Origin of the sequence: Larkinella soli, assembly GCF_003703975.1 — a bacterium.
GTDB classification, from domain to species: Bacteria; Bacteroidota; Bacteroidia; order Cytophagales; family Spirosomataceae; genus Larkinella; species Larkinella soli.
Genome location: NZ_QTJY01000008.1, coordinates 1 through 56,428, shown reverse-complemented (window position 1 = coordinate 56,428; position 56,428 = coordinate 1). Strand labels below are relative to the sequence as shown.

The following is a 56,428-nucleotide window of genomic DNA, read 5'->3' as shown; positions in this document are numbered from 1 at the left end:
CAACTTACCGCAAACAGAATCAGGACCACCACATTGCCCAGGCCGTGCATCAGGCCGACGCTTTTGGCCCGCGTTCCGGACGGGATGGCAAACCAGTCGATCCAGCCGACCGGCGCGGCAATCAGACCTCCAATTATGCCGGCTGCCATCATCCAGTAGGCAACCACGGCCATCGTCGGGTTGTCGTTGATGAGGTAAATGATGTCGAAAATGACGGATGTTGCCAGGAGTCCCAGGGGAAACACCACCAGAATGGGGTGAGCGGGATGACCGGCCAGTTTTGCTCTGCTTTCCATATCAACACAGGTTTTTGCTATTTAACCGGCCCGGACAGGCTAAAGTTTTCAAACCTTGACGATCAGGCAACGGTTTATTCTTCAAATGATTGAATGGGCTTTTATCAGCGCAACTCGTAGAAACGATTCGGGCCGGTTCATTCGTTGATTCAATAATAAAAGGTGGAGGTGTACCCATGAACCGTATATTGATCAATCGCCTGTTACTGTTTGGAATGAGTGCACTCCTGGGAGCCTGTACGAGTGTCGGGCCGGGAAAACTGTTTCGGTCGCCCTCTCCCCATGAGCAATATGCTCAGTCTCTGAAGGATGCCAAACTGGAAAGTACGGCCCTCGGGACCGACTGGCTGGCGGCCGCCGACCGGGCGCTTCAGGATTCTATCCTGGTGACCGCCCCCTACCGGGAAAGCGGCTATTTTGCCGCCAATCGCCCCTTCGCCGTCGGCTATCGGCTGAACGGCCAGCGGGGGGACAAATTCATTATCCGGGTGGAGGTGCAGGGGCAGCAGCCGGTGCAGGTGTTCATCGACATCTTCGAACTCGACGAAACAGCCTCGGAGGGCCGCTCCGGCGACCGGCGGAAGGGCGCGTCTCCCTCCGGCCGCATCGTCTCGGCGCGGGCGGATACCAATCAGCTGGAACTGGAGGTCCGTCAGACCCGGGCGCACCTGATCCGGGTGCAGCCCGAACTGCTGCGCAGCGGCCGCTATACGATCTCGATTACCCGGGAGCCGGTGTTAAGCTTCCCGGTATCCGGCCGTGATAGCCGTCAGATCAGCAGCTATTTCGGCGTTCCCCGGGATGCGGGCCGGCGCCGGCACGAAGGAATCGACATTTTCGCCCCCCGGGGAACGCCCGTCGTGGCCGCGTCGGAAGGCTATATATCCGGTGTCGGAACGAACAATCTGGGCGGCAACGTCGTCTATCTCTCGGATTCCAAACGCAACCAGACCCTGTACTATGCCCATCTGGACTCCCAGGCCGTGCAGCAGGGGCAGCGGGTTTCCATCGGCGATACGCTCGGGTTCGTCGGCAATACAGGCAATGCCCGGACCACCGGACCGCACCTGCATTTCGGGATTTACAGCTTCAATGCCGGAGCCGTCGATCCGCTGCCGTTTGTCCGGCGGGGAACCGGTCCGGCGCGGCAGACCCTGATCCCGTATGAAAGTCTCGGCGATTCCGTTCGGGTTTCGGTCACCCGGGCCGTGGTGCGGCAGTCACCCAACGGGGATGCGCCCGTTCTGCGTGAACTGCCCCGTTCGTCCGCTTTCACCATTACGGGCGGAACGGCCAACTGGCTGCGGGTCGAACTGCCGGACGCCGTGGTCGGCTACGTTTCCAACACGGTGGCCGAACCGGCCCGGCGGTCCCTGCGCCGGTATGCGCTGCCGGCGGCCACCGACCTGCTCGACGAAGCCGATGCGCAGGCGGCCGTGATCGAAACCCTGCCCGCAGGGGCCGCCGTCGATGTGCTGGGGAGCTACGGTTCCTTCCAGCTGGTTCGCTTCGACCGCCTGACGGGCTGGGTTGCCCGGACTCCCTGAAAAACAAAAGCCACCCGCTTCGTCGGAAGCGGGTGGCCTGATTCTATTGAAATCCGGTCGGATTATTTCGCCGAGCTGTAGTCGGATCCGGCGCTTTCCGGAAGCTGGTTCATGATGCTCTGTACCGTAGTCCGGTAAGCCACATCACGGCTGCTTTCCTTCTTGCTCTGGTTCAGCTGGCCCGTAGCCCAACCCTGCCAGATGATGTCGTTCGAACGGGCGTCATACACATTGACGACCACCCGGTTTTCTTCATACTGACGGGAATAGACGTTGTTGTAACCGGGGCCATACCACATCCAGTACGGAGACCAGGTGTTGTTCGACTGGATTTGCTGACGGTCCTTGGCGTCGGAGAAGAAACGGATGACCAGATCGGCCTCACCGCCCACTACCGGCTTATATCCCTTGGCACGCATCGCTTTGTCGATTTCATCGGCGATACGGCGCTGGTTCAGGTTGCTGCCCGCAATCGGGTCGGCATTACGGCGTTGGTCAGCTTCGATACGATACGTACTGAACTGACGAACGTTCACTTTCGGGTCGTAATCGTATTTGACGTTAACGGACGGTGCACAACTCGCTAACAGACCCACCATGAAAAGACTGGCAATTATGCTCTTGAGATTCATAGGTTGTTGCCTTTAAAGGTTCTTGAAAACAGGTCCAGAATTAACTTGAACTACTTGTTAACGCTGCTCTTTTTGTTCTTAGTATCGCGTCATTGAAATAACCGAATCCGGGCGAATATAGTTCTTTCGCGGAAGAGAAGAATCAGGGATCACATCAATTTTTCCTGTTTTATTAAACGGCTGTTTATTAACCGGTTATGGCCCTTGTTTCTGGTAGGGAGGCCATAAAAAAACCGCCGGCCCGGGAGTGAGCCGACGGTTAAAAAATGTTAAAAGCTTAGCCCTGCTGTTTAACGACCTGAACGTTCAGAACGAGCTTCACTTCGTCGCCGGCTACGACGCCACCGGCTTCGGTAACGACGTCCCAGGTCAGGCCGTATTCTTTCCGTTTGATGCTGCCGGTAATCTCAAAACCGGCTTTCGTGTTGCCCCAAGGGTCGGTCATCGTGCCGCCATGTTCAACCTTCAGCGTGACCTGTTTGGTCGTTTCCCGGATCGTCAGATTACCGGTCATTTCAAAGGTATCCTCGCCGGTTTTCCGGATGGCAGTCGATTCGAAGGTCAGTTTGGGGTGGTTGGCGGCATCGAAAAAGTCCGGTGATTTCAGGTGAGCGTCACGCTGGTCGGTTCCGGTACTGATGCTGTCGATGTCGGCCCAGAACGAGGCCTTTGCCGATTCGAAGTTTTCTCCGGCGGTTTCGAGTTTGCCGTCGAAAGTACCGAAACGGCCGGTTACGTTCGACACCATCAGGTGGCGGACCTTGAAGAGAATCTCTGAGTGGGAAGGATCAATGGTCCAGACGGTAGTAGTGGTTGCGGGAGCTGAAGTTTCCATGGCTTCTGGTTATTGGATTAATAGTGTAATGACATTCAATGTATATACATTTAATACTTTGGATTTGTTCCCGGGTTTCGAAATTTTTTTAATTCTGATAACAAAACAAAAAGCCCACTGTTCAGCGGGCTTTTTAAGAATGCGTATTATGCCGGTGAAAACCGGATCAGGATTACTTTTTGGCCGGCATTTTAAAGATGGTTTCGTCGATGGTGGGGTTCACCTCCACTTTGCTGACGGTTACCATAATCGGGCCGCCCCCCGGGATGGCGTCGTTCTTCACCTCCATGGCGAACGGAAAGGTAATTCCGTCGACCTGTTGAAAATTGGAATTGGTCATTTCCTGCCTGAAATCCTGGCCCTGTACTTTGGCCGTCACCACCACTCTCAACGGGAGGAAGGACTTGGCATCGAGATTCACCATCTCCACCCCGCCGTTCTTTTTGGTCACTTTCAGCTTATAGGTGTCCGCCGTGCCCAGGGCTTCTTTTCCGACCAGCTCGACGGTATTGCCCTTATTCTTGAAGTTGAAAAGGGAGCCGGTAAGATCCATCTGATCGGCCATCAGTTTGACCTGCTCGTCGGGGGTAGGGGTCGGTTCATTCTGACCCATCATGGGGTTGATCCCCCAGCCCTTGTCACCTTCTACCACCTGCGTCATGGTCATTCCGCCGGCGTTGATGTCCTGGCGAAGCGCTTTCTGGTGGACGGCGGTGGCGGTCTGGGTTACTTCCGTCCCCATGACCTGCATCTTCGAGCTGATCCGGACGGACTTGAGGCTATTGAGTTTATCGGCACCGCCCATGGCCTGTACGTGTTTTTCCACCACCTCGTCGACCGTCTGCGCGACTGCCATACTTCCACTCAGCCACACCAGTGCAGCGGACACCATCAACAGTTTCTTTTTCATTAGATTGGAGGTTTGTTCTTTAAACAACTATGCCAAAAATAAGGGATAAATGAAACTATATCCAGAAATTTGGCAAAAGGCATGATATAAAAGCCGAACGGCCGGTAGGGAGGATGGAAATAAAAAAGCCGCTCCTGGTAAAAGAGCGGCTTTTCGGTTCCGGTTGGGCCGGTCGTATCATTCGGCGGCAAGTGCTTCCGCACCGCCCACAATTTCAAGGATTTCCTTCGTAATGGCGGCCTGCCGGGTCCGGTTGTACACCAGCCGTAGTTCCTTCAGCAGTTCACCGGCGTTTTCGGTCGCTTTGTCCATTGCGGTCATCTGGGCACCGTTGAACGAGGCATTGGATTCCAGAACGGCCTTGTACAGCTGAATTTTCAGCGTCTTCGGAATCAGTTCGGTAATAATCTCCTCTTCCGACGGTTCGAAGATATAATTGACGCTGGTCGTTTTGGTGTTGGCCTGGGCCGAAGCCGGAACGATCGGCAGGAACTGCTCCGTCCGGATGATCTGGGTCGCCACGTTCTTGAACTCGTTGAAGATGATGTCGACGCGGTCATACCGGCCGGCCACGAACGAATCCATGATGCCTTCGGCGGCCACCCGGACCGTATCGAAGTTCAGCGAAGAAAAGACGTTGACGTAGGTCGTGTCGACGTTGAAACCCCGGCGGGCGAGTGCTTCACCCCCTTTTTTACCCAGGGCCAGAATATGCACATTGCCTCTCCGGTTCTGGTCGGCGTAGCGTTCGGCCACCAGCGCGAGCGTCGCCTTGACGACGTTGGTATTAAAGGCCCCGCACAAGCCCCGATCCGCCGTGACGACGACCAGCAGAACCCGTTCAACCGGACGGGTCTGGTTGTAGGCACTTTCAGCCGCCAGTTCAGCGCCCGCCGAAACGGTGCTGAGCATTTCGGAGAGCTTCCGGGCATAGGGACGCATCTGAATGATACGGTCCTGCGCGCGACGCAGCTTGGCCGCGGCCACCATTTTCATGGCCTTGGTAATCTGCTGCGTGGAGTTGATCGAGGCAATCCGGCTTCGTACTTCTTTTAAGCTGGGCATGACTTATAGTTTGGGGGTTTGGGGTTTGGAAGTTAAGGAGTCGATCCTCAAACTCTTACACCCCCAGACCCCTAAATTCCTAAACTCCTTGACTTTATGCGTAACGGGAGGCCAGGTCGGTGGCGACTTTCTTAATGACACCGATGATGGTGTCGTCCAGTTTACCGGCCCGGAGCTGATCGAGCGTGTCGCGGTGCTGCGATTCCATCAGCATGGCAAACTCGTTCTCATAGTCCTTCACCTTCTGGACGGGAACGGCATCCATGAAGCCGTTCGTCGAAGCCAGGATGATGGCTACCTGTTGCTCGACGGCAACCGGTGAATACTGCGGCTGCTTCAGGATCTCCTGGTTCCGGCGGCCCCGGTCGATGGTCAGTTTGGTCGAAGCGTCGAGGTCGGAACCGAACTTGGCGAAGGCTTCCAGCTCACGGAACTGGGCCTGATCGAGCTTCAGCGTACCGGCCACTTTCTTCATCGACTTGATCTGGGCGTTACCGCCCACGCGGGATACCGAGATCCCGACGTTGATGGCCGGACGGATACCGGCGTTGAACAGGTTCGACTCCAGGAAGATCTGACCATCGGTGATGGAAATCACGTTGGTCGGAATATAGGCGGAAACGTCTCCGGCCTGGGTTTCGATGATCGGCAGTGCCGTCAGTGAACCACCTCCTTTTACCTTGCCTTTCAGGGCCGGCGGCAGGTCGTTCATGTTGGCGGCAATGGTATCGTTATTGATGATCTTCGCGGCCCGCTCCAGCAGACGGCTGTGCAGGTAGAAGACGTCACCCGGGTACGCTTCGCGTCCGGGAGGACGGCGCAGCAGCAGGGACACTTCGCGGTAGGCTACGGCTTGCTTCGAGAGGTCATCGTAAACCACCAGGGCCGGGCGTCCGGTATCCCGGAAATATTCACCGATGGCCGCGCCCGTAAACGGAGCAAAGAACTGCATCGGCGAGGGATCGGCGGCCGGAGCGGCTACGATCACCGTGTAGTCCATGGCACCGGCCCGGCGCAGCGTGGCTTCCACCTGCTTGATGGTCGAGGCTTTCTGGCCGCAGGCGACGTAGATACAGTATACGGGCTGACCTTTTTCGTAAAATTCTTTCTGGTTGATGATCGTATCGATCGCCACGGCCGTCTTACCGGTCTGGCGGTCACCGATGATCAGTTCGCGCTGGCCCCGTCCGATGGGGATCATGGCGTCGATGGATTTGATACCGGTCTGCAGCGGTTCGTTCACCGGCTGCCGGAAAATAACCCCCGGCGCCTTGCGTTCCAGCGGCATCGGGAAGGTTTCCCCGGTAATGGGGCCGGCGCCGTCGATGGGCTGACCGAGCGTGTTGACAACCCGGCCAAGGATTCCTTCGCCGACGTTGACATAAGCAATCTGGTTCGTACGCTTTACCGTATCGCCTTCTTTGACTTCACTGTAGTCACCGAGCAATACGGCTCCGACGTTATCTTCTTCAAGGTTCAGGGCCAGAGCCTGCAGGCCGTTGTCGAACACCAGCAGCTCACCGGCCTGGACTTTCGACAGACCGTAAATTCGGGCAACACCGTCACCGATTTGAAGAACCGTACCGACTTCTTCGAGTTCGGCTTCGGTTCTGGCGTTCGAGAGTTGTTCCCGGAGAATGGCCGAAACCTCGTCGGGTCTAACTGATACCATATAAGTGGAAGGATCGTTTATGATGGATCTGAGAATTCGGGTGCAAAGTTACGTTATAAATTTCACTAAAACAGCGGTTAGCGCGAAAATCCTCCAAGTAATTTATACTTTTCTAAGAAAACGGTGAATCCGGCGGGCAGACGTCGGATTTTTCATGTCCGGAGCGGTCCGGTCCCCGGTTCCCGTCTCCGTTTCGGCACATCACGGGGCTGTGGTGCGCAGGAAATCATTTGTCCTGAAAATTTTAACAAAAATTAAGTCCTTCGGTTTTGAGTTACTGAAGGCTGATTCCTAATTTAGGGAGTTGACGCATCGTCTGCCCGGTACGGGTTTCATGGAAATTACCGGTTTTCGTCCGGAAGAAACCACCGCTGACTTTCGTTCCTCACCTTCCATCAATAATTTGTTCCACAAAATCCTGCTTTTGCCAAACTTTTGACTCACAACTTTACGTTTTCACCTTAAGACAGTTTTCGTTTTCTTTTTAGTATCTTTCACATGACGATTAAACAGTGGACTGTAGCCGGCGTATTGTCGGCTGTTTTTGCAACGGGTCAGGTAGTGGCTCAGACGAAGAAACCGGCTGCAAAGCCTCAATCCAAGGCTCCGGCCACCGCTTCGGCGGCTTCCACGGTACCGTTGACCAACTCCGTTGACTCAGTCAGTTACAGCATCGGTGTGAACGTTGGGCTTGGCCTGAAGCAGCAGAACCTTTCCAATGCCAATATCAGTGCGTTGATGAAAGGCCTGCAGGCGGCCATGAAGGATCAGCAGACGCAGATTTCGCCCGAGGAAGCCAATCAGATCATCGGAGCCTTCTTTCAGCGGGAGCGGACCGTTAAGGCGGAGTCCAACCGAAAAGTAGGCGAACAGTTTCTGACCGAAAACCGGAAAAAACCGGGTATCGTCACCACGGCAAGCGGGTTACAGTATGAAGTCGTCAAGGCCGGTACCGGGCCGAAGCCGGCCGCCGGCGATACCGTTAAGGCCCATTATACCGGGCGCCTGATCGACGGCACGGTTTTCGACAGTTCCGTGGAGCGGGGACAACCGCTGGAGATTCCGGTCAATCAGGTCATTCAGGGCTGGAGCGAAGCCCTGCAGCTCATGACCGTCGGTTCCAAGTGGAAGCTGTTTATTCCGGCCGCCCTGGCCTACGGAGAGCGGGGTGCGGGCCCCCAGATCGGACCCAACTCAACACTTGTTTTCGATATCGAGTTAATTGAAATAGTAAAGAATAAATGATTGATTGAATGGTTGAATGAATAAGGGCTACTTCCCGACGCGACAAGTGGCAACGCATCATTCAATCATTCTCCGACTCGACAACTCAATACTTAATCACAACGAGGGGAATATGAGAAAGTACCTCATTACGTTAGTTCCGGTGCTGATGCTTAGCCTGCAGCCGGGACCACAAGCAGGGATGTCGGCCGTGCCGGTGCCGGGCCCCAGTGCAGACGATCTGAAACCGAGCGTGTCCCAGGAGAAGGTAGAAGCCCTGGTCGCCAAATTGCTGACGACTTACCACTACCGGAAAGTAAGGCTCAACGACTCGCTTTCGTCCGTCGTCTTCGATAATTATCTGAAAGAGCTGGACAATAACAAGGCGTATTTTCTCGCATCCGACGTCAACTCGTTTGAGAAATACCGGACGAATATTGACGATCAGCTGATCAACGGGGAACTGGCGGCCGCTTACGACATCTACAACGTGTTCCGGAAGCGCTACCAGGAGCGGAATAAGTTCGTCCAGGAGAACTTTATCAAACCGTTCGACTTCTCGGCCGATGAGACCTTCAACACGGACCGCGAAAAAGCCGGCTGGCCGAAAACCGTCGAGGAGCAGAACGACCTGTGGCGGAAACTTCTGAAAAACCAGGCCCTGGAACTGAAACTGACCGGAAAGGCCGACTCTTCGGTGGTCAACAGCATGAAGTCGCGGTATAAAAACCTCGACCGCTACATGAACCGCATCAAGGCCGAGGATGTGTTCCAGATTTACATGAACTCGTTTGCCGAGGCCCTCGACCCCCATACGAACTATATGTCGCCCCGCTCGGCCGACCGCTTCAACCAGGAGATGAGTGCCTCTCTGGAAGGGATCGGCGCCCTGCTGGGGGAAGACGGTGATTATATCAAAGTAACGGACATCGTTCCCGGTGGGCCGGTTTTCAAAAGCAAGCTGCTAAACAAAGGCGACAAAATCGTCGGCGTTGCCCAGGGCGAGAGCGGCCATATGACGAGTATCGTCGGCTATCAGGTCGATGATGCCGTGAAACTGATCAAAGGTCCTAAAGGAACGACGGTCCGTTTGCAGATCGTGCCGAACGACGCCATCGCCGGCGCTCCTCCGAAAGAAATCAAGCTGGTGCGGGAGAAAATCAAACTGGAGGAAGGCCGGGCCAAGAAGGAGGTCATCGAAATCACCCAGAATCAGAAGAAATACAAGGTCGGTGTTATCACGATTCCGGTCTTCTATCGGGACTTCGAAGGCGCCCGCAAACGGGAGGAAGGCTTCGCCAGCACGACCGGCGACGTACAGAAGTTCCTGGGTGAACTGAAAACCGAGAAGGTGGACGGCGTCGTGATCGACCTTCGGGACAATGGCGGTGGATCCCTGACGGAAGCCATCAGCCTGACGGGTCTGTTCATTTCCCGCGGTCCGGTGGTTCAGGTGAAAGAAGCCATGGGCGACATCGAGGTGCAGACCGACCCCGATCCGTCGGTGAACTACGACGGCCCGCTGGCCGTTCTGGTCAACCGGTTCAGTGCTTCCGCTTCGGAAATTTTTGCGGCCGCCATTCAGGACTACAAACGTGGACTGATCATCGGCAGCCAGACCTATGGAAAAGGAACCGTCCAGACGATGGTCGACCTGAATCAGTGGCTGACCAAGGAGCCGGAGAAGGTGGGTCAGGTGAAAATGACCATCGCCAAGTTCTACCGCATCAACGGCAGCAGCACCCAGCACAAAGGGGTGACGCCCGATATCGAACTGCCGTCTGCCTTCAGTGCGGAGGAGTTCGGGGAAAGCTCACAGCCGAGCGCCCTGCCCTGGGACCAGATTGCCTCCGCCCGGTTCGAGATGACCAAGAATCTGGACGACAAGGTTCTGTCGAAACTCCGGGATAAATACGAACAGCGGCTGAAAACGGATACCGACCTGAAGCAACTGATGGCCGATTTCGCCGAACTGAAACGCGCCAAGGAGAAAACGGTGGTATCGCTCCAGGAAACCAAACGGAAAAAGGAGCGTGACGAAGCCGAGAAACGCCGGAAGTCGATCAACGCTGCGGCCGGCGAGCCGGTGGCGTCTACCGACTCCTCCATTCCGCCTTCCGATAAGGATACCAAAGGAAAGAAAGACCTGTATCTGAATGAAGCAGGCCGGATCCTGGCCGATTACATCGCCTTTACGAAGAACCCGCAGTAATCGGTTCTTCACTGAATGCCAACGGCCCCGGATTTCTCCGGGGCCGTTTTCGTTTCTGGTCTGAGGAAGGTAGGCTGATTATTTCAGCCGGAAGTGTAATCTGGCCTGGTACTCCTGTTTTTCGACATGATTCGGTTCGGTCAGGAACACCTTCTTGCCGTTAAGCTGCTTGATCAGCGTGGCATTCAGTTTTCCGTCTTCGCCGTCATACACCTGCAGGTCCGTCAGGCGGTTATTGGCGTCGATACGGAACCGGATGACGACTACGCCTTCGCTTTCGGCCTGGAGCAGCACCTCCGGGTAGGAGATGTACGAAGCAATCTGCTGCTCCAGGGTTTGTTTTAACGTAATCTTTTTAGGATTGGACGCCCGCAGGGACATAGCCAGTGTCAGACAAAGTGTACAGAAAATCATTAACGTCTTCATTACTATTTGTTGTTGGTTTGAATGGTGTGGTGGTATTCAAAAGCGTACTCTTTAAAAAAGTATGGTGTGGATATGTCGGAATCGACGTTACAAAAGTATAGACGCCGGCCCGGCGGTTTTAGCGCACAAGTACCCGATTTGCATTTTGCGTAGTTTTACCTGCCCATACGTTTGAACTACGTACCCGGAAGAAATGAGGTATAAATCAGAATAATAATAGGCGTTTCTTGTGTTTTATAATGTTTTGTTTGGCTTCTGCGGTCCGATTTGTAATTTTTATTACCTTGTAGCCACACCTGCTTTTCTCCTGAACCATGCCGAACCGTCGTACCTTCTTTCGCCAGCTGAGTGCGGCAGCCGCCCTGCCGTTCGCCCTGCCCGATTTTTCCTCTCCGGCCTCTTTCGATCTGTATAACCGGCTCCGGACTTCGCTGTCTCCGCAGCAGCTTGCGCAGGACGAGGACTTCTGGTCGTGGGTGAAGGCAGATTTTACGGTTTCTCCCAACCTGCTCAACCTTAATAACGGTGGGGTGAGCCCCCAGCCTAAAACCGTACAGGACGCCCACATCCGGTTTTACCAGTACTCCAATGAAGCGCCTTCCTATTATATGTGGCGGATACTGGATCAGGGCCGGGAAGCACTTCGGGCTAAACTCGCCGATCTGGCCGGATGCTCACCGGAGGAGGTCGCCATCAACCGGAACGCGACCGAAGGGCTGAATACCATCATTTTCGGCCTGGACCTGAAAGCGGGCGATGAAGTCGTCCTGACGAAGCAGGATTATCCCAATATGATGAACGCCTGGAAACAGCGCGAAAAACGGGACGGCATCAAACTGGTCTGGCTCGACCTGAACCTGCCCTCCGAAAATGAGGAAGAACTGGTGCGGAAATACGTCAGTGCCTTCACCGGCCGTACGCGCGTGGTTCACGTCACCCACCTTATCAACTGGACCGGCCAGATCATTCCGGTACGGAAGATAGCCGACATCGCCCGGAAGCAGGGCATCGAGGTGATCTGCGACGGCGCTCACAGCTTTGCCCACCTCGACTATAAAGTGCCGGATCTCGGCTGCGACTACTACGCAACCAGCCTGCATAAGTGGCTCTGCGCACCCTTCGGCAGCGGCATGATGTACATCCGGAAGGAAAAAATCAAAAATATCTGGGCACTGCTCTCCAATAACGAACCCGACGGCCCCGACATCCGGAAGTTCGAGTCGCTGGGAACGCGTTCTTTTGCCTCGGAAATGGCCATCGGCACGGCCGTCGATTTTCATCTGGCGATCGGGCCGGCCCGCAAGTTTGCCCGGCTGCATTACCTTAAGAACTATTGGGCGGAAAAAGTAAGGGACGTTTCGGGTGTGAAGCTTCATACCTCGCTTAAACCCGAGTTCGCCGGTGCCCTGGCCGTGGTTTCCATCGACGGCCTGAAAGGGGGCGACCTGGAAAGCCAGTTGCTGAACACGTACAAAATCCATACGACGCCGATCGTGACCGGGTCCATCAGCGGGGTGCGGGTAACCCCCCACGTGTATACCACGCCCAAAGACCTCGACCGCCTGGTGGCGGCAATCACCGAACTGGCCGGAAAACAGAAGAAAAGCTAAGGAAACTCAGGCCGGGCTTCCAAGCGGGGTCCCGGCCTCGATGATCCATCTGCTCCCGTCGTGCCGCAGGAGCGTCACCGCGTCGGCCTGAAACGTCCGTTCGTAGGGAATTCCGGAGAAGTGCTGCCAGGCGTCCCGGAAAACCGAGCGTTGCAGGTCTTTGAAAGCCACCGTCATATGGGCATGAAAAGGCCGGGAGTCGGGGGCTATGCCGGCCAGCCGCGCAAACCCGTCGGCGACCTGGCGCTGACAACCGGCCAGGGCCTCGTCCATCACTACATCGACGAAGATGACCCGCTGCCCGAAGTGATCGAAGTTCCTGAGCGTTACCGGAAAAGGGACCAGCCCCGAAACCGCCTGCTGAAGTGTTTCAGCACCGTTCCAGGCCGGATCTTCCATTCGGAAGGGCGGCACCAGCGTAATGTGCGGAGGAGACTTAAGCGCGTGGCCGGACCCGAAGCGTTCCAGGGCGGTCTGTTTGAAAGCCGTTACTTCACTGCGGATGGTTTCGTCAGGCAGCAGAGCCACGAAATACAGTTTCATTTCTTAACTGCCTACCCCGACGGTTTTCCAGTCGAACCGGATGGCCTGTTCAATGTCGGGGTGCAGGCTCAGGGCCACGGGGCAGGTGTGGGCGGTATGTTCCATTTTGGCCCGGTATTCTTCCGTAAATACCTCGGAAGGGGGCATCGTGATATCTACCTCGATCCGGACGATGCGCCGGGGCGCATCCTTCGACATGACCTTCGTGATGGTCATCTCACTCTCCGGCAGTTCGATCCCGTCGCGCCGGGCCACAATTCCCATCGTGGTGGCAATGCAGCTTCCCAGGGCAGTGGCTACCAGGTCGGTAGGGGAGAAGGCTTCGCCCTTTCCGGTATTGTCGGTCGGGGCATCGGTGATGATTCGGGTACCGGATTGGAGATGGGTGGCTTCCGTACGGAGATCGCCCTGGTAGGTCGTGAAAACGGTTGGCATGAGACCGAATACTAAAATGGCGTTCGATTAATTTAAGAAATTGTAGAATTTATGTTGATTTTATACAACCTTCCAATGAATCAGTGAGTTACTTCGTTACGAATAGAGAAGATCCGGGCCGTGTGGTGGCTACGAAACATAATTTCGTAGTATCAAAGTAAACTGTTATTTTTATCCTTACAAAAGTTTATTCGACCGACTGTGTTGTCAACATTACGTATAATCGCCTTCGCCGGCCTGATCCTGACGGCGGGCAGCGTGTGGGCCCAGACCACCGATACCGATGAAGACCGGTATAATTCCGTAACTACCTACGGGGTGACGACCAATACCAATTCCGGTATATTGGGCGGTTTTGTATTCCGGCATTCGAAGGCTCTGCCCGGCCTGTTCCGGGGCAAACGGCAGTTCCGTTACCTGGCCGTCGAACTGGTGAACGTCAAGCACCCGAAGGAAGTCCAGTCGCAGACGCCCTATTCCGGCGCCCGATTCGTCTATAACAAGCAGAACTACCTCTTCGTCATCCGGCCGCAGTACGGCCGGGAGATTTCCATCTTCACCCGATCCGCCGATGAAGGCGTCGCCATCAACGGGATTCTGGCCATCGGCCCTTCCATCGGGATCATCAAGCCGTACTTCGTTCAGTATCAGCTGCGTCCCGGTCAGGTGCAGACGGTTCCCTTCAGCCCGACCCTTCAGCCGGAGATGATCGTCGGAGCCGGAAGCTTCTTTCAGGGTTTCGACAAATCGAAGCTGACGGCCGGTCTGAACTTCAAGGCGGCCGTGGCCTTCGAACTCAGCGCCTTCCGCAACAACATGACGGGCCTGGAAATCGGGTTTCTGGCCGAAGTCTTCCCGAAAGAGGTCGTGATCATGAACGACGCCAACAACCGCAGCGTCTTTACTTCCGGCTTTATCACCCTGTTTTTTGGTAACAAGCGGTAAGACTTCCGGGGTGAACGCCTGACGACAAACGGCTTCAGCCGCCGGCCGGTCGGTTGGAAATCCGGCCCGCCGTGCGAACTTTACACCCCGAAAATCCATTGTGTAGAAAAACAGGATTGAGGTTGTCATGATTGAACTTCCCGTAATACCCTCCGAAACACAACGCAGGAAACGTCCTGACTGGCTTCGTGTCAAACTGCCGATCGGACCGGAGTACGCCAAAGTCCGGAAACTGGTCGATACGTATAAACTGCATACCATCTGCGAGAGCGGCAACTGCCCGAATATGGGCGAATGCTGGGGGGCCGGAACGGCCACGTTCATGATTCTGGGCAATGTCTGTACCCGGAGCTGTACGTTCTGCGCCGTGGCGACCGGTCGCCCGAACGAATACGATACCGACGAGCCCCGGCGGGTAGCCGAAGCCATCCTGCTGATGAAGGTCAAACACGCCGTGATCACCTCCGTGAACCGGGATGAACTGAAAGACCGGGGCGCCGAAATCTGGTACCAGACCGTGCGGGCCGTCAAGGAAGTGTCGCCCTCGACCACCATCGAAACCCTGATCCCGGATACGAAAGGAAACTGGGAGGCTCTGATCCGGATGATCTCGGCCGGTCAGGAAGTGGTTTCCCACAATATGGAAACCGTCGAGCGGCTATACCGGCGGGTACGCCCGCAGGCCCGCTACGAACGCAGCCTCGAGCAGATCCGGCGCACGAAGGAATACGGCCAGCGGACCAAATCCGGGATTATGCTCGGGCTGGGTGAAACCCGGGAGGAAGTGTTCAGGGCCATGGACGACCTGGTCGAAAACGGCCTGGACATCCTGACGCTGGGCCAATACCTCCAGCCGACCAAAATGCACCATGAGGTGATTGAATGGATTCATCCCGACACCTTTGACCTGTATCGGGAAGAAGGTTTGAAGCGAGGGCTGAAATATGTCGAATCCGGCCCGCTGGTGCGCTCGTCCTACCATGCCGAGCGGCACGTCAACGTGTAAGGACCGACCCCGCTCCGTTCCAACGAGTGTACAATACGCCCGGTACGGGCTTTGACCCGTGCTCTTTCAAAAGCCCGGATCAACCGCCCGGGCTTTTGTTTTTCCTGCATGAAACGATACGACTTTATTATCGCCGGGGGCGGAATGGCCGGATTAAGTCTGGCCTATTACCTCAGCCGGTCTTCGCTAAGCGACCGTTCGATTCTGATTCTGGACAAGGAAGTGAAAAGCCGGAATGATCGGACCTGGTGTTACTGGGAGACCGAGGAGGGGCCGTTCGAGCCGATCGTTTTTCGGAAATGGAATACCGTCGAACTGTATGGGCCGGAGTTCGGCGGACCGCTCGATATCGGGCAATATCAGTACAAGATGCTGCGGGGCAGCGATTTCTACGCCTTCACGAAGGAGCACCTGGCCAAATTCTCCCACATCGAGTTCCGGCAGGCCACCATCAACCGCGTCAAGGATACTCCGCAGGGCGGTTTCGTCATTGCCGACGATCAACCCTACATGGCCGATTATGTGTTCGACAGCACCCACGCCCTCAAACTGAACGAACCCCAGAATCACAACCTCTGGCAGCATTTCAAAGGCTGGGTCATCCAGACCGAAAAGCCGTGTTTCGATCAGAACCGGCCCCGGATGATGGACTTCCGGGTCGAGCAGGAGGGAGATTGCCGGTTTCTGTACGTGCTGCCCTTCGACGAACGGACGGCCCTCGTGGAATACACCATCTTCAACGACAAACTCCTGACGGACGAACAGTACGAAAAGCCGCTTCGGACGTACATCGACCGGTATCTGGACACGGGCGGTTATACCATCAAGGAAACCGAATTCGGGATTATTCCCATGTCGGACGAGCCGGTCAACGAACGGCCGGGGGAGCATATCGTCCGGATCGGAACGGCGGGCGGTTATACCAAAGCCTCGACCGGCTATACCTTTCAGCGGACGCAGCGGTATCTGAGGGAGATCGTCCGGAATCTGGCCGCCGACGGTACGCCGGACCGCCGGCAGCCCCGGCTCCGTAAATTCTTCAAAGGCTATCTGGACAGCGTTCTGCTCAACGTACTTCAGAACCGCCGGCATCCGGCCGACGACATTTTCACCCGCCTGTACCGGCTGAACCCGCCCTCCCGCATCTTCCGCTTTCTCGACGAGGACACCACCTTCGCCGAAGACCTGAAAATCATGTCGACCGTACCGCTGGGTGCCTTCACGGTCGGCGCCCTGGACGTTGTCCGTAAACGAATTGCCGGGTAACACCAACGGGTTGCCATTTGACCGGATGGTTTTATTCCCGTAGATTTGCAGCTGCTTTTATCAAAAACTACGAAACAATGGCGTATCTATTTACCTCGGAGTCTGTCTCTGAAGGTCACCCCGACAAAGTCGCGGATCAGATTTCCGACGCGTTGATCGACCACTTTTTAGCGTATGACCCTACCAGCAAGGTAGCCTGCGAAACGCTGGTAACAACCGGTCAGGTGGTGCTGGCAGGCGAGGTAAAGACGAATACCTATCTTGACGTTCAGAAAATCGCCCGGGAAGTAATCCGCCGGATCGGATATACCAAAAGCGAGTATATGTTCGAAGCCAACTCCTGCGGGATTCTGTCGGCTATTCACGAGCAGTCGGCGGACATCAACCAGGGCGTGGAGCGGGCCAACCCGGAAGACCAGGGCGCCGGCGATCAGGGCATGATGTTCGGCTACGCGACGAACGAAACCGACAATTACATGCCGTTGCCGCTCGATCTGGCGCATAAAATCCTCCAGGAACTCTCCTATATCCGCAACCACGAGGAAGGGCTGATGACCTACCTCCGCCCGGATGCCAAATCGCAGGTGACCATCGAATACAGCGACGATCACAAGCCCGTCCGGATCGACACCATCGTGGTTTCGACCCAGCACGACGATTTCGGCTCCGACGCTCTCATGCTGGAGCGGATTCGGGAAGACGTCATCACCATCGTGATTCCGCGCGTGAAGGCTCAGCTCAAGCCCGAACTTCAGGCGCTGTTTACCGATAATATTACCTATTACATCAACCCGACCGGCAAGTTCGTAATCGGCGGCCCACACGGCGACACGGGGCTGACGGGCCGCAAGATCATCGTCGATACCTACGGAGGGAAAGGCGCTCACGGCGGTGGCGCTTTCTCCGGCAAAGACCCCTCGAAAGTGGACCGTTCGGCTGCCTACGCGACCCGGCATATCGCCAAAAACATGGTGGCGGCCGGCCTCTGCGATCAGGTGCTGGTGCAGGTTTCCTACGCCATCGGGGTCGCCAAACCGTGCGGGGTGTTCGTCGATACCTACGGTTCCGCCAAAGTGGACATGACCGACGGTGAAATCGCCCGCAAAATCGAGGAACTCTTCGACCTGCGCCCGTATGCCATCGAGCAGCGACTGAAACTGCGCAACCCGATCTACTCGGAAACGGCGGCTTACGGCCACATGGGCCGGCAGAACCAGGTCGTCCGGAAAGTGTTCGGCCATAACGGCACCGCCAAAGAAGTGGAGGTCGAACTGTTCACCTGGGAGAAGCTCGATTACGTCGACCGGATCAGGGAAGCCTTCGGCCTGTAAGCCGGTTCAGACCCTGAAACGAAAAAGCCGCCCATTCCGGCGGCTTTTTCGTTTGATACGGATTCGGTCAAAGTTCGGTGTCTTCATTCACCAGTTCGACCAGTTGACGGGATTCCTTGATTTCCCGCACCGATATATTGCGTTGTTTGTCTTTCAGTCTGGTAAGTTTGGTTTTCATGGTGTCGATAACCATGTCTACGGCTTCCTCGAAAGTGCGGCCATGCTCACGAACGAACACCGAGTCGCCGGGTAAAAACAGTTTGACCTCGAAAATCTTCTGTTTAATCTTGTTGCTGTCGTTTCCCTCCAACCTCAGATAAACCTCAGCGCTCGTAATGCGGTCGTAGAACGTGTGCAGTTTGTCGAGCTTCTTCTGAATAAAGTCCAGCAACTTCTGATCCGCCGTAAAATGAACGGAATGAACTTGGATTCTCATACGTGTCACATGGTTTTAAAGTTAAACATAGAACCCACGGACTAACTAAGGTTGGAAAAGCTTTTGACAGTGTCAAGGCCCTTGAAGAAATATCCAACTCCACCAACTTACTTAGTCCCCCCTAATGTTTCTCCTGGACTTCCCAAGCATAGTTTAGGCGGCTCTGCCCGCCGTAACGTATCGAAAGATTCCTTGTAAAGTTCTAAACTTTTTGTCTGAAAACCGGCTATTTCTCCTTCTCCAATGTCGGTTTCGGCCCGGAAGCATCAGCCGTTGATGACCTCCCCGCCGTTGATGTGCATGACCTGCCCGGTAATGTACGAAGCGTCTTCCGAAGCCAGGAACACGTAGGCCGGTGCTACTTCCGCGGGCTGTCCGGGACGTTCCATCGGCGTTTTCTTTCCGAACTCCGCCACCTCTTCCTCCGTCCGTGTCGAGACGATCAGCGGAGTCCAGATCGGACCCGGAGCCACCGCATTGACCCGGATGTTGCGTTCCACCAGATGCTGGGAAAGCGAGCGCGTAAAGGCCGTAACCGCTCCTTTGGTCGAAGAATAATCGACCAGGGCGGTGCTGCCGCGGTACGAGACGACCGAAGTCGTGTTGATGATGCTGTCGTACTGGTTCATCAGCGGCAGCACCAGTTTGGTCAGCCGGAAGATCGCCAGAATGTTCAGCTCGAAGGTTTCGATCATCTGCTGGTCGGAGATGTCGGTGAATTCCTGCTGCTCGACGTGGTTGGCGGCATTATTGACCAGAATGTTGACGTGTCGGTATTCACTTTTCACCCGGTCGACCGCCTGCCGGATGAACGAGGGATTGCGGAGGTCGCCGGGCAGGAGCAGACAGCGCCGGCCCTCGGCCGCCACCAGCCGTCCGGTTTCCTGAGCGTCCTGTTCCTCCCGCGGATGGTAAATAATGGCCAGATCGGCGCCCTCGCGGGCGTAATGAACCGCCACCGCCCGACCGATGCCGCTGTCGCCCCCCGTAATCAGGGCAATTTTATCCTGTAGCTTGCCGGTTCCGACGTAGGAATCCCGGATGTAGATGGGCTGCGGATTCATTTCATATTCCAGCCCCGGCTGTGCGTTCTGGTGCTGGGGCGGGGTTCCGATGTCGTAATTCATAGAAAATTCTTTTGGGCCGTGAGGCTGTTGGGGCTGAAAGGCGATAAGTCAGGCGTTGATGATGGTGCCCCCGTTGGGGTGGATCACCTGACCGCTGACGTAACTGGAGTCCTCGGAAGCCAGATAGACATAAGCCGGGGCCACTTCGCAGGGCTGGCCGGGGCGTTTCATCGGCACGTCTTTCCCAAACTGGGCTACCTCTTTCGCACCGACCGAAGCCGGGTTCAGCGGGGTCCAGATGGGACCGGGCGCCACGCCGTTGACCCGGATTTTTTTCTTAGCCAGATTGGACGAAAGCGCCCGGGTAAAAGCCATGATCGCGCCTTTGGTAGAGGAATATTCCGGCAGGTCGGCGCGGCCCTGGTAGGCAGTGACGGAGGTTGTATTGATGATGGTGTCCCCTTTGTTGAGATGACGCAGAGCCGCCCGGGAAACCCGGAATATGGCGTAAATATTCGTCTCGAAGGTTTCGACCAGATCCTCGTCCGTCAATTCCTCGAAGGTCTTGTGCTGATACTGAACGGCCGCATTGTTGACCAGAATGTTCAGTTTACCGAACCGCCGGACCGTGTCTTCCACCACTTTTTCGCAGAAAGCCGGGTCTTTCAGGTCGCCGGGGAGCAGCAGGCATTCGCGCCCCTCGGCCTGCACCAGCGTTTTGGTTTTCTGCGCGTCTTCTTCCTCACGGGGCGTATACACGATGGATACGTCGGCGCCCTCGCGGGCGTAATGAACCGCCACCGCCCGACCGATGCCGCTGTCGCCCCCCGTAATCAGGGCGACCTTGCCCTTCAGTTTGCCGGAGCCGACATACGCATACCGGATTACTTTCGGCTGCGGGTCCAGCTCGCTTTCCAGACCGGGCTGAACGTCCTGATGCTGGGGTGGGATTTTGTTTTCCATAACGTAATGAAATCCTTCCGTCGTTGAGTAAATCAGAAAGAACTGTTTCGGTTTAACTCAATTTCCTTTTGAATGATAGGATTCTCTTACCCAATGGTCCAAAAAGAAAAACCCCGTCGAGGATTCGGTCCTCGACGGGGTCAGGGCGTTGGAAAAGTCCCCGGCCGGCCGTTCAGCTTGTCTGATAAATCCCGGCCGTCAGGGTTTCCCAAACCCGGCTGAAGACGTCGGTTGCCTGAAGCGGTTTGCCGTCGGAGCGGCTGTCGGCGAAGACCGGATGGAATTCAGGCCGCGTGCCGACCCGTCCGTGCGAGCCTTTCACCAGGGTGGCATCCAGCGGAATGACGTTCATCAGGTAACGGAACCCCAGCTTTTTACGAATGAGTTTATAGCCGGCCTTCAGCTTGACCATCGGGTTGGCCGGGTCCATGAACATCTCCACGGGGTCGTACCCGGGTTTCCGGTGAATATCCACCAGCCGGGCGTAATCCGGAGCTTTGGCGTCGTCCTGCCAGTAATAGTAGGTAAACCAGCTGTCGGCGTCGGCCATGACCACGAAATCGCCGGAGCGTTCATGATCGATGTGGTATTGTTTCTTCCCGGCATCATCGAGAACCAGCTCGACGCCGGGTGTTTTTTCGAGAAGGGCGCGTACCTGGGCCGTGCAGGAAGGGTCGTTGACGTAGACATGGGCCACCTGGTGGTCGGCGACGACAAACGCCCGGGAAGCGCCGGGGTCCAGCAGTTCCAGGCCCTGCTCGACCCGCACCTGAATCAGCCCGGCCTCCCGGAGACTGCGGTTCAGGTGAATCGGGCGGTTGACATTCGTAATACCGTATTCCGACAGCAGGATGACATGAGCGCCCTGCTTCTCATAAAACTGGATCAGGTCGCGGCAGACGTGGTCGATTTCGCCGAGGTCTTTGCCGATTTTGCCGAAATCCTGCCCGAACTTCTGCAGACCGTAGTCGAGGTGGGGCAGGTAGATCAGCGTCAGCGTCGGGTTGTGCCAGCGGTCGACGAGCATCGAGGCATCGGCAATCCAGCGCGACGATTTGATGTTGGCGTTCGGCCCCCAGAAGTTGAACAGGGGAAAGGTGCCGAGGGCATCCTGAAGGCGGTCGCGGAGGTCGGCGGGGTGGCTGTAGCAGTCGGGCGCCTTGACGCCGTCGGCGTGGTATTGCGGGCGGGGGGTCACCGAAAAGTCGGCCGAGGAGTACATATTGTACCACCAGAACATCTTGGAAACCGTGAAGGAGGGGTCCAGCCGCCGGGCTTTCTCCCAAATTTTCTCCCCGGCCACGAGCTTGTTCGCCTGTTTCCAGAACTTTACTTCGCAGTCGATGCGGTCATACCAGCCGTTGCCCACGATGCCGTGTTCGGTGGGCCACTGGCCTGTGACGTAGGTCGACTGGACGGAGGTAGTAACCGCCGGCAGCATCGGATCGATGGTCGACAGTTTTTTATTGCTCAGCCATTGTTTCAGAAAGGGGGTATGCTCGCCGATCAGCGACGACGAAAGCCCCACCACGTCGAGTACGATGGTCTTGTTCATCTCCTTTTCAGATATTGGTTAACACCCATTCCAGCTCCCGCGTGATCGATTCGTTCAGGGGAAGTTTCAGTTCTTCGGGCAGCACCTCCCAGGTATAGGTTTCCACCTCCAGCTGGTCCGTAAAGGGGGTTTCCTGCTGAAGCCGGAGCACGTTCAGAATCTCGTCCTGGGTGGACCGCAGCAGCCCGTAATCTTCGATGAAAATCGGTACGTGGAAGTGTGCCCGCCATTCGGCATGGCCGTCGTCGAAGGCTTCGAGTGCTTCGGGTAAATCCGGGAACCGGAGCAGCTGCCCCTCGTCGTCGAGGGCCACCACCTGATGAAGATAGGTCGGTTCGTTAAAATGCCGGAACTGGTCGCGCACCATCACCCGCCCGTTGGGCTCCTGCGGGAAAGTGGCTTTCAGGGCCGCGCTGATTTGAATCTTGCCGACCTTCAGGCCGTTTTTCCTCAGTTGCTGCAACACCTCGTCGGTCTGCTCGAAACCGACCGCAAAGTGACATACGTCGAAGCAAAGCTGGACGTGTTCCTTCAAAGCCGCTTCCGCTTCGGCCGCCGACATCCCGAAAGTTTCGTTCAGCCGCTCGATGCCGATGGGCAGGAGGTACAGATTGAACCAGTCGATGAACTCGGTGCCGGTTTCCAGCAGGCCGTCGGGTTCGGGTTCGATGTCGAGGTGCATGCTCAGCCCCCGCCCGCGCTTGATCCGGACGAGTTCTTCCACGACCGTCGCCAGACGCTGGGTAGTCGCTTCGAAAATCCGGTCGCGCTCGTCGCGGTCGTCCCACCGGAACCAGTGCCGGTAGGAGAGGGGCGAGGTCGAAATACCGGGTTGGGTGGTTATGTCGCCGGATTGCAGGTCAGCCAGAATCCGGAACATCCGGATGGTGTAGTCGGCCCGCGCTTCAGTCCGCCAGTCGGGGGCGTGGACCTGGTCTTTGACGCGGGTCCGGTGAAAGCCGCCGAACGGAAATCCGTTCATCGTGAAGACGTAGCAGCCGTTGGCTTCGAGCCAGGATTTGAATTCGGCCACCTGTTCGGGCCGGGACAGCTCCACGGCGGCCACGTTGGAAAGGCGGAGGCCGATCCCGAAGAGACGGTCGGGTGAAAGCTCGCGTTTGATGCCCGGAACGGCCTGCTGGATTGCCTGAAAATGGCTGTTCCAGTCTTCCCCGGGGTGTATGTTGGTGCAGTAACTTAGGTGTCCCAGCGGGGTCTTCATACGGGCTGCGCTTCAGTCTCTTTGAGGGTGGTGATGACTTCGCGGATCAGGTTCTCATCCATTTCGTGGACTTCTTCTCCGGTTCCGATGGACCGCAGGAGCATAATGGTCAGCAGTCCGCCGAGGTGTTCGCGAAATTCGCCCAGTCCTTTCAGAACACTGTCGCCTTCGAGCGCCGGATGGTAGAGGTCGAAACCAAGCGCCCGTTCGAGATTCAGGATGCGGTTGACTTCCGCCTGGGTGAGCCAGCCGAGCCGGTAGGAGTACAGGCTGTCCATGGCAATGCCGATGGCGACCGCTTCCCCGTGCCGGACTTCAAAACCGGTCAGCTGCTCCAGTTTGTGGGCGCTCCAGTGGCCGAAATCAAGGGGTCGCGACGAGCCCATCTCGAACGGGTCCCCGCTGGCAATGTGGTTGAGGTGCAGTTCGGCGCAGCGATGCACGAGGTATTCCATGGCGGCCTTGTCGCGGGCGGCCAGCTTCCCGGCGTTTTCCTCCAGCCACCCGAAGAAGACCTGGTCCTTGATCAGGGCCACCTTGACGGCCTCCGAGATGCCGGACCGCCAGTCGCGGTCGTCGAGGGTCGTCAGGAAAGTGGAATCGTTGAAAACCGCCACCGGCGGAGCAAAGGAGCCGAGAAAGTTCTTCTTGCTGTGGTAGTTGATGCCGTTTTTGACCCCTACTCCGGAATCGTTCTGTGACAATACCGTCGTCGGGATGCGGACGTGCCGGATGCCCCGGTGAGAGATGGCGGCCACATAACCGACCAGATCCAGCACCGAGCCCCCGCCGACGGCCAGCACGTAGGAATGGCGGTCGATCCCGTAGCGGTCTACCGCATCGACCAGCCGGTCCACCAGCGTCGGGTCGTTCTTGGCGCCCTCCCCGCCCGGGATCACGATCAGGTCCGGAACCAGGTCGACGACGGATTGGGAGGCAAAGTAGGTATTGATCCGTTCCGGTAAATCCGGGTGGCCGGCCACCACCCCCTGGTCGAGAATGAACAGGAGTTTCTTGCGGTAGCCTTCCGTATGGTGTTTCTTGAAAAAATCGAGTAGGGCAGGATTCAGGGTGTCGAACAGGTTTTCGGTAAAGTATACGTCATACGTAAACCGGACGCTGAACGACTGATGCAGGGTATTCATAACAGGTGACGCTAATGGCTATAAAAACTCAAAGTTACCTAAAAATGAAACGGAATACTACCCCTTCCGGTTCAGGTAACCGCGAATGCTTTTGCCAGTAATCGCGAAAGCGGCAATAAACAGACCACCAGCATCGCCAGGGGAAACGACGCGAACGCGGCCACCCAGGCGGCATTCATGACGATGAGGGAAAGCACTCCGGCTTTTACGGCCATTCCGATATTCCGGCCCGCCGGTTCGCGGACGGCCCGCCAGAGCGGAGGGAAGATGAAATATCCGAAAATGAGAAGAAACGGGAAGGCGGTCCCGAGCTGGTTGCGGTACTGCGCGATGGCCGCAATGCCGGCGATGACCAGCCCGTAGAGCATACCGGCCAGCCGCAGCGCTCCGACATTGCCGCCGTGGACTTCGCCCCGGCTGATCATCGTGATGGCGGCAATGTAAATGATCGGAATGAGGCCGACCCAGGCCCACGGCTGCACCTGGTCCGGCAGAATGCCGACGCCGAGCAGCAGATTCAGCCCCCGGCACAAACCCATGTTCAGCGGACCGAAAAAGGCGTGGTGTTTTCCGTAACGATCATAAATGACCGATGCCACCGCAATGGCGACCGCCAGCAGACCGGCCGTCGTATTGACCCGGAAAGCCGCTCCGATGCCGATCAGCAGCAGCCCGACGGCCAGCAGCGTGGCCTGCCGGAGGCTGACCTGTCCGCTCGGGATCGGCCGCTCAGGGCGTTCGACGGCGTCCAGTTCGGCATCGAACACGTCGTTGAACACCACCCCTCCCCCGTACAGGCCGACGGTCGACAGGCAGAGCCAGCCCACCGGAACGGGGTCGGCATCCGGAATCAGAAAATACCCGGCAATGGCCATCCCGGCCAGGACGTCGGCAACGGCGGTAACGAGGTTGGCCGGGCGGGTTAAACGCAGCAGAGGGAGGAGCTTCGCCAAGGGACTATCGAATGAGGAATAATGAATATCGAATAACGAAGAAGCTCCGCCGGAAAGCCGTACCGGGTATTAACCCTGCCTTATTCGATATTCATTATTCGCTATTCAGGATTAGTTTACTTAATGATCGTCGATGCCTTATCGACCCTCGGCGCCTGGCCCCCGCGCAGCACCGAACTGCCGTTGTAGCGCTGGCTCTGGTCGATGTCGATGGGTTGTTCGAGGTCTTCGGCGCTGACCTGGCCGCTCTGCCCGAAGGCCGTCAGAGCGTTCTGAAAGGTCACCAGTCGGATGGCTTCCTCCGAGATACCGCGTTCCTTCATCAGGGCGGCCGTTTTCGGTACGGCCAGCGGATCGCTGATGCCCCAGTCGGCGGCCGAATTGACCATGATACGCTCCGGTCCGTACTGCCTCACCACTTCCACCATCCGCTCGTTGCCCATTTTCGTGAACGGGTAGATCGTAAAACCGGCCCAGAAGCCCCGGTCCAGGACTTCCTTTACGGTCTCCTCGTTGTTATGGTCGACGATCACCATGCCGGGGGCGAGGCCATGTTCGAGAGCGATGTCCATGCTGCGGCTCGTACCCTGCTTCTTGTCGCGGTGCGGGGTATGGATCTGCACGGGCAGATTAGCTTCCCGGGCCAGGTCGAGCTGGGCGCGGTAGTATTTCTCCTCGGCCGGAGTCTGGTCGTCGAAGCCGATTTCGCCCACACCGACAACGCCTTCCTTATAAAGAAACAGGGGCAGAATCTCCATCACCTGTTCGGCCAGGGCCTCGTTGTTGGCTTCTTTCGAGTTCAGACCAATGGTGCAGTAATGGCGGATTCCGAACTGCAACGCCCGGAACCGCTCCCAACCCACGAGGCTGGCGAAATAGTCCCGGAACGAGTCCACCCCCGTTCGGGGCTGACCGAGCCAGAAAGCCGGCTCGATGAGGGCGACGATACCGGCGTCGGCCATCGCCTGGTAGTCGTCGGTCGTGCGGGACGTCATGTGGACGTGCATGTCGAAAAACTTCATCCCGCGTATCGTTTCTAAAAAGCTCATACGATTGAATGGGTATCGGAAACCGTTTGGATTGGGTTGCAAATTGCAAGATTCAACGTTCCGGTTCAATGACTAAAGAAAGTTTTCTTTCCCGTTTCCGATGATATTTATCACTTTCTCACTCGTTCAAACTTTAACCGAAACCCATAGTTAAATAGTCGGTTACAACTTAATTGTCAGTATTTATCATGGAACGATTGTGCAAGATTCTGCTGTGGGTGGTGGTCAGTGCAGGAATGGGAAGTGGAATTTCTTCCTGCCGGCCCGACCCGCTCGCTGACCTGACCGCCGAAGATAGTCAGGTCTTTATTACCAACTATGACCGCTCGGTCAACTTCGCCAACTACCGGACCTTCAGCCTGCCGGATTCGGTGGTGGTCGTTTCCAATAATCAGGAAGGTACATCGGCTTCGGCGCTGGAACTGCGGTTTCTGGACCGTCTGGCGCAGACGCTGACCAGCCGGGGCTATCAGCGGGTAGCGCGGTCCACGAACCCGGATATCGGGGTGGCCGTCATCCGGATCAGCAACCAGTACGTCGGGGTGACTACCTCGCCTTTTTCTCCTTACTACCTGGACTACTGGGGCTTCGGAGGGTATGGGTTCAATTATTATCCGTCTTACCCCAACTATTATTCGTTCTACCAGGTAAGTGACGACTATTGGATGATCCAGATGGTAGACCTCCGGAACCGCAACACCAGCGACTGTCAGCTCAACGTGATCTGGCAGGCCGAAATCCGGGGCAGCGGCATCTTCGACGATGCTTCCCTGGACAACCTGCTCTCCAGTGTATTCAGTCAGTCAACCTATCTGCGGGCGAACCAGTAAACGACCATGAAACGGATCCAACTCATTTTCACCCTGATCGGGCTGGCGTGGGGCTTTTCCGCCTATGCCCAGATCGGTGCCGACCCGGAAGAGCGGCCGCGCGCCCGAGGCCGGGTTCCCAACAACAGCCGGTATTCCTCCGGCTCGGCTACGGTTTTTTACGGGGTCGGCTTCCCGACTTCCTCCCAGCAGAGCTATATCGATAAAATGGGGACGCGCAACTTCGCGCTGGCGATCGAAGCCGATTTCCCGGGGCATTTATCCCTTGGCGGCCGCATCGGCCACCAGTATACGTCGGACCGGCTTCCGCGTCAGGTCATTTCACTCGGTGACGGATCGGATGTTTCGGCCGTACAGACCCGCACGCTCACGCTGGTTCCGCTAATGGCAATCGGGTCTTATCATCTGACCGAGCGGAACGCACCCTTCCGGCCGTATGTGCAGTTGGGAGCCGGGGGCGCTTACGTCGATTATACCACCTACTACGGGTCGCTGGCCGATCAGAAGACGGGCGTGCGGGCCGCCGTGGCTCCGGCGGTGGGGGCTAAGTTCCTGTTCGGCCGGAACAGCAACCTAGGGGCTGAGATTCAGGCCCAGTATCAGCACGTCTTTTTTAATTACAACGAGTTGAAAAACAGCGGTAATGTGCTGGTTTCGGTCGGGCTTTCCTACCACTGGTGGTAAGCCGGGTTTCTCAGAACCGATTGAATCGCCTAATCCCGGACCAGGGCCCGGGATTAGGCGTTAAAGAGGTGTTCGAGTTCCGTGCGGTCGGCTTCGGAAGCGAACGGTTTCACGAGGGGCCACAACTGGGGGTGTACGGTGCGGCCGGCGGCCCGGCGTTCCCGGGCGTAATCCGTCACGATACGGGCGAGGTGTTCGTTGGCGCGTTCGTGAAAGCCCAGAATGTGTTCGACGGGTTTGTCCGTAAAGAACGCCTTCATAATGAACTGGTTCCAGGCCGGTTCGTCGAGTTGTTCGGCCGGGTAGGGGTTATGCAGCATGATGGCTTCCTGAACGGGGCCGATGTTGCTCCGGACGGCTTCGGTCGCCAGAAAGCGCCAGTGTTCGGGATAGGCCAGGACCGGCAGGGCCGAATACAGAGCCACCAGTTCATTCATCTCGGCGGCCCGGAACAGGTTCTCGACGGTACTGAAATAGGCGGTCGGGTCGTCGGCCGGAAGCTGAAGCAGCCACCAGACACGGGCCAGCCGGTCGACGGACCAGCCTTCGACCGAAAAGCCGGAGCGCAGAGCATTCAGGCGCTGCGCCGACTCCTTGTCGACGGTGAGCGTCTGTTTCCCGACAAAACGGGGGATGGCCGTGAAAACGCGGTAAAACAGGGCGGTGTTGGGTTCGCTGCGGTAGGCTTCCACCTCCCGGCTGAGGTAGGCCGTTCCGGGGCCGGCGTTGGGTTGTTGCCGGATCAGATCAAAAAGGGTATCGGAAAGGGCAGGGATGTTCATGAAGCAAATGTAAACTCATTTTGCTTTTGGATGGGCCTGCTCGTAGGTTTTCTTCAATTTTTCGATGGTGGTGTGCGTATACACCTGGGTGGCCGCCAGGCTGCTGTGGCCGAGCAGATCCTTGATGGCGTTCAGGTCGGCGCCGTGGTTGAGCAGATGGGTAGCGTAGGTATGCCGCAGCACATGCGGGCTCTTTTTTTTCAGGGTGGTAACCAGCCCCAGATACCGCTTCACGATCCGCTGGATCAGCACCGGGTAGGCTTTGATGCCCTGGTCGCTCAGAATCAGATACAGCCCGTCCGGCGACTGCGGAAAGCGGTTTTCTTTTTCCTCCCGGTATTGCTGAAGCAGCGAAAAGAGCGTTTCGGGAACCGGAATGATCCGGTGTTTATTGCGCTTCCCGAGTACCGTGATGGTTTTTTCGTAGAGGTTGATGTCGGTGGTTTTCAGCCCGATCAGTTCTGAAAGCCGGATGCCGGTGCCGTAGAGCAGTTCCAGAACGAGTTTGTCGCGCAGGCCGCTGAAGTCGTCCGGGAAGTCGCATTCGTCCAGCAGCGTTTCCATCGGCTTTTCCTCCACGAACACCGGAATTTTCCGGCTGGTTTTCAGCGCCTGAATTTTCAGCATCGGGTCGGCGGTAATCGCTTTCCGGCGGAGCAGAAAACCGTAAAAGCTGCGCAGGGTGGCAATCTTGCGGTTGACGGAGGTTTTGTCCAGCCCGTTCTCGACCAGTTCCACGATCCAGGAACGGATCTGGTGAAAGTCGGCCTTTTCGGCTCCTTCCAGCTCGAACCGATTGTTCAGGAAGGCCTGAAACTGTTCCAGGTCGTTGCGGTAGGCCGTGAGCGTATGGTGGCTCAGGCGTTTTTCGTAGCGGATGTGTTCCAGGAAGTGCGCAAGCATGATTCGCCGGGCGGGGAGAAAACCGTCGGTACCAAAACTACGAAAGGGGATAAAAAAAGAAAAGCAGTAAACACTCCTGTCTACTGCCGGTGACGTTGGCTGCCCCTGAGGAACAGTCGATTACAGATCTTTGTTGCCGTACATTCTCTCGCGATAGACGGCTTTCAGAATCTCCTGACGACGCTTTACCGACGGTTTCTCGAAGGCAGTCCGGGAACGCAGTTCGCGCAGTACACCGGTCTTTTCAAATTTCTTCTTGAAGCGTTTCAGTGCTTTGTCAATCGACTCGTTTTCTTTGACGTTTACGATAATCATATCCGAATAATACTTAATTTCTTGAGGCCAAACGGATTGCAAAGGTAAGTTTACCGAACTATAAAAGCAAGTGTTGTTGCCGTCTAATTTCCGGTACGTTGGGGTGAATTCGGGCTTTTTCCTCAGATTCATTTCAGATTTTGCCTGAAACTGCGTATCCTGCGGGCATGAAACAGGCAGTCATCGACCTCGGAACGAATACGTTTCACTTAATGATCACGGAGTCCGGCCGGACCCTGTTTCGGGAAAGCCGCCCCGCCAAAATCGGAAAGGCCGGTATCAATCAGGGCATTATTGCTGAAGAGGCCGTTGGGCGGGCCCTGGGCGTGCTGCGGTATTTTCGCGAAGTGCTCGACCGGCACGGCGTCCGGCCCGAAGAGGTCGTCGCTACCGGAACCAGCGCCATCCGAAACGCCGGCAATCAGCAGGAATTCGTCGAAATCGTCCGGGCCGAAACCGGTATTCCCATCCGTATCATCTCGGGCGACCAGGAGGCCGAATACATCTATTTCGGGGTCCGGTCGGCCGGGGCGCTCGACGACCGGGCGGCCATGGTCATGGACATCGGGGGCGGCAGCGTCGAATTCATTCTTTGTAATCAGGAACGCATCTTCTGGAAACAAAGCTTCGAAATCGGCGGGCAACGGCTGCTGGAGCGGTTTCTGGATACCGACCCCATCAGCCCGGGGGCCGTCCGGCGGCTGGGAAATTTTTTTCAGGAACGGCTGCTTCCCCTCGCCAATGCCGTTCACCAGTATGCGCCGGAGGTGCTGGTGGGGTCTTCGGGAACGTTCGATACGCTGGTCGATATGCAGTATATGAAGGAGAAAGGGCATCTTCCGGCGCCGGACGAAACCGCCTTCGACCTGCCCGTGGCCGAGTTTTACCGTTCCTATGAACTGTTTCTGACCCGGGACCATGCCGCCCGGATGGAACTTCCGGGGATGATCGAACTGCGGGTCGATATGATCGTGGTGGCGTCCTGCCTGATCGATTACGTGCTGCGGGCCTTCGCGATCCGCCGGATTCGGGTGTCGACCTACGCGCTGAAGGAGGGCGTGCTGGCGACCATGAACAATCCTGATTTCAAATCCTGAAAAATGAAAAGGAAATCCTGCTGAATTAACCTGATTTCGCCTTATATTTCCTCCTTATTCCTATTTTCCTGAACCCTGATGAAAACTGAAACCAATGCGCAGTCGCCCTGGCGCAACCTTGTCTACACCGTCCTGATCGTTCTGGTGGTGGTTCTGGCGATGACCTTCCCGCAGCCCTTTACCCAGATCGGCGGCTTTCCTCTCAAAAAACTGATTCTCCCCCTGCTTCAGATCATTATGCTCGGCATGGGTACCACCATGTCCATCCGGGACTTCGAAGGGGTGGTCAAGACGCCGAAAGCGGTGCTGATCGGGGTCATCTGTCACTTCATCATCATGCCGGGGCTGGGTTATACCCTGGCCAACGTTTTCAACTTTCCGCCCGAAATTGCGGCCGGGGTAATTCTGATCGGCTGCTCGCCCAGCGGTCTGGCGTCCAACGTAATGTGTTTCATCGCCAAAGCCGACGTACCGCTTTCCATCACCGTTACCTCCATTTCGACCCTGCTCGCGCCCTTTATGACGCCTGCCCTGATGAAGCTGCTGGCCGGTCAGTTCATCGAGATCGAGTTCTGGAAGATGATGGTGGAAATCATGCAGATCATCATCGCCCCCGTAGCACTCGGCCTGATTCTGAACCGGGTTTTCCATAAGTCGGCGGTGGTGCTGAACCGCATTATGCCGCTCGTGTCCATGGGCGGGATCGTCCTGATCGTGGGGATCATCACGGCGGCCGGCCGTGACAGCCTGCTGACGGTCGGCTGGACGCTGGCCCTGTGTGTGCTGATCCACAACCTGAGCGGTTTTCTGCTCGGCTACTGGAGCGGCCGTCTGTTCCGACTCGACGAGCAGAGCTGCCGGACCGTCGCCATCGAGGTCGGGTTGCAGAACGGCGGGCTGGCCTCGGGCATTGCCCTTCAGATGGGGAAAGTAGCCACCGTCGGTCTGGCACCTGCCCTTTTCGGGCCGATCATGAACACGACCGGTTCGCTGCTGGCCACCTACTGGAGCCAGCGCCCGCCGAAGGCTGCCCTGAGCGGGCCAGAACCGACGGAATTGCGTACTAATCGGGTAAAAAAGGTGCAGGAATAGACCGGATTACCGTTCAGTAAGGCCGGTTGTATACACAACACTTTTGGTCTATCTTTCGCCAAAAACCGGAAAATTGGCACAGGAAGAAGACAGGGCCGGAGCGACCGACACCAATTTCTGCGTAGCCGGGCGTCTGCGGATGCTTTCGCGCATCATCACCTCGCTATACAATGAGGCTTTTGCACCGGTCGGGGTAACGTATGCCCAGGCCAGCCTGCTGATGAGCATCTTCGCGCAGCCGGGCGTCCGTCAGGTCATGCTGTCGCGTCGGCTCCAGATCGAGAAATCGGCGCTCAGTCGGGATGTGCAGGGGTTGCTGCGGCACGGCTGGATCGGAGAAAATGTCCGGAACGGGCTGTATCTGACTGAGGAAGGCAACCGGGTCGCCAAACGGTGTCATACAATCTGGAAGGAAGTCCATGAACAGGTGCGCGACAAACTGGGGGAAGATTCCCTCCAAGCGCTGGCGCAGTTTTCCGACCAGCTTTTTTCCGTAAAGGCCGGCCGGAACCACGAATCATTCCCATGAAAACCGAACTGCTCACCGAAATCTGGAATGCCCACCGGCAATCACTCGCCGGACCGCTGAAAAAACTGACCCCGGACAATTTCCGGAACCGGCTCCGGCCGGAGACGGCTTCGGCCGGATTCATCGCCCTGCACATCGCCGAATCGATACTGGATTTCGGAAAGCCGTTTTTCGGCTTCGAGATCCCGTTCGAACCCCGGACCCTGCGGGCGTCCGATCCGGGCGAAGAACTCTCTCCGGATGCCGTTCAGGCCCTGCTGCGGCAGGCACTGGAGGCCATGACCACCGCCATCGGACAAATGCCGGACGATCAGTGGCAGGAAGTCGTCAGCAGCCAGGTCGGCTCGGTCACCCGCCTTCAGGGGCTGGTTTTTATCATGCATCACAATTCGTATCATATCGGCCAGATGGCCCAGGCGTTAAAAAAAGGAGAGATGAAGAATGAGGTTTAGAAAGCAAATGGGGGTGAAGTCCAAACATCCTCCGACCTCTAAGCCCTTCATCACTCCAACCAATCGCATGGCAGAGAAAAGAGAAAGAAACTACAACTGGGAAGACCCGATGAAAGGCGCCCAGGCCGCCAAGAAGATGTCGGGCATGGCGTACTTACAGAGTATCCTGGATGGGCAGAATCCTCCTCCGCCCATCGCCAGAACCCTCGATTTTGAGCCGGTTTCGATGGAAGAAGGAAAGGCAGTTTTTGCGGTGACGCCCGCCGAATTCCATTATAACCCCATCGGCGTCGTACACGGCGGGCTGGTCTGTACGCTCTGCGATTCGGCCATGGGCTGCGCCATCCATACCCAACTGGCGGAAGGGGTGGGCTACACGACCCTAGAACTAAAGGTGAACATGGTACGCCCGATTACGGCCAAAACCGGCCGGCTGATCTGCACCGGCGTCGTGATTCACGTCGGCCGCAGCGTCGCCACCGCCGAAGCCCGCGTCGAAGACGAACAGGGCAAACTCTACGCCCACGGCACCACCACGTGCATGATATTTCAATGATTGAATAAATGAATTGTTGAATGACGGTTCGCCGTTGCGATTGAATGGGCTCCGCGGTGCTAAAACTGGCAGCGCACATTCAATCGCATCGGCGAACCGTCATTCAACATTTCAATCACTCATTTATTTTCGATTTATCGAAGTTGCTGAGGCCTGGGCGCCGGCGAGGAGGGTGATGTCGGAGATGGTGACGTGCGGAGGGGCCGTGACGATGTAGACCACCGCGTCGGCAATGTCTTTGGCGGTTAGGGGAGTAAAGCCTTCATAGACCTTAGCGGCCCGGCTTTCGTCGCCCTTGAAGCGGACCATCGAAAATTCGGTTTCCACCGCACCGGGGGCTACATTGGAGACCTTGATACCGTATGGGGTCAGGTCCAGCCGCATGCCTTCGCTCAGAGCTTCGACGGCGGCTTTGGACGCACAGTAGACCGTTCCGTTGGCATAGGTCTGTTTCCCGGCAATCGAACTGATGTTGACGATGTGGCCGCTTCCCTTTTCCACCATGCCCGGGCTTATCGCTTTCGTGACGTAGAGAAGCCCTTTTACGTTGCCGTCCAACATGGCATCCCAGTCGTCCACGTCGCCTTCCTGAATGGGGGCCAGCCCGTGGGCATTCCCGGCATTGTTGACCAGAATATCGACGGCTTTCAGGTCGTCGGGCAGGCCGGCAAGGGCCTGTTCCACCGCAGCCCGGTCGCGCACATCGAACTGGAGCGTATGGACCCGTGTCCGGCGGCCGAGCGTCTGCCGGACCTCTTCCAGCCGGTCCGGCCGGCGACCGCAGAGGATGAGTGGGTATTCAAGAGCCGCGAAAGCTTCGGCAATGGCGTGTCCGATGCCGGAGGTGGCACCGGTAATCAGCGCAATACGGGACATAGACTTAAATTTTTCAATAAGGTTCTTTGAGTCCGGAAGACCTTCCGTCCTGGCCCAAAGGTAAGCAATACCGGCATGCCTGCCATGTTCCGGCCTTATACCTTTGTTCCGTACTGCTTATTCAGGGCCGTCATTTTAAGGAGATAGGCCAGCCGCTGGGCGAACACGTCGGGCCGTTTCCGGGCGTCGGCGACGAAGGCGACGCGGATGCGCCGGTAGCTTTCGGGAAACCGGCTGAAATTCTCCCAGGTCTGCGGGTCGGCTTTCAGGGCTTCCAGAATATCGGCCGGGAACTCGAATCCTTCTTCGAGGACGCTTCCCAGCTTCCGAAGACCTGCTTCGGTCATGAGGCCGTTCGCGATCAGCTTCCGGGCCCGTTCCTTGTTCAGTTCCGACCAAAAGCTTTTCGGTTTCCGGGGCGAAAATTTCTGAACCGTGCTTTCCTCGTCGAGTTTCTTGGCCGTGCTGTCGATCCAGCCGAAGCAGAGGGCTTCCTCCACCGCGTCGTCATAGGCAACGCGTGGTTTGCCGGAGGCTTTCAGGTAATAGACCAGCCAGATTTCCGGTTCTTTATCGTAATTTTCCTGAAGCCACTGCCGCCATTCGGCGCGGTTTCGGGCGTAAAACGTTTTCGTAATTTCCATCCGTAGGCAGTTTTCACCGGAAAGTTCTGAAAAAGCTGCGAATGTCCTCCGCCAGCCGTTCGGGTTCCTCCCATTCGGCAAAATGACCGCCCCGCGGCAGAACGGTATAGTGGGTCAGGTTGTATTCGCGCGCTTCCCACTCGCGGGGGGCCACGGCAATGTCTTTCGGCAGCATCGCCATGCCGGTCGGAACCTCAACGCGTCGGCCTGCATTCGGCGACCATCCGTGTGCCGATTCGTAATACACCCGCATCGAGGAATGAATGGTTTCGGTAGCCCAGTAAAGGGTCAGGTTCGTAAGCAGTTCCTCTTTCGTAAACCGGCTTTCCACTTCCCCTCCGCAGTCGCTCCACCGCCTGAACTTCTCCACGATCCAGGCGGCCAGACCCGCCGGCGAGTCGTTGAGCCCGACAGCGGGTGTCTGGGGTTTGGTCGACTGGAGCAGGGCGTAAGCTCCTTCCTGCTGCATGAAGGTTTGGGCATCTTCCGCAAACCGGGCTTCGGCTTCGCTCAGGTCGCCGGGCAGTTGGTAAATGTAGGGGTTCGATCCGCTGAGGTGAAGCCCGATCACCGCTTCCGGGTAGCTCCGGGCCAGTTCCTTACCGACCCCGGCCCCGATGTCGCTGCCCCGGACGGCAAACCGCTCGTACCCGAGCCGGTTTCGGAGCAGCTGGTAGAACAGGTCCGCCATTCGGAACACCGTCATGCCCTTTTCGGCAGGCCGGTCGGAGAACCCGAAACCGGGCAGGGAAGGAACGATCACGTCGAATGCGTCGTCGGCATGGCCTCCGAAGCGGATCGGTCAGCAGCGGAATGATTTTTATCATCTGAAGGAACGAACTCGGCCAGCCGTGGAAGAGAACCAGCGGCAGCGGGTCGGGGCCCTTACCGCGTTCGTGGATGAAGTGAAGCCCGATGCCGTCGACGGTGGCCCGGTAATGCGTCAGGCGGTTGAGTTCGGCTTCCTGTTTCCGCCAGTCGAACTGATGCTGCCAGAAGTCGACAAGGCGTTGCAGGTAGTCGAGGTCGGTGCCGTACTCCCAGCCTGCTCCGGCCACGGTATCGGGCCAGCGCGTACGGGCCAGTCGGTCCCGAAAGTCATTCAGGACGGCCTCGGGCAGCTGAATCCGGAAGGGTTCGGGGGAATCAGGAAACTTGGGTGGTTGGGTTTCGGGTGTCATGAGTTGGTTTCGATTCAATAATTAAAATAACCATTTTGCCTCATTCGGCAAAAAGACGGAATGAAAAGGGACATTTCCACCCAGAATACGGGAAATGTCCCGTTGAAACTCGCATTGATATGTTCTTCCTTTGATTCTCAGCTTACACCATTATGCAAAACGTAACCCATTTTCGAGCCATCGGCTTCCTGACCGGTATTCTGCTGACAGTTTTTCCTGCCTACTGCCAGACCCCGGCCCTTACGTTCAACGGCGCCGGGGAGATCACGGGGAGTCCGCCCGAAGTGCTTCATGCCGGTTCCAAACTGGAGGTGGGCCTTTCCCTGAACGAGGGGGAAGGAGCCGTTTATTACCGGGATCTGGTCAGCCGGATGACGGACGCTTTCCTTTCCCTGCAAAATGAAAAAACGCTGGAAACCTACCGGTTAATGGGGATAAGCCCAACCCTTCTGCCGGTGGTTCGTAGAGATATCGGCTGTTTCCTGAAAGGAGTCTCAGGGGTCTTGCCGATTTCATTGCATCCTGATATTGAAGTGTTGGTTTGTCCGAATCCAAACGTACAATACGTGCGGAAAGCGAACGATTTTCTTCAAAAACTCTATCAGCTGGAGGTGAGCCAGCTGCCCCGGTCGGGCCAGGCAGTTCGGGAACGAGTACCGCTCTTTCTGCAAACTTCTCCCGCTAAGGAGAAGTTTGGAAACGCCATTGCGATTCGACCGGAAACGAGCCGGCTGAATTACGCCCTCCGCCTGGAAAATCCGTCGGTTCTGATGGCAAAAATGCAGCAGGATACTTTACTTAAACTGGCGATAATGGTTCCGACGGAAGGCGAACTTCGGCAGATGGGTCGCCTATTTGACGCCTGGGAGAAAGAATACGCAGCGAACTACAAGCCCAAAACTTTTCCTCCGGACCTGCCGTCGCTAAAAAATATACAGAAGATTCTGGATGACCTCGAAGCGAAGGGCGGGACGCTTTCGAATCAAGATTACACCAACCTTGCAACCCTGATCGGTGGTCTGTCCGCACCGCTCCGGAAGCATTACACCGGGGTAAAAGCGGGGTTCGATCCTTTTGTCAAGTTCCTCTCCGACAAACAGAATTACGCCCTGAGGTGGCTCTGGTGGACGGGCGGGCGTTTGACGCTTCATCCTTTTGAACTGGCCGAAGCGTTCCAGGTTCCCATCCTGAACGGGCAGATTTCGGCCGGCGAGTCGAAGGTCGAAAGCCTTCGATTGCAATTGGTGGGTCCAACCGCCCGAAAGGCAGCTTTCGAAAAACAGGTTGAAAAGGAGGGAGTGGTCGGCCCGGCCTTCCAAAAGGCGCTCGACTCCCTGTCTACCGCTTCCGGGCAGCTGGCCCGCCTGACGGTGGCGGTTCAGAAGGAAGAAGCCGGCCTGAAGCAGAAGCGGGATCGACTGAAATCCCTGGTGGCCCGCCGGTCCGAATTGGATGCCGCCCTGAAGACAAAGGATTTTCTGGTGTATGAGGGGACATTCTTTGTCTCTGACGCTGACCATCTGAGTTTTATGCGGAACCACGATGCCCGGCGCGGCTACCTGCCGATGAATCTTCCCATCCGGCAGGAGTATACAGAGAATCAGCAGGTCAACCTGATGGTGTACAACGCCCGGGATTCCGTAAAGTTCGATATTGCCTTTAAGCCCGCGACGGAGGCTACTCCTCTGGCCGAAGTCATCAATCCGGTGCTGGCCCAACTGAGCGGAATCGACTTTTCTCAGTTTATCAATGCGAAAACGCTTCCCGGAGCAGATACCTCCACCCAGGCCGCGGTCGACAGGTTCCTTACGGAAAAGGCTTATGTAGACAACGCCGATCAGCTGCTGGATTTCTTTGGCCGCGAGTTCCATCCCATCGCACCGCTGCCGGTGGCCGAAAAGGACACGACCCCGGTATTTTTCACCCAGGTGGAAACGACGCTGCTCGATACGCTTCCCCCTCGTCGGGTCACCTACACCATTTCCAACCCGAAACAACCCAAGGGGGCTTCCTTTAAAAGCCAGTTTACGATCAATAAACTGTATCGGTTTCTGCCGGCCGCCGGTGTCTTCTATAGCGGGTATGACGAGCCGGACGTCACGGCCGGCGCGAAGGGCGGGCTGAATACGGCCAGTCTGGGCGGCCTTCGTACGGTGGTCGGGCTGAAGATTTACCCCTTCCCTACCTACCTCCGCGACCCCTATTTTGTCTATAGTCGCAAACGGCTTAAGGAATTCGGCCCTGCGTTCGATTATCGAAAATTTCACCTGTTACTGGGTGCCGATGTGGCCAAACCGACCCGGAGTTTCGTTACCGGCGTCGGCCTGGACCTGTGGAGCGGTATTTCCCTGCAAACGGGCCTGCATTGGGTGCGGGCCCAGCAGCCTCTGTTCGATGGGGGACAACCGGCCGGTAGCCGGAATCTGCTGAAAAATGCGCTGTACACCGGCATTTCGATCGATCCGGCCGTCGTGATTCAACTGATCAATCTTTTCAAATAGGAAATTCCCTTTCATATGTCTCATTTTCTGAATCCAAAGGTGGCCGGGGCCCTTGTCGTCGGGCTGACGGCAGCGATTGTGGCGGCCTGTAATGTAGAAAGTGCCGAACCGGGATTTGGCGGTAATACTATCATTGAAGGCCGGGTTTTTCTGCCCGATACGCTCACCAATGCCCCCTTGCCGCTTCCCAAAGCGGTCGTTCGGATCCGATTCAAACCCGGCGATCCTGAGGCCTTCGATTATACCGATACGACCGATGCCGACGGCTACTACCGCTTTGCCAACCTGACCGGTAAGAAGTCGGGGGTAAAAAGCGGGTATTATTATCTCTCCTGCACCTATTCGCTGACTACCCGTTTCGGAAGAGTCCGATACGTTGCCCGGGATTCCGTCGATATTCCAAATAAGCTAGACACCCGGAAATCCCGCGTGACCAAAAATCTGACCTTACAGCGCGACTCGGCCGCCAAGGATGGATTCTTCATTTTTGGAGTAACCAAGATTGATGACATCCTTACGGGAAGTAAGGTTGTTCAGCCTAAGGTAACGGTCCGGCTGACCACCGATTCAAGCCGGCAAAGCCCGTATCTGTATTCACAGGAATCCGATGCGAGTGGCTATTATCGCTTCAATAACCTGGCGGAGGGCAAGTATTATCTTTCCTACCAATATTCCGGTACGGCGTCCGGGCAAACGCTCCTCTACACAAAAAAAGAGGATGCCAACCTAATGAAAGGTACGCAGACGGCCCTTCAAAAGGACGCCCTCCTGTCGTTTGCTCCGGCCACCGGTGATCTTGTGCTGTCGGTCATCGATGGAGACAGTACCCCCCAGGCCAGCTTTTCCTATTGTATTTTCACGAATAAACAGACCTGGAACGTCGCCACCACCTGCGAAGGAAGCCTCATCAGCGGCAAAACCAACCGGCAGGGGCGCGACCTGGTTCGGGGCCTTCGGCCCAATGTCAATTACTACGTGCTGGCGACCGACTCGTTATTCAAGGTCAGGCTCACCGGGAAACAAACCATCCAATTGCAATCGAACACGACCTTTCCGATCAACATCACGGTTAAATAACCCCAATCTTTCGACCCGAAAACCCTGAAAGCCTTATGACCGTCCATCTGGAAGCGCTGTTATTCGGAAACGCAAAATACCAGTCCTCCGAGCCCGTTCGGCTGACCTTTGTGCTGGCCAACCCCGGCGATACCGATCTTTACGTTCTGACCTGGAATACCCCATTCGATTATACGCAGGAAGAAGGGCTCTGGAGCGACTGCTTTCAGGTTACCGAGGGCGGAAAGGCCGTGCCGTATGACGGCCCGCTGCCAAAGCGAGGCAGGCCCCGGGTGGAGGATTTCCTGTTTCTTCCGGCCGGGCGGGCGGGCGGGTTGGTGATCAATCTGGATAAAACCTATCCGGTTACGAATCCCGGGATGTATCGCGTCTCGGCCCGGCTCCGCGCCATTCCGGTGTTTATGGCCGGTTCGCGGGAAGAACTGGCCGAGCTGCTTGAGGCCGGAAAACCGGGTATGCTTTCCGAGCTCATCAGTACCCTGGTCGAATTCAGGGTAGACGCCCTACCCCTCCAGAACCGCCTGTTCACCATCGGGGAGCAGGTTCGGCAGGCCGAAGCAGCCGCAGCGCCGTTTGAAGAGGCCGTGGAAATACGATTTTTGGGCGGATCGGCGGGAGAGCGGGACATCGTCGGCGATGCCCATCAAACCGGGTTTGTTCTGGTGCAGAATGCCATCAGCCGAATCGACCGGGACGACCTGTTCCGGGAGTGGTTCGGAGCGCCTTCACCGGGGCGTCTGCAGGCGGTCCGGGACAATTTTGGGTTTATTAAAGCCGGTATGGAGCAGACTTCTTTTATCTACGACCTTACCCGATCCCGGTGTCCGGCGTCCACCATCGCCCATACTTTTCCGGGCAGCTCGACCATCTGGATTTGTAACCCATTCTTTCAGCTTCCCAGAACCGGCCTTGATTCGCAGGCCGGAACCATCGTGCATGAGCACTCGCATACTTCGGCCGGCACGTCGGATGTGGAGGGGGCGGACGATCCGGACGGAGCGCGAACTCTTGCCCGAACCAAACCGGACCAGGCCGTACAGAGTGCGAATAATTACGAGTATTACGCGGGTGAGGCAGGGGCTCAGGCCTGACCCTTTCCGTTTTCGGGCCGTTGAGCGGCCGATGTCCCGGACATTCTCGTTACAGCCGGCCGGCCGGTTTGCGGCTTTCCCGGGTTCCGGCGGTCTTCCAGACGGTTTTTCGTAAGGCGAGGTAACCGCCCGCGGCCGGTGTCAGCAGCCGGCCGGCATCCACCGCCACGGCTGCCGTGAGGAAGCAGCCGCCCAGCACCGGGAGCGGAGCGCCGATCTGTACGACCGTCGACCACTGCTTCAGGTTTCGGGGGAACGGAAAATTGTAGGTGCCCCGGTTTTCACTGTAGGAGACTTTGGCCAGCAGGTCATATTTTCGGGCAATTGTTGCCTGCATGCCCAGATGGCCCGCCTGAACCCGGTTGTTGTTGATGATGTATCCGATCCGGTTTTCCGGTGACACATCGACCTGCCGGGACAGAAACGGCGACCCGATCACCCGGCTCCGGTAAATCCAGCCTTCCTGATACTGGGCATGGTTGAAATAGTTGTCACCACCCCAGCCTCTTCCCTGAATTTTTTTCGAGGGAGGGCCGCTCTGGTACATCGTCGAGTAAAATTCAAGGGCCAGACCGTTCAGGTGGAAGAAAGACCGGGCGGGCCGGTTCGACCGCAGCCGGATGCCGGTCAGGCCGTCGGGGAAGTTCTGCATCAGGAAGGTGCCGCCGTCTTCCACGGCGTGCTGGTGATAGGCCAGGATATTGACCGCTTTAAATCGAAGTTCTCCCGCAAAATCGAAGCTGCCGACCGTATTGCCGTACATGTTTTCCCAGTCGAACTGGGTGATTCGGGGGTTGTTGCGGCCGTTGAACCGGATACCGAACAGAATGTTGGGAAAGTCGCTCAGGCGGTTGGGCATATAGCCGTTCACGACGATCCCGCTTCCGGTATTGAGGTAATCGGTACGCCCGGCCCACTGGACGCTGTGGTTCATGCCGAAATAAAACCGGAAGAAGGCCGTGGGCCGTCCAATGCGCCAGATGACCGATTTCTGATGCAGATAGGATTGTTTCACATACCACGTATTGCCGAACCAGCCGTGCGCCATGAAGGCGTTGACGGCCAGCCGGCCCCGCCGGCCGACCGGGATAAATCCCCGGGTCCCGATCTGAACTTTCGGAATCGGGAGCGCATTGCCCGACCAGCTATGGGAACCGACGGAGAGAGTCGAATCCATGACGCCGATGATTTCGCGCCGTCGACCGGCGGTGATCTCGATGCGTCGGTGGGTGAGCTGCACGTAGGCCTCGGGCAGAAGTAGGGTCTGGTTTTTCTGAGAGGCTGCGACGGCTTCGGCCGCGTAGTGGAGGGTCCACTCCCGGCCCGGGCGGATAAACGACCGGACGGAGGTGGTATCGGTCAGCAGGAGGCTGCCCCGGATACCGGCCCGCAGCAGCCCGGCCGGCCCCGATAGCGGGATGGTGCCGTACTGGTTGGCTCGCAGCCAGAAGGGCGTTCGCTCGTCCGGGGTTGCCAGAAAACCGGCTTCGCCATAAGCATAGGCGTGGTGGGGAAGGGGAGTCTGGGCACGGGAGGGGAGAAAGACGAAAATGGAAAGTAGAGTCAGGAGGTATAGTTTTTCCATAAAGCAAAAAAACTATATTTTTCTATTCAATGCATCGGACAGTTGAGTGAACGGTAAAATTTTCCTTTAGGCATAAAAAAAGCCGGAAATGAGATCATTTCCGGCTCGTTTTTCGGTCAGGCTTACTCAGGCCTTCTCACAAAATTCTTCAAATGCCATTTCCAGGTGCTGGGCGATCATCTGGGCCGAGCGGCCTTCGATGTGGTGGCGCTCGATAAAATGCACCAGTTCGCCGTCCTTGAAAATACCGATGGACGGAGACGAGGGCGGATAGGGAAGCAGGTAATCCCGCATCCGGGCCGTCGCTTCATAATCGACACCGGCGAAAACGGTCACCAGTTTGTCCGGCTTGATTTCGCTGGCATTCAGAGCCGCCTTGATACCCGGACGGGCCGCACCGGCCGCGCAGCCACAGACCGAATTCACGACGACCAGCATCGTGCCTTCGGCATTGTTCATAGCCTGATCAACTTCTTCGGCCGTGGTCAGTTGCTGAAACCCGACGCCGGTCAGGTCTTCCTTCATCGGCGCCACCAAATGTGGAGGATACATATCTCGGTTTTATTTTTTGAGTTGACAATACGCCACCGGTTGCCCGGCGGCCGGTTACATAAATCCTAATTCAAGTTTGGCTACTTCCGACATCATCTCCGTCGTATACGGCGGATCGAAAGTCAGTTCGACGCTGACGTCGTTGACGCCCTCAATCTCCCGCACTTTCGCTTCGATCTCACCCGGAATGGTTCCGGCCGAAGGGCAGGAGGGAGAGGTCAGCGTCATCAGAATATAGACGTTGTTGACGGGAAATATCTTGATGTCGTAGATCAGACCCAGTTCATAGACGTCGACCGGTATTTCCGGATCATAGACGCTCTTCAGGGCCTCGACGACCTTTTCTTTCAGTTCGGCTTCACTCATGACGCTTGTTCGACGTTTGATTTCTGGTTGATCCGGGCCGTGGCAAACTGTTTCATCTGCTGGATCATCGAAGCCAGCCCCCCGGCCCGCCGGGAGGTGACCAGATTGCCGAGGCCGATGCGGTCGATAAAATAGAGGTCTGCGCTGGCGACGTCCTCGGCCTTTTCATCCGAAAGTATCCGGATCAGGAGGCTGACAAGCCCTTTGCTGATCTGGGCGGTCGGTTCACTGTCGGCTTCGAAATGCACGCGTTCGCCCCGGCTTTCGGAATGAAGCCACACCTTCGACTGGCAGCCCCGGATGAGGTTGTCGTCGGTCTGGTACTGCCCCGGCATCGGCGGCAGCTTCTTTCCGAGGTCGATAATATACTGAGTCTTATCGAGCTGATCGTCAAAGAGATCAAACTCATCGATAATCTCGTCCTGTTTCTCGTTGATGGTCATCCGTCGGAGACGTAAAATGTACTTTTTCAGAAAACCGGACCCTGTCCGGATGGTTTGCCGGAAATGCGCTTACAGCATCATTTTCCGAACCCGGTGCAGGCCCTCCACCAGACGATCGATTTCTTCTCTGGTGTTGTAAACCGCAAAGGAGGCCCGGCTGGTTCCCGTAATCCCGAACCGGCGCATCAGCGGCTGGGCGCAGTGGTGTCCGGTCCGGACGGCAATGCCCTGCTGGTCGAGAATCACGCCGGTATCCTGGTGGTGAATCCCGTCGATGACGAACGACAGCACGCTGATTTTTTCCTTCGCCGTGCCGACGAGCCGCAGCCCTTCGATGCTGCTCAGGGCGTCCGTCGCGTATTCGAGCAGGCCGTGTTCGTAGGCGGCAATATTGTTCTTGCCCAGCGTCTCCATATATTCCAGTGCGCTCTGCACCGCAATGACGTCGGCGATGTTGGGCGTTCCGGCTTCGAATTTGTACGGAATGTCGTTGTAGATGGTTTTCTCAAAGGTTACTTCCTTGATCATCTCGCCCCCTCCGCGGTAGGGCGGCATGGCTTCCAGGAGCGCCCGTTTGCCGTACAGAACGCCCATACCGGTCGGGCCGTAGAGCTTGTGAGCCGAAAAGACGTAGAAGTCCACGTCCAGCGCCTGAACGTCGATGTCGATGTGAGAACTGGCCTGGGCGCCGTCGATCAGCACTTTCGCGCCGACGGCATGGGCTTTTTCGATGATGGTTTGCACCGGATTGATCGTCCCGAGGGCATTGGAAACGTGAACCACCGAAACAAATTTGGTCCGTTCGCTGAGCAGTTTTTCGTATTCCTCCAGGATCAGTTCTCCGGCGTCGTTGACGGGAATCACCTTCAGCACGCATCCCTTTTCTTCACAGAGCATCTGCCAGGGGACGATGTTGGAGTGGTGTTCCATCGTCGAGATGATAATTTCATCCCCCTCCTTCAGAAACCGCCGGCCGTACGTCTGGGCCACCAGATTGATGCCGTCGGTAGTGCCGTAGGTAAAGATGATCTCCTCGACTTCCCCGGCATTCAGAAACTGCTGGATGGTCCGGCGGGAGGTTTCGAACGCCGAGGTGGCTTTCTCCGCCAGATGATGAATCCCGCGGTGAATATTGGCGTTGTAGCCTTCGTAATACCGGGTCAGGGCGTTCAGAACCGGCAGCGGTTTCTGGGTGGTAGCCGCGTTGTCGAAATAGACGAGCGGTTTTCCGTTCACATTCTGGTCGAGAATCGGAAAATCACGTCGAATGGCTTCAATATCAAGAGTTTCGTGTGTCGCAGCCTGCATAAAAAGTTAAGTAGTGCTTCGAAAGGATAACAAGCCCGAACGGGAAATGGTGCGGTAAATTCCGCTTATCTGGCCAGTTTTGCCTGAATCCGGCGCTCGATCTGTTCCCGAAGCGCATCGATCTTGATCTGCCGGATGACGTCCTCGGCGAAGGCGTACATGAGCAGCATCTGGGCTTCGTCTTTCGGAATCCCGCGCGAGCGGAGGTAGAACACCGCTTCCTCGTTCAGCTTGCCGGTCGTGGTGCCGTGCGAACACTTCACGTCGTCGGCGAAGATTTCGAGCTGCGGCTTGGTGTTCATCGTCGCGTCGTTGGAAAGCACCACATTCTTGCACGACTGGTAGGCGTTGGTTTTCTGGGCTTCCTGGCGCACGAAGATTTTTCCGTTGAAGACGCCCGTCGCCCGGTCTTCCAGAATACCCTTATACAGTTCGTTGCTGTAGGCATTCGGTTTCCGGTGATCCACCAGGGTGTGGTTGTCGATGTGCTGACGACCGTTCGGAAAATACAGCCCGTACATGTGCGATTCGCAGTGCTGGCCGTCGAGGGCGATGTTCAGGTTGTTTCGGATGAAACCGCCGTCGAGCGTGACGGTGGCCGAGTAGAAATGACTGCGGTCTTTCTGGTACACCTGCGTGGTGCCGATGTGGTAGGCCATGTCGGACTCGTTCTGGATTTTGTAGTACTCCATCCGGGCGTCCTCGCAGACCACGATTTCGGTAACCACATTGGTGAAGCTGGCCTGATCGCCCAGCGTCCGGAATGATTCGGCTACCTTGATGTCGGCATTGGCCTCGACGATAAACAGATTGCGCGGCTGCGAAGCCACATTCATCTGGCGGCCGTCGGAGATGAAGCGCAGGATAGTCGGCGCTTCGACGGTTTTACGGGCCGGTACGTGTATCACCACCCCCTCGTCGGCGAAGGCGGTATTCAGGGCCGTAAAGGCGTTTTCGTGGTAGTCGGCATACTGGGCAAAATACTGGCCGATCACCTCGGGCCGGTTCTGAACGGCTTCCGAGAAGGTCGAGATGGTCATCTGCTCGGCCGGGCTGACGATCTGCGACAGCTGGGGCTGATACCGGCCGTTGACGAAATACAGCACGTTGCCCTCCAGCCGGGCGGTTTCCAGGGATGCCAGATCCTCGGCCGTTACCTGGGCCGGGGCGTTGAATTCAAAAACTTCCTTGATCAGGCTGCCGACGTTGGTATACTTCCATTCTTCGTTCTTGATCGTCGGGAAGCCCAGGCGGTCGAACTGGCTGAGGGCATCGCGCCGGAGCTGGTGCAGGGCCGATTTGCTGGCCCCGTTCATCCGCTCCTCAGCGGCCTGGAAGTCGGCCAGCAGCTTGGATTTGAGGTCGTTGTATGGTTGGTTAGAAGGAGTCATCTTGAAATGGGTTGACGACCGGCGGCTTTCGGGTGTCGGGCGGGAAAAGCCGCGGCCGGGTACTGATTACGCCGTTTCTACTTCCGCTTTGATCCAGTCGTAGCCTTTTTCTTCCAGTTCGAATGCCAGTTCTTTGGGTCCGGACTTGACGATGCGGCCTTTATAGAGGACATGGACATAATCGGGAACGATGTAGTCGAGCAGGCGCTGGTAGTGGGTAACCACGATGGTGGCCCGCTCGGGCGAACGCAACTGGTTGACGCCTTCGGCCACGATCCGCAGGGCATCGATGTCCAGGCCGGAGTCGGTTTCGTCCAGAATTGCCAGCCGGGGTTCCAGCATGGCCATCTGAAAGATCTCGTTGCGCTTCTTTTCCCCACCGGAGAACCCTTCGTTCAGCGAGCGGCTCAGCAGCGACTGGTCGATGTTGACCAGCTTCATCTTCTCCTTCATCAGCTTCAGGAACTGGACGGCGTCGAGGGGGTCCAGACCACGGTACTTCCGGATTTCGTTCATGGCCGTTTTCAGGAAGTTGGTCGTGCTCACCCCGGGGATTTCGACCGGGTACTGAAACGCCAGGAAGATGCCTTCGGCGGCCCGTTCTTCCGGGGCCATGTCGAGCAGGTCTTTGCCGTCGAACTGCACAGTGCCGCCGGTCACCTCGTAATCCTCCCGACCGGCCAGCACCGACGCCAGCGTGCTTTTGCCGGAGCCGTTTGGCCCCATGATGGCATGCACCTCTCCGGCGTTGACCGTCAGGTTTATCCCTTTCAATATTTCTTTTTCGCCAATCGAAGCTTGTAAATTGCTAATAGTTAGCATGATGGAAGGTTGATTTCTACTGATTCAATTTGCAAAGTTAATGCATGAAGCGATAGCTACACCGGAAGGTAACAATTTTGACTCCTTAAAAGTTGACGTTCATCGCGTTTCCATAAGTTTTCGGACCGGCTTCCGGGCGGCCTGCGGGCGGGTCCGGCCCGTTTTTATTTGACTCCCCAAAGCCGTACCTTGCAATCAAACACCCGGTTGTTTTTATGCACACAAGTAAAGATTCCGTAGCCACGCAGGAAATTAATGTAGCGTCAGAAATAGGCACCCTCCGGCGTCTGCTGGTCCACAGCCCCGACCGGGGTCTGGGAAAAGTGGTGCCTTCCAAAGCCCAGGACTGGCTCTTCGAGGACATCGTTCATCTGGAGACGATGCGGAAGGATGAGTACGACTATTACCTTAAAATATTACTTTACTTTCTCGATCCCGATAAGATCCGGGGCCGGCTGGCCGAAATCGACGCCGATGCCGAACGGGGGTTTTTCAAACCGGACCATCCGGATTATTTCCATTCCGATGCGGTCATCGACATTCAGCGGCTGCTGGCCGAAATTCTGGAAGATGAAGTCATCCGGACGAAGCTGATTTCGGGCATCTGCGCCGTCGAGCGGTGTAACTTCAATGCCCAGAATCATCTGTATTCGTATGATCCCGTGGAGCTGTCGAAGATCCTGATCTCCGGCTCGCTGCCCGACCGCCGGATGCTGTTCGCCCCGCTGCCGAACTTCATCTTCACGCGGGACATCGGCATCGTCATCAATGACCATATCCTGCTGAACAAACCCGCCAAGCCCGCCCGCACCCGGGAGGCTCTGCTGGCCCAGTATATCTTTTTCAACCACCCCCTGTTTGCCGGATACCGGGACCGGATCATCGAGATCCCCGACAACGAACACCATTTTCTGCTTCCCGACGGCGACGTCAGCCGTGACTATACCCGCTCGACCCTCGAAGGGGGGGACGTGATGATGGTCTCCCGGCGGCATCTCCTGATCGGCTGCAGCGAACGGACCACGCTCTATGCGGCCCAGCAGGTGATGCGGATTCTGTTTGAGAAAAATGTGGTGGAGACGGTGACGATCATCAAAATTCCGAAAAAGCGGGATTATATGCACATCGATACCATTTTCACCCAGGTGAAAAAGAATGTCTGGGTGCTGCTGGGGTCCCTCGGCCGGTTGGGAGACGAGGCCAAACGGCGGGATGTGCTCCATTTCTTCGCCCCAAGGGACGTTTCGGAAGACCTGCGCATTATGCAGTTTTTCAAGGGACTGGAACATAAACCCATCGAGATCGAGAACCTCGAAGACCTGCTCACCGACATCAGCCGCAACGATCTGGGCTGCACCGAACCGGTGAAGTTCATCTATTCCGGCAACAACGAGTTTCCGTTCGGCGCCCGCGAGCAATGGACCGATTCCTGTAATCTGCTGGCCCTGAAAGACGGGGTGGTGATCGGCTACGACCGGAACGACAAGACCCTGGAAGCCTTCCGGAGGGCCGGTTTCGAGGGCGTTCGGGCGGAGGAACTGCTGCACCGGTTCGAGAGCGGGGAAGCCTCTCCCGAAACTCTTGAAAATACGTTCATCATGCTGCCCTCCGCCGAACTATCGCGCGCCCGGGGTGGTTCCCACTGTATGAGTTTGCCCCTCCTGCGGGACGATTTTTAAAGATATTGTGGTAATTTGCCGCCGAAGCGGAGCCACCGCTTCGGCGGATTACTCCTTCATCACCCAAACCGAACACTGACCTTTTACCAAATCCATGCAATCGCAGGCTACTTCAACGATTTTAATGATCCGGCCCGTCCGGTTTGCCTTCAACGAACAAACCGCCGAGACGAACGCTTTTCAGGACATTAAGATGGCGACCCGGACCCGGGATGTCGCCCAGGAAGACGCGCTCCGCGAATTTGACGAGATGGCCCGGCAGTTGCAGGCCGCGGGCGTCAATGTGATTGTGTATGAGGACACGCCGGAGCCTTTTACGCCGGATTCCATCTTTCCCAACAACTGGGTGTCGTTCCACTACAGCGGAACGGTAGTGCTCTATCCGATGCAGGCCGAAAACCGCCGGCCGGAGCGACGGATGGACATTATCGAAGACCTCGGCAAAAATTTCCACGTGGCCAAAGTCCTCGACCTGACCCACTTCGAAGCGGAAGGGAAATACCTCGAAGGAACCGGCAGCATGGTCCTCGACCGGATGAAGCGGGTGGCCTACGCCTGCCTGTCGCCCCGGACGCATCCCGAGGTGCTGGCGGAGTTCAGCCGCCGGACCGGCTACCGGGTGGTGACGTTTTCGGCGGTGGATGCCTCCGGAATGCCGGTCTACCACACCAACGTAGTGATGTGTATCGGCGATGTTTTCGCCGTCATCTGCCTGGCCGCCATCGCCGACCCCGACGAGCGGCTGATGATGCGGCAGGCACTGGAAAATAGCGGTAAATATATTATCGATATCACGCCGGAGCAGATGGCGAACTTCGCCGGGAATATGCTGTTAGTCGTGGGTGCCAAAGGCCGGAAGATCCTCGTCATGTCGACCCGGGCCTTCGAGTCGCTCACCGAACGCCAGCGCGACCAGCTCGATGACTTTGCGGCCCTCATGCATTTCAATTTATCCGCCATTGAAGGAAACGGCGGAGGATCAGCCCGTTGTATGATGGCCGAAGTCCATCTTCCTTTGCGGTAATTTTCACCCTCCAGCTACTTTTCTACAAAAAATTAATGTTTATACAAGCGATTCAAATCGCTTGTTTTTTTATTTTAGCCCTCGCTAACGCGGCTCACGAAGGAGTTTTAAAAAATTTTTATAAATGTTTGCAAGTTCGTGGACGATTGCTTTGACAAACTAATTATAGTTTTTTATATTTGTGAAACGGTAACAATAACGGTTTCTTAATAACCCTAACAATCATGATCGCAGAAAAAAAACGGGTTTCAAAGTACAGTTCTTGCCTGAACTTTACGGCAAATGCACTGGCACGGGTGATGACCAACATTTCCGATGAGGAATTTGGTCGGCTGGGCTTGACGGCTTCCCACGCTTTTGTTCTGAAGGAAGCCATTGAGAACCCGGGCATTCAACCGAAGGAACTGAGTGGCGAACTGCACCTCACGCCTTCGACGATCACCCGGCTCATCGAAAAACTGGAGTTGAAGAAATTGGTTGAGCGGAAGATGGAAGGAAAACACACTCTGGTGTATGCTACTGAAAAGGGCATCACGATGTTGCCGGATATTAAAAAAGCCTGGGACAGCGTCTTCCATCGGTACGCCGATATTCTGGGTGACGAGAATTCCCGCAAAATGACCGACTTGCTGTACGGAGCCGTTAAGGCCCTGGGCAAAGATGCCGCCTGACGGTCGCGTTCGGTAAATGCCTATTGATTGCACAATCACGACACGCAGGTTCCGGCGGTTGTGAGGTAGCTTTTTAAACAATTGCAATGGTTGAGTGATTGAGAAGTAAACTGGTCGACAGTTTTACGCTTCTTTCATTCAATCATTTTTTTATGATTACCAATCACGAAAAGGTTGCTCTGGTAACCGGGGCCAATCGGGGAATCGGGAAGGAGATCTCGCTGGAACTGTGCCGGAAAGGGTACGCCGTCTTCATGGCCGCCCGGGACCTCCACAAAGGGCTTGAAGCCGTCCGGGAAATCTGCGAGCAGGGACATGAAGCCATCTTCCTCCATATGGACGTTACGGACCCGGTCAGTGTAAAAAATGCCTGTGGAACCTTCTCGCAGAAAGCGGACCACCTCGACGTTCTGATCAATAACGCGGCCGTGCTGGAAGAGGCCGACCGTCACCTTTCCATCACCCAGCTCAACATCGAGTCTCTTGACCGGACGTTTAAAACCAATGTGGTCGGGCCGATTCTGGTGATTCAGGACTTCCTTCAGTTTTTGACCAAAAGCCCGGAGGGCGCCCGGATCATCAATATGACCAGTGACCTGGGTTCCCTGACGCATATGCAGGACGGTTATCCGGCCTACAGTATCTCCAAAACCGGGGTCAATGCGGTAACACGCCAGTTTTCGGCCGCCCTGATCGGGAAGAACATTGCCGTCAACTGTGTAAATCCGGGTTGGGTACAGACCGAGATGGGCGGGCCGAGTGCCAACCGCCCGGTCGAAAAAGGGGCCGAAACCGTCATCTGGCTGGCAACGGAGGCTCCTTTGCAGGAAACCGGCAAATTCTGGAAAGATAAGCGGGAGGTACCGTGGTAAAAACAAAGCGGCCCGGCTTTTCAAAGCCGGGCCGCTTTGAAGTGAACGGTATTATTTTGCCGCCGTCCCGGAGGGCCACTGATACGTGAACCTGGAGTTGATCGGTGCGCCGAAATAGTTGACGTTCAACGCGTCCAAGCGTTTTTTGTGGACTTCCAGCCGCTGCCTGAAATCGTCGATGTTTTTCCGGCTTTTGGGCGTCCAGCCGGTTTCGGCCAGCGCAATGATCCGCGGGAAGGCCATGTATTCGACATACTCGGGCGTTTTCATGTATTCCGTCCAGACGTTGCCCTGCACGCCGATAATGTGTTTGGTCACCTCGGCTGAAAGCGTATCCGGAATCGGTTCGTAGCTGTAGGTTTTTTCCAGCGGCAGGAAGCCCCCGATGGCGACCGGCTGGGTCTTGGGATCGGCCTGATAATAGTCAAGGTAGCAGAAACCCGTCGGGGTCATGATGGCGTCGTGGCCCTGTTTGGCGGCTGCAATTCCGCCTTCCGTGCCCCGCCAGCTCATCACCGTCGCATTGGGAGAAAGTCCGCCTTCCAGAATTTCGTCCCAGCCGATCATTTTCCGGCCTTTGGAGGTAATGAACTGATCGATGCGCCGGATAAAGTAGCTTTGCAGTTCGTGCTCGTCTTTCAGACCCTCCTTTTTGATCAGGTCCTGGCAGAACCGGCTTTCCTTCCACTGCTTTTTGGGGCATTCGTCCCCGCCGATGTGAATGTACTGGCTCGGAAAGAGGTCGATCACCTCCGTCAGGACGTCCTGCAGAAACCGGAACGTTTCCTCCCGCGGAAACAGCACATCCTCGTGAACCCCCCATTTGGTGGCAACCTCCACGATCTTATCCGGGTTGCTGCCGAATTCGGGATAGGCGGAAAGCACACCCATCGAGTGCCCCGGCATCTCGATTTCCGGTACGACGGTCACGTATTTTTCCTGCGCGTACCGAACCACTTCCCGCACCTCGTCCTGGGTGTAAAAACCGCCGTACGGCTTTCCGTCGAACTTGTTGTCTTTGTATTGCCCCACCATCGATTGCTTGCGCACGGACCCGATCTGCGTCAGTTTGGGGTATTTTTTGATCTCGATGCGCCAGCCCTGGTCTTCGGTCAGGTGCCAGTGCAGGGTGTTCATTTTATGAAGGGCCGCCAGATCGATGTACTTCTTGATGAATTCAACCGGAAAAAAATGCCGACCGACGTCCAGCATCACTCCCCGGTAGGCAAACCGGGGCTGATCCTCGATCTGGCAGGCCGGCACCGACCAGTCGACCCCCTGCGCTACCGCATCACCGAAAATCTGGGGAGGCATCAGCTGGAGCAGCGACTGTACGCCGTAGAAGAACCCTTTGGGCTGCTCGGCCGTAACGGTAATTTTGCGGGGAGCAATCGTCAGAAAATAGCCTTCCGCGCCCAGTTTCGGATTTTTGGCGGTCGTGAAATGGATGCTGCCGCTTTTGCCGTTTTTAACGCTCACCGAAAAACCGGTAGCTTTCCCGATGCGGGCCGCCAGCTGGTCGGCAATCTTCCGGACTTCGGCATTGCCGCCGTCCACCGAGATCGTCAGGTTATTGGACAGTTTGAAATTTCCGCTCCGTTCTTCAAGGCGAACCGGCTGCGGGACAAGAGCATATTTAGGCGACTGAGCCCAGACCGCCTGAGCCAGCAATACTAAGCAAAGAATCAGCTTTTTCATTCAGAAGAGTAAACGGGTTTGATTAAGGGATTTCTTCGTGTTCCAGCAGGCACTGGATGACATAGGCCTGCGTGCCGTAGAGTTTCGCCATTTCGCCCAGTCGGGAGATTTCGATGTTCAGACGGTTGCGGAAATCGGCCAGACAGTATTTATCGATGGCCTGTTCGATGGGGCGGGTAATGAGCTTTTCCGCCTTGGCCACCACCCCGTTGATGATGATCAGTTCAGGATTGAAGAGGTGGACGGCAATGGAAAGCCCCTTGCCGAGTTCGCTGCCGAGTTCGCTCAGCAGGTCGATGGACAGTTCGTCGCCGGCTTTGGCCGTGTCGATCACCAGCTCCACATCGATGGATTCAAAATCCGTTTCGGCCAGTTTGGAGACGCGGCCTTCCCGCAGGCCGGCCTTCACCCGCCGGATCAGGGAAGACGCGGATGTAAGCGTGTCCAGACAGCCGACTTTCCCACAGGAGCAGAGTTCGCCGTCGGCCTGGAGCTGAATGTGACCCAACTCGCCCGCAAATCCGGCGGCTCCCTGAAGAATCTCGCCGTTGTTGATGACGCCCAACCCGACCCCCCAGTCGATGTTGATTGAGAGAACGTTGTTTTTTCCCTGAGCCAGCCCGAACCGGTGTTCGCCCAGAATGGTGGCTTTCGTGTCGTTGATGAGGTACACGGCCGCGTCGAAGTGGGCCGCCAGAATCTGAGGCAGGGATTCGCCGGGGCGATTCAGTTTCTTATACGTATAGTTCGTTCCGGTATGCGGGTCGACCAGCCCGGGCAGCGCACAGCCGACGCCGATAACCGTCCACTGGTTTTCTTTAATGATCTGGGCCAGATTTTCGAGCGGACCTTTCAGGGCTTCGAGAAAAGCAACGGAATCCTCTAAACGCAGGTTGACGTTCAGGCGATACAGGACCGTGTTGGTCAGGTCGAAAACCACCAGCTTGGTATCGTGGATACTGATGTCGATGACCACTACGGTCTGGTGACCGGCCTGCAGGCCGAAAAGGGTAGGTTTACGGCCGTATTGAGCGGTTCCGGTTCCGATTTCCTGAACCCACTGCTCCGTAGCCAGTTCGTCGATCAGCATCGTAATCGACGGCACGCTCGTGTGGAGTACTTTGGCTAATTGCGCAAGGGTACGGGACCCATGCCGATACATTTCCTTCAGAATGCCCCGTTTCAACCGGCTTTTCTTGGTATCGACAATGGACAAAGTGTAATTTTCTTCCATAAATTACCTGTAATTTTGAGGCTTAGGAGAACCAGGTGGGCGATGAAATTTTAAAAAATTTTATTAATGACGCTATTTTATTACTGTTTTTTAAAAAATGGAAACAAATTGCCAAAATTTATTAACAAATATCTTATCTTATTCGAATACGCAAAATAAAAAATGTGAGATTATCTCTCACATTCGTTTTTTGTAAGACGGATCCCATCCATTTTGGAAGACGGCGCCTTTCATTCCGCCCGGGCCGTCAGCATGGGCGCCCGTTCTTCCATCCACCGCCGAATGATCTGTGTCAGCGGTTTCGTCTCGATCAGAAATCCGTCATGTCCGTACAGGGAATCGATCTCCTCGTACCGGGCGTCGGGAATGTGCCGGGCCAGAAACTGCTGCTCGGAAGGCGGGAACAGAATGTCGGACCGGATACCGACCGCCAGGGTCCGGGCTTTGATCTGCTCCAGGGCCCGGATGATGCTGCCGCGGTTCCGGCCCACGTTGTGCGAATCCATTACTTTCGACAGAATCCAGTACGTAAAGGCATTGAATCGTTTAACCAGCTTTTCGCCCTGGTATTGCTGGTAACTGGAGGCCTTGTAATCATCGAGCTGTTCATTATGATCGAGCGCCTGCGTAAAACCGTAGGTGTCGTAGTTCCGGTAGGAGAGGAGGGCCACCGCCCGGGCCGCCTTCATCCCCGCGCTGCCCGCATCGTCGCGGCTTTCGGTCCAGGAAGCGTCGGCCTGAATTGCCATGCGCTGGGCCTCGTTGAACGCAATTCCCCAGGGCGACATGACGGCGTTGGCGGCAATCAGGATCAGGTTGCGGATGATGCCCGGCTGCTGAATGCCCCATTCCAGTGCCTGCTGACCACCCAGCGAACCTCCGATGCAGGTGTGAATCTGTTCGATGCCCAGTTCCTGCCGCAGCAGATCCATCGCCCCGACCATATCCCGGATGGTTACCTGCGGAAAAGTATGATAGTAGGGCCGGCCGGTTTTCGGATTCACCGACAGCGGGCCGGTCGTACCGTAACAGGAACCCAGTACGTTGGCGCAGACGATAAAGTAATGCTCGGGATCGTAGTACTTGCCCGGCCCGACCATGCCGTCCCACCAGTCGCCCGGATCGGCGCTTCCGGTGAGGGCATGGCAGACCCAGACCACGTTCGACTGATCGCTGTTCAGCACTCCGCGCGTGGTATAACATAACCGGAAGCCCGATAAGGAAGACCCGGATTCCAGCGGAAAAGTGTATTTGTAATCAAAAAACCTGGTTTCCAAACGAAAAATGGGTTTGAGTCGGTGGCCCCGGCTGGCAGTGCTCCGCCGGTTTTGCAGACCGCCTGCCGGGGCCGCCGATTGTGGTTATTAGGCCGTTACCGGCTCACCGATGACGGCAAAGGCCTGCACGAAGTCAGCCTTGATATCGTCGATATGTTCGATTCCAACCGACACGCGCAGCATCCCGGCCTCAACGCCGGCCATGGCCTGTTCGTGTTCGCTGAGCTGCTGGTGGGTGGTCGAAGCCGGGTGGATGATCAGCGTCTTGGAGTCGCCTACGTTGGCCAGGTGACTGACCAGCTTCAGACTGTCGACGAATTTATCGGCGGCTTCCTTGCCGGCTTTCAGCTTGAACATCAGCACCCCGCCGGCCCCGCGCTTCATGTACTTTTTCGCCAGGGCATTGTAGCGGTTGCTTTCCAGACCCGGGTAACTGACCCGTTCTACCTGTTCATGCTGCTCCAGCCATTGGGCCAGAGCCTCGGTGTTCCGGATGATGCGGTCCATGCGCAGCGAGAGAGTTTCGAGGCCCTGCAGCAGCAAAAAGGAGT

At 56.5% G+C, this 56,428-nt stretch carries 56 protein-coding genes and 1 pseudogene (1 of these 57 cut by a window edge); 22 read left to right on the top strand and 35 right to left on the bottom strand.

Annotated features, from left to right (window positions below; translation table 11 throughout):
- Positions 1-296, bottom strand: partial view of a DUF2231 domain-containing protein gene (locus tag DX909_RS15390; RefSeq protein ID WP_128546087.1) — the 5' portion only. Its footprint begins 205 nt before the window's first position; only the first 296 of its 501 coding nucleotides appear in the window; the start codon lies at positions 294-296; its stop codon lies beyond the left edge, outside the window.
- Positions 297-511: 215 nt separating this feature from the next.
- On the opposite strand from DX909_RS15390, the gene DX909_RS15385 reads away from it, so the two are divergent.
- The gene (locus DX909_RS15385; RefSeq protein ID WP_229311055.1) at positions 512-1,843 is read left to right on the top strand and encodes a M23 family metallopeptidase; all 1,332 of its coding nucleotides are present in this window, start codon (positions 512-514) and stop codon (positions 1,841-1,843) included.
- 62 nt (positions 1,844-1,905) lie between these two features.
- On the opposite strand, the gene DX909_RS15380 is transcribed toward DX909_RS15385, so the two are convergent.
- The 5 genes from DX909_RS15380 to atpA all read right to left on the bottom strand — a co-directional run bounded on the left by DX909_RS15380 (position 1,906) and on the right by atpA (position 6,957).
- The gene (locus DX909_RS15380; protein ID WP_128546085.1) at positions 1,906-2,475 is read right to left on the bottom strand and encodes a DUF4136 domain-containing protein; all 570 of its coding nucleotides are present in this window, start codon (positions 2,473-2,475) and stop codon (positions 1,906-1,908) included.
- A gap of 277 nt (positions 2,476-2,752) precedes the next feature.
- A complete protein-coding gene (locus tag DX909_RS15375) occupies positions 2,753-3,310 on the bottom strand; it encodes a YceI family protein (protein ID WP_128546084.1) in 558 nt (185 codons plus the stop codon).
- A 172-nt stretch (positions 3,311-3,482) separates the two neighbouring features.
- A complete protein-coding gene (locus DX909_RS15370; protein WP_128546083.1) occupies positions 3,483-4,220 on the bottom strand; it encodes an outer membrane lipoprotein-sorting protein in 738 nt (245 codons plus the stop codon).
- Positions 4,221-4,397: 177 nt separating this feature from the next.
- Positions 4,398-5,285 (bottom strand): ATP synthase F1 subunit gamma, encoded by an 888-nt coding sequence (gene atpG, locus DX909_RS15365; RefSeq protein ID WP_128546082.1) that lies wholly within the window; start codon positions 5,283-5,285, stop codon positions 4,398-4,400.
- Positions 5,286-5,379: 94 nt separating this feature from the next.
- Positions 5,380-6,957: a F0F1 ATP synthase subunit alpha gene (atpA, locus tag DX909_RS15360; protein ID WP_128546081.1), complete on the bottom strand. Its 1,578-nt coding sequence runs from the start codon at positions 6,955-6,957 to the stop codon at positions 5,380-5,382.
- A gap of 498 nt (positions 6,958-7,455) precedes the next feature.
- Here atpA and bamJ point away from each other — a divergent pair, with 498 nt between their 5' ends.
- A complete protein-coding gene (gene bamJ, locus DX909_RS15355) occupies positions 7,456-8,202 on the top strand; it encodes a BamJ family beta-barrel-assembly machinery protein (RefSeq protein WP_128546080.1) in 747 nt (248 codons plus the stop codon).
- A gap of 112 nt (positions 8,203-8,314) precedes the next feature.
- A complete protein-coding gene (locus DX909_RS15350) occupies positions 8,315-10,393 on the top strand; it encodes a carboxy terminal-processing peptidase (protein WP_128546079.1) in 2,079 nt (692 codons plus the stop codon).
- Positions 10,394-10,471: 78 nt separating this feature from the next.
- Here DX909_RS15350 and DX909_RS15345 read toward each other — a convergent pair whose 3' ends face one another.
- Positions 10,472-10,819 (bottom strand): energy transducer TonB, encoded by a 348-nt coding sequence (locus DX909_RS15345; RefSeq protein WP_128546078.1) that lies wholly within the window; start codon positions 10,817-10,819, stop codon positions 10,472-10,474.
- A gap of 314 nt (positions 10,820-11,133) precedes the next feature.
- Here DX909_RS15345 and DX909_RS15340 point away from each other — a divergent pair, with 314 nt between their 5' ends.
- Entirely contained in the window at positions 11,134-12,429 is a 1,296-nt protein-coding gene (locus DX909_RS15340; RefSeq protein WP_128546077.1) for an aminotransferase class V-fold PLP-dependent enzyme, read from the top strand.
- Between the two features lie 6 nt (positions 12,430-12,435).
- On the opposite strand, the gene DX909_RS15335 is transcribed toward DX909_RS15340, so the two are convergent.
- Positions 12,436-12,972 (bottom strand): 2'-5' RNA ligase family protein, encoded by a 537-nt coding sequence (locus DX909_RS15335; RefSeq protein WP_128546076.1) that lies wholly within the window; start codon positions 12,970-12,972, stop codon positions 12,436-12,438.
- Between the two features lie 3 nt (positions 12,973-12,975).
- Positions 12,976-13,407, bottom strand: a complete 432-nt coding sequence (locus DX909_RS15330) for an OsmC family protein (protein ID WP_128546075.1) — start codon at positions 13,405-13,407, stop codon at positions 12,976-12,978.
- A gap of 201 nt (positions 13,408-13,608) precedes the next feature.
- On the opposite strand from DX909_RS15330, the gene DX909_RS15325 reads away from it, so the two are divergent.
- From DX909_RS15325 to metK, 4 genes are all read left to right on the top strand, one after another.
- A complete protein-coding gene (locus DX909_RS15325) occupies positions 13,609-14,352 on the top strand; it encodes a hypothetical protein (protein ID WP_310589849.1) in 744 nt (247 codons plus the stop codon).
- 127 nt (positions 14,353-14,479) lie between these two features.
- Positions 14,480-15,358, top strand: coding sequence for a lipoyl synthase (lipA, locus tag DX909_RS15320; RefSeq protein ID WP_128546073.1), 879 nt, complete (start codon positions 14,480-14,482; stop codon positions 15,356-15,358).
- Between the two features lie 108 nt (positions 15,359-15,466).
- On the top strand, positions 15,467-16,624 hold the full coding sequence (locus tag DX909_RS15315) for a lycopene cyclase family protein (protein WP_128546072.1): 1,158 nt from the start codon (positions 15,467-15,469) through the stop codon (positions 16,622-16,624).
- A 77-nt stretch (positions 16,625-16,701) separates the two neighbouring features.
- Positions 16,702-17,955 carry a methionine adenosyltransferase gene (gene metK, locus DX909_RS15310; protein ID WP_128546071.1) on the top strand — a complete coding sequence of 418 codons (1,254 nt, stop codon included), beginning with the start codon at positions 16,702-16,704 and terminating at the stop codon, positions 17,953-17,955.
- Positions 17,956-18,022: 67 nt separating this feature from the next.
- On the opposite strand, the gene DX909_RS15305 is transcribed toward metK, so the two are convergent.
- From DX909_RS15305 to DX909_RS15270, 8 genes are all read right to left on the bottom strand, one after another.
- The gene (locus DX909_RS15305) at positions 18,023-18,391 is read right to left on the bottom strand and encodes an HPF/RaiA family ribosome-associated protein (protein WP_128546070.1); all 369 of its coding nucleotides are present in this window, start codon (positions 18,389-18,391) and stop codon (positions 18,023-18,025) included.
- A 266-nt stretch (positions 18,392-18,657) separates the two neighbouring features.
- Positions 18,658-19,518 carry an SDR family oxidoreductase gene (locus DX909_RS15300; protein ID WP_128546069.1) on the bottom strand — a complete coding sequence of 287 codons (861 nt, stop codon included), beginning with the start codon at positions 19,516-19,518 and terminating at the stop codon, positions 18,658-18,660.
- A gap of 48 nt (positions 19,519-19,566) precedes the next feature.
- Positions 19,567-20,421, bottom strand: coding sequence for an SDR family oxidoreductase (locus DX909_RS15295; protein WP_128546068.1), 855 nt, complete (start codon positions 20,419-20,421; stop codon positions 19,567-19,569).
- 172 nt (positions 20,422-20,593) lie between these two features.
- Positions 20,594-21,976: an alkaline phosphatase family protein gene (locus DX909_RS15290; protein WP_128546067.1), complete on the bottom strand. Its 1,383-nt coding sequence runs from the start codon at positions 21,974-21,976 to the stop codon at positions 20,594-20,596.
- Positions 21,977-21,983: 7 nt separating this feature from the next.
- The gene (eboE, locus tag DX909_RS15285; RefSeq protein ID WP_128546066.1) at positions 21,984-23,198 is read right to left on the bottom strand and encodes a metabolite traffic protein EboE; all 1,215 of its coding nucleotides are present in this window, start codon (positions 23,196-23,198) and stop codon (positions 21,984-21,986) included.
- Positions 23,195-24,343 carry a 3-dehydroquinate synthase gene (locus DX909_RS15280; protein ID WP_128546065.1) on the bottom strand — a complete coding sequence of 383 codons (1,149 nt, stop codon included), beginning with the start codon at positions 24,341-24,343 and terminating at the stop codon, positions 23,195-23,197. The genes eboE and DX909_RS15280 overlap by 4 nt, the downstream gene beginning before the upstream one ends.
- A gap of 71 nt (positions 24,344-24,414) precedes the next feature.
- On the bottom strand, positions 24,415-25,296 hold the full coding sequence (gene eboC / locus DX909_RS15275; RefSeq protein ID WP_164851294.1) for a UbiA-like protein EboC: 882 nt from the start codon (positions 25,294-25,296) through the stop codon (positions 24,415-24,417).
- 116 nt (positions 25,297-25,412) lie between these two features.
- Complete coding sequence (locus tag DX909_RS15270) at positions 25,413-26,345, bottom strand: TatD family hydrolase (RefSeq protein ID WP_128546064.1); 933 nt, start codon at positions 26,343-26,345, stop codon at positions 25,413-25,415.
- A gap of 188 nt (positions 26,346-26,533) precedes the next feature.
- On the opposite strand from DX909_RS15270, the gene DX909_RS15265 reads away from it, so the two are divergent.
- Together DX909_RS15265 and DX909_RS15260 are read left to right on the top strand one after the other, a co-directional pair.
- Positions 26,534-27,175 (top strand): DUF4136 domain-containing protein, encoded by a 642-nt coding sequence (locus DX909_RS15265; protein ID WP_128546063.1) that lies wholly within the window; start codon positions 26,534-26,536, stop codon positions 27,173-27,175.
- A gap of 6 nt (positions 27,176-27,181) precedes the next feature.
- A complete protein-coding gene (locus tag DX909_RS15260) occupies positions 27,182-27,859 on the top strand; it encodes an outer membrane protein (protein ID WP_128546062.1) in 678 nt (225 codons plus the stop codon).
- Positions 27,860-27,912: 53 nt separating this feature from the next.
- Here the strand turns inward: DX909_RS15260 and DX909_RS15255 are convergent, their stop codons facing one another.
- The 3 genes from DX909_RS15255 to rpsU all read right to left on the bottom strand — a co-directional run bounded on the left by DX909_RS15255 (position 27,913) and on the right by rpsU (position 29,859).
- Positions 27,913-28,641 (bottom strand): EboA domain-containing protein, encoded by a 729-nt coding sequence (locus tag DX909_RS15255; protein WP_128546061.1) that lies wholly within the window; start codon positions 28,639-28,641, stop codon positions 27,913-27,915.
- A gap of 15 nt (positions 28,642-28,656) precedes the next feature.
- Positions 28,657-29,544 (bottom strand): tyrosine-type recombinase/integrase, encoded by an 888-nt coding sequence (locus DX909_RS15250; protein ID WP_128546060.1) that lies wholly within the window; start codon positions 29,542-29,544, stop codon positions 28,657-28,659.
- A 120-nt stretch (positions 29,545-29,664) separates the two neighbouring features.
- Positions 29,665-29,859 carry a 30S ribosomal protein S21 gene (rpsU, locus tag DX909_RS15245; protein ID WP_128546059.1) on the bottom strand — a complete coding sequence of 65 codons (195 nt, stop codon included), beginning with the start codon at positions 29,857-29,859 and terminating at the stop codon, positions 29,665-29,667.
- A gap of 167 nt (positions 29,860-30,026) precedes the next feature.
- Between rpsU and DX909_RS15240 the strand changes: the two genes are divergently transcribed.
- The 5 genes from DX909_RS15240 (at position 30,027) to DX909_RS15220 (ending at position 33,585) form a co-directional block, all read left to right on the top strand.
- Positions 30,027-30,956: a Ppx/GppA phosphatase family protein gene (locus DX909_RS15240; RefSeq protein WP_128546058.1), complete on the top strand. Its 930-nt coding sequence runs from the start codon at positions 30,027-30,029 to the stop codon at positions 30,954-30,956.
- Positions 30,957-31,034: 78 nt separating this feature from the next.
- Positions 31,035-32,048: a bile acid:sodium symporter family protein gene (locus DX909_RS15235; RefSeq protein WP_128546057.1), complete on the top strand. Its 1,014-nt coding sequence runs from the start codon at positions 31,035-31,037 to the stop codon at positions 32,046-32,048.
- A 73-nt stretch (positions 32,049-32,121) separates the two neighbouring features.
- The gene (locus DX909_RS15230) at positions 32,122-32,577 is read left to right on the top strand and encodes a MarR family winged helix-turn-helix transcriptional regulator (protein WP_229311054.1); all 456 of its coding nucleotides are present in this window, start codon (positions 32,122-32,124) and stop codon (positions 32,575-32,577) included.
- A complete protein-coding gene (locus tag DX909_RS15225) occupies positions 32,574-33,029 on the top strand; it encodes a DinB family protein (RefSeq protein ID WP_128546056.1) in 456 nt (151 codons plus the stop codon). The genes DX909_RS15230 and DX909_RS15225 overlap by 4 nt, the downstream gene beginning before the upstream one ends.
- A gap of 67 nt (positions 33,030-33,096) precedes the next feature.
- Positions 33,097-33,585, top strand: coding sequence for a PaaI family thioesterase (locus tag DX909_RS15220; protein ID WP_128546055.1), 489 nt, complete (start codon positions 33,097-33,099; stop codon positions 33,583-33,585).
- Between the two features lie 123 nt (positions 33,586-33,708).
- On the opposite strand, the gene DX909_RS15215 is transcribed toward DX909_RS15220, so the two are convergent.
- From DX909_RS15215 to DX909_RS29910, 4 genes and pseudogenes are all read right to left on the bottom strand, one after another.
- Positions 33,709-34,461: an SDR family NAD(P)-dependent oxidoreductase gene (locus DX909_RS15215; RefSeq protein WP_128546054.1), complete on the bottom strand. Its 753-nt coding sequence runs from the start codon at positions 34,459-34,461 to the stop codon at positions 33,709-33,711.
- Between the two features lie 95 nt (positions 34,462-34,556).
- A complete protein-coding gene (locus DX909_RS15210; protein ID WP_128546053.1) occupies positions 34,557-35,105 on the bottom strand; it encodes a YdeI/OmpD-associated family protein in 549 nt (182 codons plus the stop codon).
- Between the two features lie 13 nt (positions 35,106-35,118).
- A complete protein-coding gene (locus tag DX909_RS29790; RefSeq protein ID WP_229311053.1) occupies positions 35,119-35,868 on the bottom strand; it encodes an alpha/beta fold hydrolase in 750 nt (249 codons plus the stop codon).
- Between the two features lie 124 nt (positions 35,869-35,992).
- Positions 35,993-36,286: pseudogene (locus DX909_RS29910) on the bottom strand (epoxide hydrolase N-terminal domain-containing protein); the annotation flags it as partial.
- A gap of 152 nt (positions 36,287-36,438) precedes the next feature.
- On the opposite strand from DX909_RS29910, the gene DX909_RS15200 reads away from it, so the two are divergent.
- Genes DX909_RS15200 through DX909_RS15190 form a run of 3 tightly spaced genes read left to right on the top strand, consistent with a single transcriptional unit; the run spans position 36,439 to position 40,955 of the window.
- Positions 36,439-38,787, top strand: a complete 2,349-nt coding sequence (locus tag DX909_RS15200) for a hypothetical protein (RefSeq protein WP_128546052.1) — start codon at positions 36,439-36,441, stop codon at positions 38,785-38,787.
- A gap of 15 nt (positions 38,788-38,802) precedes the next feature.
- Positions 38,803-39,864, top strand: coding sequence for a hypothetical protein (locus DX909_RS15195; protein WP_128546051.1), 1,062 nt, complete (start codon positions 38,803-38,805; stop codon positions 39,862-39,864).
- 35 nt (positions 39,865-39,899) lie between these two features.
- Complete coding sequence (locus tag DX909_RS15190) at positions 39,900-40,955, top strand: M35 family metalloendopeptidase (protein WP_128546050.1); 1,056 nt, start codon at positions 39,900-39,902, stop codon at positions 40,953-40,955.
- A 49-nt stretch (positions 40,956-41,004) separates the two neighbouring features.
- Here DX909_RS15190 and DX909_RS15185 read toward each other — a convergent pair whose 3' ends face one another.
- The 7 genes from DX909_RS15185 to sufC form a co-directional block, all read right to left on the bottom strand.
- Positions 41,005-42,540, bottom strand: a complete 1,536-nt coding sequence (locus tag DX909_RS15185) for a capsule assembly Wzi family protein (RefSeq protein ID WP_128546049.1) — start codon at positions 42,538-42,540, stop codon at positions 41,005-41,007.
- Positions 42,541-42,666: 126 nt separating this feature from the next.
- Entirely contained in the window at positions 42,667-43,092 is a 426-nt protein-coding gene (locus DX909_RS15180) for a BrxA/BrxB family bacilliredoxin (protein ID WP_128546048.1), read from the bottom strand.
- A gap of 54 nt (positions 43,093-43,146) precedes the next feature.
- Complete coding sequence (locus tag DX909_RS15175; RefSeq protein ID WP_128546047.1) at positions 43,147-43,458, bottom strand: SUF system Fe-S cluster assembly protein; 312 nt, start codon at positions 43,456-43,458, stop codon at positions 43,147-43,149.
- Entirely contained in the window at positions 43,455-43,901 is a 447-nt protein-coding gene (locus DX909_RS15170; protein ID WP_128546046.1) for a SufE family protein, read from the bottom strand. The genes DX909_RS15175 and DX909_RS15170 overlap by 4 nt, the downstream gene beginning before the upstream one ends.
- A gap of 69 nt (positions 43,902-43,970) precedes the next feature.
- Entirely contained in the window at positions 43,971-45,209 is a 1,239-nt protein-coding gene (locus tag DX909_RS15165) for a cysteine desulfurase (protein WP_128546045.1), read from the bottom strand.
- Positions 45,210-45,274: 65 nt separating this feature from the next.
- Positions 45,275-46,600, bottom strand: a complete 1,326-nt coding sequence (gene sufD / locus DX909_RS15160) for a Fe-S cluster assembly protein SufD (RefSeq protein ID WP_128546044.1) — start codon at positions 46,598-46,600, stop codon at positions 45,275-45,277.
- A 66-nt stretch (positions 46,601-46,666) separates the two neighbouring features.
- Positions 46,667-47,422: a Fe-S cluster assembly ATPase SufC gene (gene sufC, locus DX909_RS15155; RefSeq protein ID WP_128546043.1), complete on the bottom strand. Its 756-nt coding sequence runs from the start codon at positions 47,420-47,422 to the stop codon at positions 46,667-46,669.
- A gap of 215 nt (positions 47,423-47,637) precedes the next feature.
- Here sufC and DX909_RS15150 point away from each other — a divergent pair, with 215 nt between their 5' ends.
- The 4 genes from DX909_RS15150 to DX909_RS15135 all read left to right on the top strand — a co-directional run bounded on the left by DX909_RS15150 (position 47,638) and on the right by DX909_RS15135 (position 51,668).
- A complete protein-coding gene (locus DX909_RS15150) occupies positions 47,638-49,101 on the top strand; it encodes an arginine deiminase family protein (protein ID WP_128546042.1) in 1,464 nt (487 codons plus the stop codon).
- Between the two features lie 94 nt (positions 49,102-49,195).
- Positions 49,196-50,125 carry a citrulline utilization hydrolase CtlX gene (gene ctlX, locus DX909_RS15145; protein WP_128546041.1) on the top strand — a complete coding sequence of 310 codons (930 nt, stop codon included), beginning with the start codon at positions 49,196-49,198 and terminating at the stop codon, positions 50,123-50,125.
- A gap of 224 nt (positions 50,126-50,349) precedes the next feature.
- Positions 50,350-50,796, top strand: coding sequence for a MarR family winged helix-turn-helix transcriptional regulator (locus DX909_RS15140; protein ID WP_128546040.1), 447 nt, complete (start codon positions 50,350-50,352; stop codon positions 50,794-50,796).
- Between the two features lie 152 nt (positions 50,797-50,948).
- The gene (locus DX909_RS15135) at positions 50,949-51,668 is read left to right on the top strand and encodes an SDR family NAD(P)-dependent oxidoreductase (RefSeq protein WP_128546039.1); all 720 of its coding nucleotides are present in this window, start codon (positions 50,949-50,951) and stop codon (positions 51,666-51,668) included.
- Positions 51,669-51,719: 51 nt separating this feature from the next.
- Here the strand turns inward: DX909_RS15135 and DX909_RS15130 are convergent, their stop codons facing one another.
- The 4 genes from DX909_RS15130 to DX909_RS15115 all read right to left on the bottom strand — a co-directional run.
- Positions 51,720-53,366 carry a beta-N-acetylhexosaminidase gene (locus DX909_RS15130; RefSeq protein WP_128546038.1) on the bottom strand — a complete coding sequence of 549 codons (1,647 nt, stop codon included), beginning with the start codon at positions 53,364-53,366 and terminating at the stop codon, positions 51,720-51,722.
- Between the two features lie 22 nt (positions 53,367-53,388).
- Entirely contained in the window at positions 53,389-54,600 is a 1,212-nt protein-coding gene (locus DX909_RS15125) for an ROK family transcriptional regulator (protein WP_128546037.1), read from the bottom strand.
- Between the two features lie 230 nt (positions 54,601-54,830).
- Positions 54,831-55,877: a homoserine O-acetyltransferase MetX gene (gene metX, locus DX909_RS15120; RefSeq protein ID WP_128546036.1), complete on the bottom strand. Its 1,047-nt coding sequence runs from the start codon at positions 55,875-55,877 to the stop codon at positions 54,831-54,833.
- A gap of 87 nt (positions 55,878-55,964) precedes the next feature.
- The coding region (locus DX909_RS15115) for a PLP-dependent transferase (protein ID WP_206513007.1) at positions 55,965-56,428 on the bottom strand (464 nt) is incomplete at its 5' end.

Bases quoted from the DNA above. Each gene is read 5' to 3' on its own strand.
- DX909_RS15215 (WP_128546054.1), bottom strand. From the start codon at position 34,461: ATGTCCCGTATTGCGCTGATTACCGGTGCCACCTCCGGCATCGGACAC.
- DX909_RS15265 (WP_128546063.1), top strand. From the start codon at position 26,534: ATGGAACGATTGTGCAAGATTCTGCTGTGGGTGGTGGTCAGTGCAGGA.
- sufD (WP_128546044.1), bottom strand. From the start codon at position 46,600: ATGACTCCTTCTAACCAACCATACAACGACCTCAAATCCAAGCTGCTG.
- DX909_RS15185 (WP_128546049.1), bottom strand. From the start codon at position 42,540: ATGGAAAAACTATACCTCCTGACTCTACTTTCCATTTTCGTCTTTCTC.
- DX909_RS15190 (WP_128546050.1), top strand. From the start codon at position 39,900: ATGACCGTCCATCTGGAAGCGCTGTTATTCGGAAACGCAAAATACCAG.
- DX909_RS15260 (WP_128546062.1), top strand. From the start codon at position 27,182: ATGAAACGGATCCAACTCATTTTCACCCTGATCGGGCTGGCGTGGGGC.
- DX909_RS15235 (WP_128546057.1), top strand. From the start codon at position 31,035: ATGAAAACTGAAACCAATGCGCAGTCGCCCTGGCGCAACCTTGTCTAC.
- DX909_RS15305 (WP_128546070.1), bottom strand. From the start codon at position 18,391: ATGAGAATCCAAGTTCATTCCGTTCATTTTACGGCGGATCAGAAGTTG.
- DX909_RS15280 (WP_128546065.1), bottom strand. From the start codon at position 24,343: ATGAATACCCTGCATCAGTCGTTCAGCGTCCGGTTTACGTATGACGTA.
- DX909_RS15290 (WP_128546067.1), bottom strand. From the start codon at position 21,976: ATGAACAAGACCATCGTACTCGACGTGGTGGGGCTTTCGTCGTCGCTG.
- DX909_RS15210 (WP_128546053.1), bottom strand. From the start codon at position 35,105: ATGGAAATTACGAAAACGTTTTACGCCCGAAACCGCGCCGAATGGCGG.
- DX909_RS15225 (WP_128546056.1), top strand. From the start codon at position 32,574: ATGAAAACCGAACTGCTCACCGAAATCTGGAATGCCCACCGGCAATCA.
- metK (WP_128546071.1), top strand. From the start codon at position 16,702: ATGGCGTATCTATTTACCTCGGAGTCTGTCTCTGAAGGTCACCCCGAC.
- DX909_RS15300 (WP_128546069.1), bottom strand. From the start codon at position 19,518: ATGAATTACGACATCGGAACCCCGCCCCAGCACCAGAACGCACAGCCG.
- DX909_RS15380 (WP_128546085.1), bottom strand. From the start codon at position 2,475: ATGAATCTCAAGAGCATAATTGCCAGTCTTTTCATGGTGGGTCTGTTA.
- DX909_RS15375 (WP_128546084.1), bottom strand. From the start codon at position 3,310: ATGGAAACTTCAGCTCCCGCAACCACTACTACCGTCTGGACCATTGAT.
- ctlX (WP_128546041.1), top strand. From the start codon at position 49,196: ATGCAATCGCAGGCTACTTCAACGATTTTAATGATCCGGCCCGTCCGG.
- DX909_RS15350 (WP_128546079.1), top strand. From the start codon at position 8,315: ATGAGAAAGTACCTCATTACGTTAGTTCCGGTGCTGATGCTTAGCCTG.
- DX909_RS15195 (WP_128546051.1), top strand. From the start codon at position 38,803: ATGTCTCATTTTCTGAATCCAAAGGTGGCCGGGGCCCTTGTCGTCGGG.
- DX909_RS15165 (WP_128546045.1), bottom strand. From the start codon at position 45,209: ATGCAGGCTGCGACACACGAAACTCTTGATATTGAAGCCATTCGACGT.
- DX909_RS15270 (WP_128546064.1), bottom strand. From the start codon at position 26,345: ATGAGCTTTTTAGAAACGATACGCGGGATGAAGTTTTTCGACATGCAC.
- DX909_RS15330 (WP_128546075.1), bottom strand. From the start codon at position 13,407: ATGCCAACCGTTTTCACGACCTACCAGGGCGATCTCCGTACGGAAGCC.
- DX909_RS15345 (WP_128546078.1), bottom strand. From the start codon at position 10,819: ATGAAGACGTTAATGATTTTCTGTACACTTTGTCTGACACTGGCTATG.
- DX909_RS15180 (WP_128546048.1), bottom strand. From the start codon at position 43,092: ATGTATCCTCCACATTTGGTGGCGCCGATGAAGGAAGACCTGACCGGC.
- DX909_RS15135 (WP_128546039.1), top strand. From the start codon at position 50,949: ATGATTACCAATCACGAAAAGGTTGCTCTGGTAACCGGGGCCAATCGG.
- DX909_RS15130 (WP_128546038.1), bottom strand. From the start codon at position 53,366: ATGAAAAAGCTGATTCTTTGCTTAGTATTGCTGGCTCAGGCGGTCTGG.
- atpA (WP_128546081.1), bottom strand. From the start codon at position 6,957: ATGGTATCAGTTAGACCCGACGAGGTTTCGGCCATTCTCCGGGAACAA.
- DX909_RS15335 (WP_128546076.1), bottom strand. From the start codon at position 12,972: ATGAAACTGTATTTCGTGGCTCTGCTGCCTGACGAAACCATCCGCAGT.
- rpsU (WP_128546059.1), bottom strand. From the start codon at position 29,859: ATGATTATCGTAAACGTCAAAGAAAACGAGTCGATTGACAAAGCACTG.
- DX909_RS15255 (WP_128546061.1), bottom strand. From the start codon at position 28,641: ATGAACATCCCTGCCCTTTCCGATACCCTTTTTGATCTGATCCGGCAA.
- DX909_RS15170 (WP_128546046.1), bottom strand. From the start codon at position 43,901: ATGACCATCAACGAGAAACAGGACGAGATTATCGATGAGTTTGATCTC.
- bamJ (WP_128546080.1), top strand. From the start codon at position 7,456: ATGACGATTAAACAGTGGACTGTAGCCGGCGTATTGTCGGCTGTTTTT.
- DX909_RS15340 (WP_128546077.1), top strand. From the start codon at position 11,134: ATGCCGAACCGTCGTACCTTCTTTCGCCAGCTGAGTGCGGCAGCCGCC.
- DX909_RS15370 (WP_128546083.1), bottom strand. From the start codon at position 4,220: ATGAAAAAGAAACTGTTGATGGTGTCCGCTGCACTGGTGTGGCTGAGT.
- DX909_RS15315 (WP_128546072.1), top strand. From the start codon at position 15,467: ATGAAACGATACGACTTTATTATCGCCGGGGGCGGAATGGCCGGATTA.
- DX909_RS15240 (WP_128546058.1), top strand. From the start codon at position 30,027: ATGAAACAGGCAGTCATCGACCTCGGAACGAATACGTTTCACTTAATG.
- DX909_RS15125 (WP_128546037.1), bottom strand. From the start codon at position 54,600: ATGGAAGAAAATTACACTTTGTCCATTGTCGATACCAAGAAAAGCCGG.
- DX909_RS15250 (WP_128546060.1), bottom strand. From the start codon at position 29,544: ATGCTTGCGCACTTCCTGGAACACATCCGCTACGAAAAACGCCTGAGC.
- atpG (WP_128546082.1), bottom strand. From the start codon at position 5,285: ATGCCCAGCTTAAAAGAAGTACGAAGCCGGATTGCCTCGATCAACTCC.
- DX909_RS15295 (WP_128546068.1), bottom strand. From the start codon at position 20,421: ATGGAAAACAAAATCCCACCCCAGCATCAGGACGTTCAGCCCGGTCTG.
- DX909_RS15140 (WP_128546040.1), top strand. From the start codon at position 50,350: ATGATCGCAGAAAAAAAACGGGTTTCAAAGTACAGTTCTTGCCTGAAC.
- DX909_RS15200 (WP_128546052.1), top strand. From the start codon at position 36,439: ATGCAAAACGTAACCCATTTTCGAGCCATCGGCTTCCTGACCGGTATT.
- DX909_RS15385 (WP_229311055.1), top strand. From the start codon at position 512: ATGAGTGCACTCCTGGGAGCCTGTACGAGTGTCGGGCCGGGAAAACTG.
- eboE (WP_128546066.1), bottom strand. From the start codon at position 23,198: ATGAAGACCCCGCTGGGACACCTAAGTTACTGCACCAACATACACCCC.
- DX909_RS15150 (WP_128546042.1), top strand. From the start codon at position 47,638: ATGCACACAAGTAAAGATTCCGTAGCCACGCAGGAAATTAATGTAGCG.
- DX909_RS15175 (WP_128546047.1), bottom strand. From the start codon at position 43,458: ATGAGTGAAGCCGAACTGAAAGAAAAGGTCGTCGAGGCCCTGAAGAGC.
- lipA (WP_128546073.1), top strand. From the start codon at position 14,480: ATGATTGAACTTCCCGTAATACCCTCCGAAACACAACGCAGGAAACGT.
- DX909_RS15220 (WP_128546055.1), top strand. From the start codon at position 33,097: ATGGCAGAGAAAAGAGAAAGAAACTACAACTGGGAAGACCCGATGAAA.
- sufC (WP_128546043.1), bottom strand. From the start codon at position 47,422: ATGCTAACTATTAGCAATTTACAAGCTTCGATTGGCGAAAAAGAAATA.